Origin of the sequence: Microbacterium sp. 2RAF4, assembly GCF_052115285.1 — a bacterium.
GTDB classification, from domain to species: domain Bacteria; phylum Actinomycetota; class Actinomycetes; order Actinomycetales; family Microbacteriaceae; genus Microbacterium; species Microbacterium oxydans.
On sequence record NZ_JBFRGI010000001.1, the window covers coordinates 794,830 to 852,500 of the forward strand.

Annotated in this window: 44 protein-coding genes and 1 tRNA gene (2 of these 45 only partly in view); 23 read left to right on the plus strand and 22 right to left on the minus strand. The window is 66.7% G+C overall.

Going from position 1 to position 57,671, the window contains the following annotated elements; translation table 11 throughout:
* On the plus strand, positions 1-944 hold the 3' portion of the coding sequence (locus tag AB4070_RS03915) for a LysM peptidoglycan-binding domain-containing protein (RefSeq protein ID WP_441978960.1). 280 nt of this gene lie to the left of the window's left edge; only the last 944 of its 1,224 coding nucleotides appear in the window; its start codon lies off the left edge, out of view; it ends in the stop codon at positions 942-944.
* Positions 945-1,022: 78 nt separating this feature from the next.
* Complete coding sequence (gene pknB / locus AB4070_RS03920; RefSeq protein ID WP_441978961.1) at positions 1,023-2,969, plus strand: Stk1 family PASTA domain-containing Ser/Thr kinase; 1,947 nt, start codon at positions 1,023-1,025, stop codon at positions 2,967-2,969.
* Between the two features lie 111 nt (positions 2,970-3,080).
* Here pknB and AB4070_RS03925 read toward each other — a convergent pair whose 3' ends face one another.
* Entirely contained in the window at positions 3,081-4,421 is a 1,341-nt protein-coding gene (locus tag AB4070_RS03925; RefSeq protein WP_441978962.1) for a class II 3-deoxy-7-phosphoheptulonate synthase, read from the minus strand.
* 47 nt (positions 4,422-4,468) lie between these two features.
* Positions 4,469-5,158, minus strand: coding sequence for a lysophospholipid acyltransferase family protein (locus AB4070_RS03930; RefSeq protein ID WP_046749333.1), 690 nt, complete (start codon positions 5,156-5,158; stop codon positions 4,469-4,471).
* A gap of 151 nt (positions 5,159-5,309) precedes the next feature.
* Between AB4070_RS03930 and AB4070_RS03935 the strand changes: the two genes are divergently transcribed.
* Positions 5,310-7,142, plus strand: coding sequence for an AMP-dependent synthetase/ligase (locus tag AB4070_RS03935; protein WP_441978963.1), 1,833 nt, complete (start codon positions 5,310-5,312; stop codon positions 7,140-7,142).
* Positions 7,143-7,197: 55 nt separating this feature from the next.
* Here the strand turns inward: AB4070_RS03935 and def are convergent, their stop codons facing one another.
* The 3 genes from def to AB4070_RS03950 form a co-directional block, all read right to left on the minus strand.
* Positions 7,198-7,689: a peptide deformylase gene (gene def, locus AB4070_RS03940; protein ID WP_441978964.1), complete on the minus strand. Its 492-nt coding sequence runs from the start codon at positions 7,687-7,689 to the stop codon at positions 7,198-7,200.
* Complete coding sequence (locus tag AB4070_RS03945) at positions 7,689-9,404, minus strand: MinD/ParA family ATP-binding protein (protein ID WP_441978965.1); 1,716 nt, start codon at positions 9,402-9,404, stop codon at positions 7,689-7,691. Before AB4070_RS03945 ends, def begins: the two co-directional genes overlap by 1 nt.
* Before the next feature lie 65 nt (positions 9,405-9,469).
* Positions 9,470-12,877 carry a pyruvate carboxylase gene (locus tag AB4070_RS03950; RefSeq protein ID WP_441978966.1) on the minus strand — a complete coding sequence of 1,136 codons (3,408 nt, stop codon included), beginning with the start codon at positions 12,875-12,877 and terminating at the stop codon, positions 9,470-9,472.
* Positions 12,878-12,970: 93 nt separating this feature from the next.
* Here AB4070_RS03950 and AB4070_RS03955 point away from each other — a divergent pair, with 93 nt between their 5' ends.
* On the plus strand, positions 12,971-13,783 hold the full coding sequence (locus AB4070_RS03955; RefSeq protein WP_046749338.1) for a ParA family protein: 813 nt from the start codon (positions 12,971-12,973) through the stop codon (positions 13,781-13,783).
* 75 nt (positions 13,784-13,858) lie between these two features.
* Here AB4070_RS03955 and AB4070_RS03960 read toward each other — a convergent pair whose 3' ends face one another.
* The 3 genes from AB4070_RS03960 to AB4070_RS03970 all read right to left on the minus strand — a co-directional run bounded on the left by AB4070_RS03960 (position 13,859) and on the right by AB4070_RS03970 (position 15,675).
* Positions 13,859-14,404, minus strand: a complete 546-nt coding sequence (locus AB4070_RS03960) for a MerR family transcriptional regulator (protein WP_046749339.1) — start codon at positions 14,402-14,404, stop codon at positions 13,859-13,861.
* Between the two features lie 99 nt (positions 14,405-14,503).
* Positions 14,504-15,190, minus strand: a complete 687-nt coding sequence (gene ftsR, locus AB4070_RS03965; RefSeq protein ID WP_441978967.1) for a transcriptional regulator FtsR — start codon at positions 15,188-15,190, stop codon at positions 14,504-14,506.
* Positions 15,190-15,675 (minus strand): FHA domain-containing protein, encoded by a 486-nt coding sequence (locus AB4070_RS03970; RefSeq protein WP_046749341.1) that lies wholly within the window; start codon positions 15,673-15,675, stop codon positions 15,190-15,192. The genes ftsR and AB4070_RS03970 overlap by 1 nt, the downstream gene beginning before the upstream one ends.
* A gap of 100 nt (positions 15,676-15,775) precedes the next feature.
* Here AB4070_RS03970 and AB4070_RS03975 point away from each other — a divergent pair, with 100 nt between their 5' ends.
* Both AB4070_RS03975 and lpdA read left to right on the plus strand, forming a co-directional pair.
* Positions 15,776-16,426 (plus strand): copper resistance CopC family protein, encoded by a 651-nt coding sequence (locus tag AB4070_RS03975; protein ID WP_441978968.1) that lies wholly within the window; start codon positions 15,776-15,778, stop codon positions 16,424-16,426.
* A 9-nt stretch (positions 16,427-16,435) separates the two neighbouring features.
* Positions 16,436-17,833, plus strand: a complete 1,398-nt coding sequence (gene lpdA / locus AB4070_RS03980; protein ID WP_441978969.1) for a dihydrolipoyl dehydrogenase — start codon at positions 16,436-16,438, stop codon at positions 17,831-17,833.
* A 66-nt stretch (positions 17,834-17,899) separates the two neighbouring features.
* On the opposite strand, the gene AB4070_RS03985 is transcribed toward lpdA, so the two are convergent.
* From AB4070_RS03985 to AB4070_RS04010, 6 genes are all read right to left on the minus strand, one after another.
* Positions 17,900-19,018, minus strand: coding sequence for an FAD-dependent oxidoreductase (locus AB4070_RS03985; RefSeq protein ID WP_441978970.1), 1,119 nt, complete (start codon positions 19,016-19,018; stop codon positions 17,900-17,902).
* Entirely contained in the window at positions 19,005-19,742 is a 738-nt protein-coding gene (locus tag AB4070_RS03990) for a methyltransferase domain-containing protein (protein ID WP_441978971.1), read from the minus strand. The genes AB4070_RS03985 and AB4070_RS03990 overlap by 14 nt, the downstream gene beginning before the upstream one ends.
* The gene (locus tag AB4070_RS03995) at positions 19,739-20,899 is read right to left on the minus strand and encodes a type III polyketide synthase (protein WP_441978972.1); all 1,161 of its coding nucleotides are present in this window, start codon (positions 20,897-20,899) and stop codon (positions 19,739-19,741) included. Before AB4070_RS03995 ends, AB4070_RS03990 begins: the two co-directional genes overlap by 4 nt.
* 62 nt (positions 20,900-20,961) lie before the next feature.
* Entirely contained in the window at positions 20,962-21,576 is a 615-nt protein-coding gene (locus tag AB4070_RS04000) for a CYTH domain-containing protein (protein ID WP_441978973.1), read from the minus strand.
* Entirely contained in the window at positions 21,569-21,781 is a 213-nt protein-coding gene (locus tag AB4070_RS04005) for a hypothetical protein (protein WP_046749348.1), read from the minus strand. Before AB4070_RS04005 ends, AB4070_RS04000 begins: the two co-directional genes overlap by 8 nt.
* Positions 21,782-21,830: 49 nt before the next feature.
* The gene (locus AB4070_RS04010; RefSeq protein WP_441978974.1) at positions 21,831-22,301 is read right to left on the minus strand and encodes a prepilin peptidase; all 471 of its coding nucleotides are present in this window, start codon (positions 22,299-22,301) and stop codon (positions 21,831-21,833) included.
* Positions 22,302-22,428: 127 nt separating this feature from the next.
* Between AB4070_RS04010 and AB4070_RS04015 the strand changes: the two genes are divergently transcribed.
* Genes AB4070_RS04015 through AB4070_RS04025 form a run of 3 tightly spaced genes read left to right on the plus strand, consistent with a single transcriptional unit; the run spans position 22,429 to position 28,246 of the window.
* The gene (locus AB4070_RS04015) at positions 22,429-23,253 is read left to right on the plus strand and encodes a hypothetical protein (protein ID WP_441978975.1); all 825 of its coding nucleotides are present in this window, start codon (positions 22,429-22,431) and stop codon (positions 23,251-23,253) included.
* The gene (locus AB4070_RS04020; protein ID WP_441978976.1) at positions 23,250-24,788 is read left to right on the plus strand and encodes a DNA polymerase Y family protein; all 1,539 of its coding nucleotides are present in this window, start codon (positions 23,250-23,252) and stop codon (positions 24,786-24,788) included. Before AB4070_RS04015 ends, AB4070_RS04020 begins: the two co-directional genes overlap by 4 nt.
* On the plus strand, positions 24,788-28,246 hold the full coding sequence (locus tag AB4070_RS04025; protein ID WP_441978977.1) for an error-prone DNA polymerase: 3,459 nt from the start codon (positions 24,788-24,790) through the stop codon (positions 28,244-28,246). Before AB4070_RS04020 ends, AB4070_RS04025 begins: the two co-directional genes overlap by 1 nt.
* 20 nt (positions 28,247-28,266) lie before the next feature.
* Here AB4070_RS04025 and AB4070_RS04030 read toward each other — a convergent pair whose 3' ends face one another.
* The gene (locus AB4070_RS04030; RefSeq protein ID WP_441978978.1) at positions 28,267-28,650 is read right to left on the minus strand and encodes a hypothetical protein; all 384 of its coding nucleotides are present in this window, start codon (positions 28,648-28,650) and stop codon (positions 28,267-28,269) included.
* 336 nt (positions 28,651-28,986) lie between these two features.
* Entirely contained in the window at positions 28,987-29,589 is a 603-nt protein-coding gene (locus AB4070_RS04035) for a TetR/AcrR family transcriptional regulator C-terminal domain-containing protein (RefSeq protein ID WP_441978979.1), read from the minus strand.
* A gap of 186 nt (positions 29,590-29,775) precedes the next feature.
* Here AB4070_RS04035 and AB4070_RS04040 point away from each other — a divergent pair, with 186 nt between their 5' ends.
* From AB4070_RS04040 to helR, 3 genes are all read left to right on the plus strand, one after another.
* A complete protein-coding gene (locus AB4070_RS04040; RefSeq protein WP_441978980.1) occupies positions 29,776-31,011 on the plus strand; it encodes an MFS transporter in 1,236 nt (411 codons plus the stop codon).
* Positions 31,008-32,597: an amidohydrolase gene (locus AB4070_RS04045; RefSeq protein WP_441978981.1), complete on the plus strand. Its 1,590-nt coding sequence runs from the start codon at positions 31,008-31,010 to the stop codon at positions 32,595-32,597. The genes AB4070_RS04040 and AB4070_RS04045 overlap by 4 nt, the downstream gene beginning before the upstream one ends.
* Positions 32,598-32,724: 127 nt before the next feature.
* Positions 32,725-34,869: an RNA polymerase recycling motor ATPase HelR gene (gene helR, locus AB4070_RS04050; RefSeq protein ID WP_441978982.1), complete on the plus strand. Its 2,145-nt coding sequence runs from the start codon at positions 32,725-32,727 to the stop codon at positions 34,867-34,869.
* Positions 34,870-34,884: 15 nt separating this feature from the next.
* On the opposite strand, the gene AB4070_RS04055 is transcribed toward helR, so the two are convergent.
* Complete coding sequence (locus AB4070_RS04055) at positions 34,885-35,712, minus strand: ABC transporter ATP-binding protein (protein ID WP_441978983.1); 828 nt, start codon at positions 35,710-35,712, stop codon at positions 34,885-34,887.
* Positions 35,709-36,377, minus strand: a complete 669-nt coding sequence (locus tag AB4070_RS04060) for a FadR/GntR family transcriptional regulator (RefSeq protein ID WP_441978984.1) — start codon at positions 36,375-36,377, stop codon at positions 35,709-35,711. Before AB4070_RS04060 ends, AB4070_RS04055 begins: the two co-directional genes overlap by 4 nt.
* Before the next feature lie 167 nt (positions 36,378-36,544).
* On the opposite strand from AB4070_RS04060, the gene AB4070_RS04065 reads away from it, so the two are divergent.
* On the plus strand, positions 36,545-38,317 hold the full coding sequence (locus AB4070_RS04065; RefSeq protein ID WP_441978985.1) for a 2-isopropylmalate synthase: 1,773 nt from the start codon (positions 36,545-36,547) through the stop codon (positions 38,315-38,317).
* Between the two features lie 15 nt (positions 38,318-38,332).
* On the opposite strand, the gene AB4070_RS04070 is transcribed toward AB4070_RS04065, so the two are convergent.
* Positions 38,333-38,917 carry an NADPH-dependent FMN reductase gene (locus AB4070_RS04070; RefSeq protein WP_441978986.1) on the minus strand — a complete coding sequence of 195 codons (585 nt, stop codon included), beginning with the start codon at positions 38,915-38,917 and terminating at the stop codon, positions 38,333-38,335.
* A 228-nt stretch (positions 38,918-39,145) separates the two neighbouring features.
* On the opposite strand from AB4070_RS04070, the gene AB4070_RS04075 reads away from it, so the two are divergent.
* The 3 genes from AB4070_RS04075 to AB4070_RS04085 all read left to right on the plus strand — a co-directional run bounded on the left by AB4070_RS04075 (position 39,146) and on the right by AB4070_RS04085 (position 41,153).
* Positions 39,146-39,640 carry a hypothetical protein gene (locus AB4070_RS04075; RefSeq protein WP_441978987.1) on the plus strand — a complete coding sequence of 165 codons (495 nt, stop codon included), beginning with the start codon at positions 39,146-39,148 and terminating at the stop codon, positions 39,638-39,640.
* A 104-nt stretch (positions 39,641-39,744) separates the two neighbouring features.
* Positions 39,745-40,653, plus strand: coding sequence for a M23 family metallopeptidase (locus AB4070_RS04080; protein WP_197429255.1), 909 nt, complete (start codon positions 39,745-39,747; stop codon positions 40,651-40,653).
* Positions 40,654-40,958: 305 nt separating this feature from the next.
* Complete coding sequence (locus AB4070_RS04085; protein ID WP_441978988.1) at positions 40,959-41,153, plus strand: hypothetical protein; 195 nt, start codon at positions 40,959-40,961, stop codon at positions 41,151-41,153.
* Between the two features lie 434 nt (positions 41,154-41,587).
* On the opposite strand, the gene AB4070_RS04090 is transcribed toward AB4070_RS04085, so the two are convergent.
* Together AB4070_RS04090 and AB4070_RS04095 are read right to left on the minus strand one after the other, a co-directional pair.
* Positions 41,588-43,414, minus strand: a complete 1,827-nt coding sequence (locus AB4070_RS04090) for a DUF4209 domain-containing protein (protein ID WP_441978989.1) — start codon at positions 43,412-43,414, stop codon at positions 41,588-41,590.
* A 540-nt stretch (positions 43,415-43,954) separates the two neighbouring features.
* Positions 43,955-47,509, minus strand: a complete 3,555-nt coding sequence (locus tag AB4070_RS04095) for an SIR2 family protein (protein WP_441978990.1) — start codon at positions 47,507-47,509, stop codon at positions 43,955-43,957.
* Positions 47,510-47,631: 122 nt separating this feature from the next.
* Between AB4070_RS04095 and AB4070_RS04100 the strand changes: the two genes are divergently transcribed.
* The 6 genes from AB4070_RS04100 to AB4070_RS04125 all read left to right on the plus strand — a co-directional run bounded on the left by AB4070_RS04100 (position 47,632) and on the right by AB4070_RS04125 (position 56,861).
* Positions 47,632-48,195 carry a hypothetical protein gene (locus tag AB4070_RS04100; RefSeq protein ID WP_441978991.1) on the plus strand — a complete coding sequence of 188 codons (564 nt, stop codon included), beginning with the start codon at positions 47,632-47,634 and terminating at the stop codon, positions 48,193-48,195.
* Positions 48,196-48,797: 602 nt separating this feature from the next.
* Positions 48,798-50,585: an SIR2 family protein gene (locus tag AB4070_RS04105; protein WP_441978992.1), complete on the plus strand. Its 1,788-nt coding sequence runs from the start codon at positions 48,798-48,800 to the stop codon at positions 50,583-50,585.
* Between the two features lie 47 nt (positions 50,586-50,632).
* The gene (locus AB4070_RS04110; protein ID WP_441978993.1) at positions 50,633-51,871 is read left to right on the plus strand and encodes an AlbA family DNA-binding domain-containing protein; all 1,239 of its coding nucleotides are present in this window, start codon (positions 50,633-50,635) and stop codon (positions 51,869-51,871) included.
* A gap of 168 nt (positions 51,872-52,039) precedes the next feature.
* Positions 52,040-54,247, plus strand: coding sequence for a KAP family P-loop NTPase fold protein (locus tag AB4070_RS04115; protein WP_441978994.1), 2,208 nt, complete (start codon positions 52,040-52,042; stop codon positions 54,245-54,247).
* A gap of 35 nt (positions 54,248-54,282) precedes the next feature.
* Positions 54,283-55,470, plus strand: coding sequence for a hypothetical protein (locus AB4070_RS04120; protein WP_441978995.1), 1,188 nt, complete (start codon positions 54,283-54,285; stop codon positions 55,468-55,470).
* A gap of 245 nt (positions 55,471-55,715) precedes the next feature.
* Positions 55,716-56,861, plus strand: coding sequence for a tyrosine-type recombinase/integrase (locus tag AB4070_RS04125; protein WP_441978996.1), 1,146 nt, complete (start codon positions 55,716-55,718; stop codon positions 56,859-56,861).
* A 129-nt stretch (positions 56,862-56,990) separates the two neighbouring features.
* Here AB4070_RS04125 and AB4070_RS04130 read toward each other — a convergent pair.
* A tRNA-Pro gene (locus AB4070_RS04130) sits at positions 56,991-57,064 on the minus strand.
* A gap of 106 nt (positions 57,065-57,170) precedes the next feature.
* Between AB4070_RS04130 and AB4070_RS04135 the strand changes: the two genes are divergently transcribed.
* Positions 57,171-57,671: the 5' portion of a GNAT family N-acetyltransferase gene (locus tag AB4070_RS04135; RefSeq protein WP_441978997.1), read on the plus strand. It continues 90 nt past the right edge of the window; the window shows 501 of its 591 coding nt (coding positions 1-501); the start codon lies at positions 57,171-57,173; the stop codon falls past the right edge of the window.

Consider the following 57,671-nt stretch of genomic DNA (forward strand, 5'->3'; position numbering starts at 1 on the left):
CCTGGCGCTCAGTGATCTACCCCGGCCAGACACTCACGCTCGCGCCTTCGCCAGCGCCGACAGCCCCTGCGCCCACCTCTCCCACTCCCGCAGCCGCCGCGACGCATCAGGTCGTCGCGGGCGACACCGTCTACGACATCGCCCGGAAGTACGGGACCTCCGTCGATGCCGTGCTGGCAGCGAACGGGCTCACACGCGCATCGATGATCTTCCCCGGCCAGAACCTCGTCATCAGCGGTTCGGTCGGCGCGCCGGCTGCTGCCGCCCCCGTAGCGGCCGCGGCGCCGAACCCGGCCCCGTCCCCGGCCCCGGCCCCGGCGTCTGCCGCGTCCCATACCGTCGTCGCAGGCGACACCCTGTTCGGCATCGCGCAGAAGTACGGGACCACGACGCAGGCGCTGTACGCCGCGAACGGCCTCGGGCCGTCATCGATCATCTACCCGGGACAGACACTCTCCCTCCAGGGATCGCCGGCGGCAGCGCCTGCGGCGACACCGGCGGCGGCCCCATCGGCGGCGGGAGGCCAGCAGACGGCGGCATTGACGGCGGAGCAGGCTTCGAACGCCGCGCTGATCATCCGCATCGGCCGCGAGATCGGGGTGTCCGACCGGGCGATCGCGATCGCTCTCGCAACGGGCATGGTCGAGTCGGGTCTGCGAAACCTCGACTGGGGCGACCGCGACTCACTCGGCATCTTCCAGCAGCGTCCCAGCACCGGCTGGGGAACGCCAGCCCAGATCATGGACGCTGATCGGAGCACCCGCGTGTTCTACGGAGGGCAGAACGATCCCAACGGCCAGGTGACGCGTGGGCTTCTCGACATCCCCGGCTGGGAGAACATGGCCTTCACGGACGCTGCTCAGGCGGTCCAGATCTCGGCCTATCCCGAGAGGTACGGACAGTGGGAGGCGCAAGCATATGCCTGGCTCGCGCTCCACGGTTGACGACATTCGGGAAAACCCGCAGGCGCGAGGGGTGAGCCGCTCCCCTGCCTTTCAGGCAGTTCTCCATAGAATTCTGACGTGACGACCAATCAGCAGGCCGACCCCCTCATCGGGCGGCTTGTCGACGGCCGGTACCGCGTCCGCGCTCGCATCGCTCGGGGCGGCATGGCGACGGTCTACGTCGCGACCGACCTCCGCCTCGAACGTCGCATCGCTCTCAAGGTGATGCACGCGCATCTCAGCGACGACTCCGCCTTCCAGAGCCGCTTCATCCAGGAGGCGCGAGCCGCTGCCCGCCTGGCCGACCCGCATGTCGTCAACGTGTTCGACCAGGGACAGGACGGCGAACTCGCCTATCTCGTGATGGAGTACCTCCCCGGCATCACGCTGCGTGAGCTCCTCCGCGAGCAGAAGCGTCTGACCATCCCGCAGACCATCACGATCATGGATGCGATCCTGGCGGGCCTCTCGGCGGCGCACCGTGCGGGGATCGTGCATCGCGATGTGAAGCCGGAGAACGTCCTCCTCGCGGAAGACGGCCGCATCAAGATCGGTGACTTCGGATTGGCGCGGGCGACCACCGCGAACACCGCGACCGGGCAGCAGCTGCTCGGGACGATCGCCTACCTCGCCCCCGAACTCGTCACGCGCGGCACCGCCGATGCCCGCAGCGACATCTATGCCCTCGGCATCATGCTCTACGAGATGCTGGTCGGCGAGCAGCCGTACAAGGGCGAGCAGCCGATGCAGATCGCGTTCCAGCACGCCACGGAATCGGTACCGCGTCCCAGCGTGCGCAATCCCTCCGTGCCGGAGCAGCTCGACGAGCTCGTGCTCTGGGCCACCGAGAAGTCACCGGACGATCGACCGGACGATGCCCAGCAGATGCTCGAGCGCCTGCGGGAGATCGAGCGCGACCTCGGCATCACCCCGACCGCGGCCAGAGCCACCGCCCCGCAGCACAGCCACGGCGATTCCGGAGACCTCACCAAGGTGATGCCGGGCACCATGCCCATCGCCGACCCCACGGCTCCCGTCCCTGCGACGCTGGACAACGCGACGCTCCTGCGCAGACGCGCATCCAAACGTCGCGCCCGCGGCGCCTTCCTGCTCGCTCTCGTCCTGCTGCTCGCGGTGCTCGCGGGCGGAGTCGGCTGGTGGTTCGGTTCCGGCCCTGGTTCGCTCATCGCCGTACCAGCCGTCGCCGGCGGCACCTACGACGCAGCCGCAGCGACCCTGAGCGAAGCCGGGTTCGTCCCCACGCAGAAGGACGAGTTCTCCATCGACATCCCTGCCGGAACGGTGATCGAGACCGATCCGGCCGAGGGCGCGCGCCTCGACAAGGGCGCCTCGGTCTCCGTGATCGTCTCCGCAGGACCGGCGTCCCACACCCTCGATCCGCTGAACGGACGCGCCGAGCAGGATGCGCGCGACTACCTGGCCGGCCTCAACGTCAACGTCACGGACACCTCGCTCCTGCTCTTCTCCGACGCCGACGCGGGCATCGTCATCAACGCCTCCGTCACTCCCAGGGCGGGCGGCGAGTCGTACGTCTGCGGCGACGGGTGCGAGATCTTCGAGGACGATACCGTCGAGCTGTTCGTCTCGGCCGGCGAGTTCCCCGACGTCGCCGGCATGTCGGTCGACAAGGCGACCTCCACCCTCACGGACAAGGGACTCACCGTCACCGCCGACCCGCAGTACGTCTTCAGCGACAGCGTGTCGAAGGATGTGGTGATCGGTGTCGCCGATCGCGCAGAAGAGGGCAACTGGCGGCCCGGAGACAGCGTGCAGCTCATCGTCTCGAAGGGCCCTGAGCTCTTCCCCGTGCCCGACGTCTCGGGCAAGACTCTGAACGAGGCGAAGAAGATCCTCTCGGACAAGGGATTCAAGTCCACGTACGCAGCCTGGGGAGACCTGCCCGGTTTCGCCGAGATGGCCAAGGTTACCGGCCAGGATCCGGGCTCGGACAAGTCTCTCCCGCGTGGCGGCACGGTGAACCTCTCGATCCAACTGAGCGGCTGAGAGGCTATCCCCCGTCCGTTCGAACGGGTACACGTTCGAACGGACGACGAAAGAGCCGCCCTCCCGGACAGTTCCGGGGAGGGCGGCTCTTTGTTCGTCCGTGCAGGAAGGTCAGCGCTTCTCGAGTTCTTCCGCCACGAGGAAGGCGAGCTCGAGCGACTGCATGTGGTTCAGACGCGGGTCGCACAGGCTCTCGTAGCGAGTGGCCAGGGCCGCCTCGTCGATCTGCTCGGACCCACCGAGGCACTCGGTGACGTCGTCGCCGGTCAGTTCGACGTGGATGCCACCGGGGAACGTGCCGACCGCGCGATGCGCTTCGAAGAAGCCACGCACCTCGTCGACGACGTCGTCGAAGCGACGCGTCTTGTAGCCGGTCGGCGTGGTGATGCCGTTGCCGTGCATCGGGTCGGTGACCCACAGCGGCTGGGCGCCGGAGTCGCGGACGGCTTCGAGCAGCGGCGGCAGGGCGTCGCGGATCTTGCCCGCCCCCATGCGCGTGATGAAAGTCAGGCGCCCGGGCTCACGCTCGGGGTCGAGCTTGTCGATCAGCGCGAGTGCGGTGTCGGGCGACGTGGTCGGTCCGAGCTTCACTCCGATGGGGTTGCGGATCTTGGAGAAGTAGTCCACGTGCGCACCGTCGAGCTCACGCGTGCGCTCTCCGATCCAGAGGAAGTGGGCGGAGGTGTTGTACGGCGTATCCGTGCGCGAGTCGATACGCGTCATCGGACGCTCGTAGTCCATCAGCAGACCCTCGTGACCCGTGAAGAACTCGACGCGCTTGAGTTCGTCGAAGTCGGCTCCCGCCGCCTCCATGAACTTGATCGCGCGGTCGATCTCCGCCGCCATGCGCTCGTAGCGCTGGTTGGCCGGGTTCTGCGCGAAGCCCTTGTTCCAGGAGTGCACCTCGCGGAGATCGGCGAAGCCGCCCTGCGTGAACGCACGGATCAGGTTCAGCGTCGATGCCGCCGTGTGGTAGCCCTGCAGCAGTCGACCGGGATCGGCCGTGCGGGAGCCCTCGGTGAAGTCGTAACCGTTCACGATGTCGCCGCGGTACGCGGGCAGCGTGACGTCGCCACGTGTCTCGGAGTCGCTCGAACGCGGCTTCGCGAACTGGCCTGCCATGCGCCCCATCTTGACGATGGGCATCGAGGCGCCGTACGTGAGCACCACCGCCATCTGCAGCACCGTCTTGATGCGGTTGCGGATTTGCTCGGCCGTCGCTCCGGCGAAGGTCTCCGCGCAGTCGCCGCCCTGGAGCAGGAACGCCTGACCGGATGCGGCGCGTGCGAGCCGGTCGCGAAGGTTGTCGACCTCGCCGGCGAAGACCAGCGGCGGGAGGGTCGAGATCTGCTGGGAGACGTCGGCGACGCGGTCCGCGTCGGGCCACTGCGGCTGCTGCTTGATGGGAAGCGAGCGCCATGCATCAAGGGCTTCGATGTGGTGCGGGAGCATGCGTTCCAGCCTAGTGGTCGCCGCTACCACCGAGATCCGCGTCGGGCCTATGTGACGCGGGTCGGGATCCGGTCCTTGACCGTCGACGCGTAGACGTCTTCGTACTTCTGCTCACCGAGGCGCTGGAGAGCCACCATGATCTCGTCCGTGACCGAGCGGAGGATGTACCGATCGTTCTCCATGCCGGCGTAACGAGAGAAGTCGAGCGGCTCCCCGATCACGATTCCGACTCGCACGATGCGGGGCAGTCGCCTTCCGATGGGCATCGCCGTGTCGGTGTCTACCATGATCACCGGCACGACGGGGACCTTCGCCTCGAGCGCCATCCTGGCGATGCCGGTCCGGCCCCGATACAGCTTGCCGTCGGGGCTGCGGGTGCCCTCGGGGTAGATCCCGAGCAGGTCGCCACCGCCCAGCACCTGGAGCCCCGTGTTGAGTGACGCCTCGGAGGCCTTGCCACCTGATCGGTCGATGGGGATCTGCCCGGTGGCCTTCATGAAGAACTTCGTCGCCCAGCCCTTGAGGCCCCGGCCGGTGAAGTAGTCGCTCTTGGCCAGGAAGGACATCGATCGGTCGATGACCAGCGGAAGGAAGATGGAGTCTGCGAACGAGAGATGGTTGCTCGCCAGGATCGCCGCCCCGTTCGCGGGCACGTTGTTCCTCCCCACGATCCACGGGCGGAACACCGCCTTGACCACGGGGCCGATCACCACGTACTTCATCAGCCAGTAGAACATCGTGGTGAAGTCTAGCGCCGCGCCCGGGTTCCGACCGAGCGGTCTCCGAGCCTCTCCTGCCTGCGCGACCCAGTTCCACCTGGAGAGCGACTGGGTTCCATGCCCTAGACTCGATGGAAGTCCGTGCCCGACCGGTACCGAAGGAGCTGCCGTGGTCCAGTTTGAAGTCCCCGCGATCGTCCCCGCCGATCCCGACGCGAACGTCGCCGACCTCCTGGTGAAGCGCGTGGAGGCGACGCCGGATCGGGCGTTGTTCTCGGTCCCGGAGGGAGACGGGTGGCGCGACATCTCCGCCGCCGACTTCCAGACCGCGGTTATCGCGCTCGCGAAGGGCTTCGCCGCAGCAGGCATCCAGCCCGGAGAGAAGGTCGGCTTCCTCGCCCGCACCACGTACGAGTGGACCCTCGTCGACTTCGCGTTGTTCTACGCCGGCGCCGTGATGGTGCCGATCTACGAGACCAGCTCCCCCTCGCAGATCCAGTGGATCCTCGAGGACTCCGGTGCGATCGCGCTCATCGTGGAGTCGCCCGAGCACTTCGCCCGAGTCGACGAGGTGCGCGGCGACCTGCCGCTGCTCCGCGAAGTCTGGCAGCTGCACCTCGGAGCGATCGACACCCTGACGGCCCAGGGCGCGTCGGTGAGCGACTCCGAGATCGAGCGCCGACGAAACCTCGCGGTCGGTTCCGACATCGCGACGCTGATCTACACCTCGGGATCGACAGGCCGCCCGAAGGGCTGCGTCCTCACTCACAGCAACTTCGTCGAGCTGTCGCGCAATTCGGCGAAGGCCCTGGACGAAGTCGTCCAGACACCCGGCGCCTCCACGCTCCTCTTCATCACCACCGCGCACGTGTTCGCGCGATTCATCTCGATCCTCGATGTCCATGCCGGAGTGCGCACGGGGCACCAGCCCGACACGCGCCAGCTCCTGCCTGCACTCGGATCGTTCAAGCCGACCTTCCTCCTCGCAGTACCGCGCGTCTTCGAGAAGGTCTACAACTCGGCGGAGCAGAAGGCGGAAGCCGGGGGCAAGGGGAAGATCTTCCGCGCCGCCGCCGACGTCGCAGTCGAGCACTCGAAGCTGCTCGAGGAGGGCAAGCCGATCCCGTTCGGCATGAAGCTCAAGTTCGCGCTGTTCAACAAGCTCGTCTACAGCAAGCTCCGTGAGGCCATGGGCGGCAACGTCGTCTACGCGGTGTCCGGCTCCGCTCCCCTGGGTTCACGACTCGGACACTTCTTCCACAGCCTCGGCGTGGTGATCCTCGAGGGCTACGGCCTGACGGAGACGACGGCCCCCGCGACGGTGAACCTGGCAGACAAGTCGAAGATCGGCACCGTCGGCCCCGCTCTCCCCGGCGTCGGTGTGCGCCTCGCCGACGACGGCGAGATCGAGGTCCGGGGCATCAACGTGTTCAAGGAGTACTGGAACAACCCGGAAGCGACGGCCGACGCCTTCAGCGAAGGCGGCTGGTTCCACACGGGCGACATCGGCAGCTTCGACTCCGAGGGATTCCTGACGATCACCGGTCGCAAGAAGGAGATCATCGTCACCGCCGGCGGCAAGAACGTCGCACCCGCCGCGCTCGAGGACCCGATCCGGGCGAATCCGATCATCGGCCAGGTCGTCGTGGTCGGCGACCAGCGTCCGTTCATCTCAGCCCTGGTCACGCTCGACCCGGAGATGCTCCCGACGTGGCTCGCGAACAACGGACTCGACGGCACGATGTCGCTCGCCGATGCGTCGAAGAACGCGGCGGTGCGCGCGGAGGTACAGCGTGCGGTCGACGCCGCGAACGGCCGGGTCTCCCGCGCGGAGTCGATCCGCAAGTTCACGATCCTCGACTCCGAGTGGACGGAGGCCTCCGGTCACCTGACGCCCAAGCTCTCGATCAAGCGCAACATCATCATGAACGACTTCGCCGACGAGATCGCCGCGATCTATGACGAGCCCGTCGCCACCACGAACGTCCCCATCGGCGGCTGACGCTGAGCACACGAAGAAGGGCCCCGCACGTGCGGGGCCCTTCTTCGTGTGCTCATCAGAACCAGGAGCTCTCCCGCACCTCCCGCATCGCGACCTTGCGCGTCTCCGGGTCGAGGCGGGTCAGGAAGAGCTTGCCGTCGAGGTGATCTGTCTCGTGCTGCAGAGCCTGGGCGAGGAGCCCCTCACCTTCGAGGACCACCGGGTTGCCGTCGAGGTCGATTCCTTCGACGCGTGCCCACGGATGGCGCTGCGCGTCGTGCCACAGCCCGGGGACCGAGAGGCAGCCCTCCCCCGTCGGCTCGGGCTCGCCGCGGACCTCGGCCAGCACGGGGTTGAGGACATAGCCGATGTCGCCATCGATGTTGTAGCTGAACGCGCGCAGGGCGACGCCGATCTGAGGCGCAGCCACGCCTGCGCGCCCCGGGAGCTCGACGGTGTCGACCAGGTCTGCGACGAGGGCGCGCACTCCGTCGTCGATCTCCTCGATCGGGGCGCAGACCGTGCGCAGGACAGGGTCGCCGAAGATGCGGATCTCACGGACGGCCATCAGGCGGCCTTCGCCCGGAGGCCCTCGACGAGCAACGCGGCGAGTTCACGAGCGGCGATCCGAGTCTCCGGCAGGAGGTTGGCGAACACGATCGCTCCGCCCCCGGCGATCTGCGGGTCGTAGGGCACGCGGACGACACTCCGGGCCCGCGTGGCGAAGTGCGCCTGCAGTTCGTTCAGACGCACGAGCGGAGCGCCCGGCGTCGACTGGTTGAGGACGACGATCGCCTCTCGCGCCTGCTCCGCGTACCCGTTGGTCTCGAGCCATGTGAGCGTCTCGGAAGCGAGTCTCGCCTCGTCCACGCTGAGCCCCGAGACGATGACGATCTGATCCGCCAGGTCGAGAGTCGCGGACATCACCGAGTGGACGATCCCCGTCCCCGTGTCGGTGAGGACGAGCGAGTAGTAGTGAGCGGCGACATCCGCGACGTCGCGGTAGTCGCTGTCGCTGAAGGCCTCCGCGATGCGCGGGTCGGCATCGGAGGCCAGGACGTCGAGGCGTGTCGCGTCGCGCGCAACGATCGCGGAGATGTCGTGGTAACCCTTGACGTCGTCGTGGATCCGGACGAGGTCGCGCACCGACTTGCTGTGGTTCGGTCGCACGATCCGCTCCGCGAGCGTGCCACGGTCAGGGTTCGCGTCGACCGCGATCACGCGGTCCTCACGCGCATCGGCCAGGGCCATGCCCAGGAGCGCGGTGATCGTGGTCTTCCCCACGCCTCCCTTGCGGGAGAGCACCGGCACGAAGCGCGCTCCGCCCGCGATCGGCGCCGCGATCCGCGCGGAGAGGGCTTTGCGCTCCCGCGCGCGACGACCGTCGCCGATGTTGATCCGCCGGCCGGAGACCGCGTACAGCAGATGACTCCACGCTCCCTCCGGCTCGGGCTTCGTGATCTGATGCGGATCGAGCAGTCGATCGGCCGTCAGCAGATCAGCGGATTCGCGTGAGGATTCGCCCAGCTCATCCAGGCGCTTCGACGTGAGCGTCACGTCCGTACGACCCGCCGGACGGGCCGGCTGGGCCACGACGGGCCTCTCTTCGGGGATGGACACGGTGGTCTCCTTCTCAGCGGGTGTCCGCACGGCGGGCGCCGGTGCAGATGCCGTCGTCTCGGCCCGGGCCTGAGCGAGGAAGCGCGCGGCAGCCTCTTCCTCGGCAGTCTCTTCCTCGGCAGTCTCTTCCTCGGCAGTCTCTTCCTCGGCAGCCTCTTCCTCGGCAGCACGCTCCCGAACGGCGTCGGGTTCGTCGGCGATCGAGTCCCCGGGTTCCTCATGATCGACGATCACGGCATCGATGACGGCATCCGCATGCGGAACCGGGTCGAGCGCTGTCACATCGATCACGATCGGCTCGATCACGGGCGGCTCGATCACACCGGTGACGACATCGGGCTCTGCGGGGGGCTCGTCCGCCGACGCTGCCGCGTCCGTCGAGGGCTCCTCGGGCAGCGGGTTCGGCTTCGTCTTCGGCTTCGTCTTCGGCGGGGACGCGGTCTCCTGCTCGACGGCGGGTACCGGATCGATCACGAGGTCTCCGATGACCTCGCCGTCGATCACCCCGTCGTCGGCGAGATCATCGTCCTCGTTCATGGGCAGGGTCACACGGACCTGGGCCGTCCCGCCGAGGATGCCGATACCGGCCGTGTCGAGAGACGCGGCTTCGTCGAGCACCCCCAGCGAGTCGTCCTCGGGGTCGGTGGTGTTCTTCGGTGTCACGATGTCGCTCCAAGCCTGCGCGAGCCTCGGGTGCGCACGGATGCGCGGCCCTCGCCCGCACAAGATTAGTGCGCCGGACGGATCACGACCAAAAGATCTCCGGCGTCCACCTGCTGCGTCTCGGCGATGGCGTGCCGCTCGATGACGCCGTCGACGGGTGCGGTGATGGCCGCCTCCATCTTCATCGCCTCGATGGATGCGACGGGTTCGCCGGCGTGCACGGTGGACCCCACCTCGGCCTTCAACGTGACGACACCGGAGAACGGTGCGGCGACCTGGCCGGGAACCGAGGTGTCCGCCTTCTCCACCTCGATCGCATCGACCTTGACCGCGCGATCACGGACGAACACCGGACGAAGCTGCCCGTTGAGGGTGGTCATGACTGTGCGCATGCCCTTGTCGTCCGCGTCGCCGATGGCTTCGAGTCCCACGTACAGCCGCACGCCCCGGTCGATCTCGACCTGGTGCTCCTGGCCGGCGACGAGGCCGTAGAGGTAGTCGCTGGTGTCGAGCACGGAGAGGTCGCCGAACAGTTCACGGCGCTCGGCGAACTCCGCGCTGGGCGCAGGGAACAGCAGGGTGTTGAGCCGCGCTCTCCGCTCAGAGCTGGTGCCGCCGAGCGCTGCCTCGTCGTCCGCGGTGATCGCCGTGATCCCGGTGCGCACCGACCGTCCAGCGAGGACCTTGGTGCGGAACGGCTCGGGCCATCCGCCGGGCAGGTCGCCGAGTTCGCCCGCCATGAATCCCACGACCGAGTCCGGCACGTCGTACTTCTCGGGGTTGGCCTCGAAGTCGGCCGGGTCGGCTTTCACCGCCGCGAGATGGAGCGCGAGGTCTCCGACGACCTTCGACGACGGCGTGACCTTGGGCACCCGCCCGAGGATGCGGTCGGCAGCGGCGTACATGTCCTCGATGAGTTCGAAGTCGTCGGCCAGACCGAGGGCCTTCGCCTGCTGCCGGAGGTTGGAGAGCTGACCCCCGGGGATCTCGTGGTGGTAGACGCGGCCCGTGGGACCGGGAAGTCCCGACTCGAAGGGCGCGTACTGGCGACGGACCGCCTCCCAGTACGGCTCCAGGTCGGAGACCGCGTCCAGGGAGATGCCGCTGTCGCGCTCCGTGTGGGCGAGCGCGGCCACCAGGGACGACAGCGAGGGCTGGCTCGTGCTCCCCGAGAGGGGCGCCGAAGCGGCGTCCACCGCGTCGACGCCGGCCGCGCTGGCGGCGAGAAGTGTGGCGAGCTGGCCGCCGGGGGTGTCGTGCGTGTGCAGATGCACGGGGAGGTCGAAGCGCTCGCGCAGCGCCGTCACCAGCTTGGCCGCCGCTGCCGGACGCAGCAGACCCGCCATGTCCTTGATGGCGATGATGTGCGCGCCCGCCTCGACGATCTGATCCGCCAGGCCCAGGTAGTAGTCGAGCGTGTAGAGGTCTTCTGCCGGATCGAGCAGGTCACCGGTGTAGCAGAGGGCGACCTCGGCGACAGCGGACCCGGTGTTGCGGACGGCTTCGATCGCCGGACGCATCTGCTCGACGTCGTTGAGGGCGTCGAAGATGCGGAAGATGTCCACACCGCTGGCGGCCGCCTCGGCGACGAACGCCTCGGTCACCGCAGTGGGGTACGGGGTGTATCCGACCGTGTTGCGCCCGCGCAGCAGCATCTGGATCGCCACGTTCGGGAGGGCGGCCCTGAGCTTGTCGAGTCTCTCCCAGGGGTCTTCGCCGAGGAAGCGCAGTGCGACGTCGTAGGTCGCCCCTCCCCACGCCTCGACCGACAGCAGCCCGGGGGTCAGCCGTGCGAGGTAGGGAGCCGCGGCGACGAGGTCCTTCGTGCGCACGCGCGTGGCGAGGAGGGACTGATGCGCGTCGCGGAAGGTGGTGTCGGTGATCGCCAGTGCCGTCTGCGCGCGGAGACTGCGGGCGAAACCCTCCGGTCCCAGGTCGAGAAGCCTCTGGCGAGAGCCCGGAGCCGGCTCGGCCGTCAGATCGACGGAGGGAAGCTTGGCGACCGGATCGACGACGCCGGGGGGCGCACCGTGCGGCTTGTTCACCGTGACGTCGACCAACCAGTTGAGCAGCTTCGTGCCGCGGTCCTTGGAGACCCGACCACGCAGCAGCTCGGGACGCTCGTCGATGAAGGACGTGCTGACGTCACCCGCGATGAAGGCGTCGTCTTCCAGGAGAGCCTGGAGGAAGGGGATGTTGGTGGAGACGCCGCGGATGCGGAACTCCGCGAGCGCTCGACGTGCGCGGGCGACGGCCGCGGGGAAGTCACGCCCGCGGCAGGTGAGCTTCGCCAGCATCGAGTCGAAGTGGGGGCTGATCTGTGCGCCCTGGTGAACCGTGCCGCCGTCGAGGCGGATGCCGGCGCCTCCGGGCGAGCGGTAGGTGGTGATCTTGCCCGTGTCGGGACGGAAACCCTGAGTGGGATCCTCCGTCGTGATCCGGCACTGGAGCGCCGCCCCGCGCAGGTGGAGATTCTGCTGCTGCAGACCGAGGTCGGCGAGGGTCTGGCCGGAGGCGATGCGCATCTGGCTCTGCACGAGGTCGACGTCGGTGACCTCTTCTGTGACCGTGTGCTCGACCTGGATGCGCGGATTCATCTCGATGAAGACGACCTCGCCCGTGCGCTCCCCCGCGGTCTCCAGTAGGAACTCGACGGTTCCCGCGTTCTCGTAGCCGATGGACCGGGCGAAGGCGACGGCGTAGCCGTGCAGCGCCGTCCGCACGCTGTCGTCGAGGTTCGGCGCCGGGGCGATCTCCACGACCTTCTGGTGGCGCCGCTGCACCGAGCAGTCGCGCTCGAACAGGTGGACGGTCTCACCCGTCTTGTCCGCGAGGATCTGCACCTCGATGTGCCGAGGGCGCACGACCGCCTGCTCGAGGAACATCCTGGCGTCACCGAAGGCGCTCGCAGCTTCCCGCATCGCCTCAGCGAGAGCGGGCGCGAGATCACCGGCCGTCTCGACACGACGCATCCCGCGACCTCCGCCACCGGCGACGGCCTTGGCGAACAGCGGGAATCCGATCTCCGCCGACTGGGCTACGAGCGCGTCGACGTCGTCGGAGGCCTCTGTGGAACGCAGCACCGGCACCCCGGCCTCGACCGCGTGCCGCTTCGCCTCGACCTTGTTCCCCGCCATCTCGAGCACATTCGAGGGTGGGCCGATGAACACGATGCCGTTCGCTGCGGCCTTCTCGGCGAGCTCGGGATTCTCGGAGAGGAACCCGTACCCGGGGTAGATCGCATCGGCGCCCGACTCCAGCGCGACCCGGATGATCTCGTCGACATCGAGGTAGGCGCGGACGGGATGACCGCGTTCACCGATCTCATAGGCCTCATCGGCCTTCAGCCGATGCACGGAGCCGCGATCTTCGTAGGGGAACACCGCGACGGTGCGCGCTCCCACTTCGACTGCCGCACGGAAGGCACGGATCGCGATCTCGCCGCGATTCGCCACAAGGATCTTCTGGAACATGCACACCTCTGGGAGCTCGATGCGCAGCTTTTTCGATGCGCATGGGGCGGGGCTGAGTGTTCCCCCAGCCTAGGGGAAGGTAACGTTGTCTCCGTGCACGTACTCAGCGTCAGCTCTCTCAAGGGAGGCGTCGGCAAGACGACCGTGACACTCGGGCTGGCCTCAGCGGCTTTCGCCCGAGGGGTCCGGACTCTCGTCGTCGACCTCGACCCGCAGTCCGACGTCTCCACCGGGATGGACATCCAGGTGGCCGGACGACTCAACATCGCCGATGTCCTGGCGAACCCGAAGGAGAAGGTCGTCCGTCAGGCGATCACGTCCAGCGGGTGGGCGAAGGTGCACCCCGGGACGATCGATGTCCTCATCGGCAGCCCCTCCGCGATCAATTTCGACGGCCCGCACCCGAGCGTGCGCGACGTGTGGAAGCTGGAAGAGGCTCTCGCATCCGTCGAATCCGAGTACGACCTCGTACTCGTCGACTGCGCACCGTCGCTGAACGCCCTGACCCGCACGGCGTGGGCGGCGAGTGACCGCGTCATGGTCGTCACCGAGCCCGGCCTCTTCTCCGTCGCCGCAGCTGACCGCGCCCTCCGCGCGATCGAGGAGATCCGCCGCGGCCTCTCGCCGCGACTCCAGCCGCTCGGCATCGTGGTGAACCGCGTGCGTCCGCAATCCATCGAGCACCAGTTCCGCATCAAGGAGCTTCGCGACATGTTCGGCCCTCTCGTGCTCTCCCCGCAGCTTCCGGAGCGCACGTCTCTGCAGCAGGCTCAGGGCGCCGCCAAGCCCCTGCACATCTGGCCGGGCGACTCCGCTCAGGAGCTCGCCGCCGACTTCGACCAGCTGCTCGACCGCATCATCCGCACCGGACGCATCGCCGTCCCCGAGAGCGGTCAGCAGAGCTGATACGTCCGACGCGCACAGCGAGACGGCCGCCCTCTTGGAGGACGGCCGTTTTCTGTCTGTGGGTGAGGCGCTGTGTCAGGCCGAGCGCTTGGTCCGGCGCGCCGACAGCTCGTCGACGGGGTCGGGGGCAGTCGCGTCGAAGGAGACGAGCGTCGACTCCACCTCGCGGAGCACCTTGCCGACGGCGATGCCGAACACACCCTGCCCGCGGCTGACGAGGTCGATGACCTCGTCGTTCGACGTGCACAGGTAGACCGAGGCTCCGTCGCTCATGAGCGTGGTTCCGGCCAGGTCGCGGATACCGGCACGCCGGAGCTCTTCGACGGCCGTGCGGATCTGCTGCAGCGAGATGCCGGTGTCGAGGAGGCTCTTCACCAGCTTGAGGACGAGGATGTCACGGAAGCCGTAGAGACGCTGCGAGCCGGAGCCGTTCGCGCCGCGCACGGTGGGCTCGACCAGCTCGGTGCGCGCCCAGTAGTCGAGCTGACGGTAGGTGATGCCGGCGGCACGGGCCGCGACCGCACCACGGTAGCCGACCTCGTCATCCATGGCCGGGAGTCCGTCGGTGAAGAGGAGTTCGGGTACGAACCGCGGGTCGCCTGCGAGCTCATCCGCATTCATCTGAAATCCTCTCTGGAACGGTTTCTTCCACGGTAGAGCAGTGCCAGGGCACCGGCAATCACATCCGTGTGGCCGCGAAGGTGTGTCGCAATCAGTTCGTTACGAAAGCACGCGCGAGAGCGCATCCTTGACGAAGAGCGATCGCACCTCGTCGATGCGCGAGGCCAGCTCTGGGGCGAGCTCGCTGGCCTTCGCCCGTGACGCGGCGTCCGTCCGACGCAGCAGCGCGGACATGGCGGATTCGATGAGGGCGACCTCGCGTTCGGCGCCCTGACGCAGCGAGCGCAGGTGCCGCGGCTCGATGCCGTGACGGTCGAGAGCGACGAGGCCGCGCAGCAGTGTCACCGTCGCCTCGGGATAGCTCTCCTGTGCGGTGATGACCCCTGTGCTGATCGCATCGTTGAGAAGCTGCGGGCCCGCTCCCGCCGCGGCGAGGAGTTCGTCTCGACGATAGCGACGGGGCGACGGGGCGATCGAGGGCGGCGGCAGCAGCGGGGTCGAGTCCCCGCCGGCGTCGACCTCGTCGAGCTGTTCGCGGATGACGCTCAACGGAAGGTAGTGATCGCGCTGCAGGGTGAGTCCGAGACGGAGACGCTCGATGTCGGACGCCGAGAACTTCCGATAGCCGGAGTCCGTGCGAGAAGGACTGACGATGCCCTGCACCTCGAGGAACCGCAGTTTGCTGGAGGTCAGGTCGGGAAACTCCGGGGTGAGCCTCGCGAGCACCTGACCGATACTCAGCAGGCCCGCGGACGCAGAGCGTTCGCGGGCGGGAGAGGCCGCCATCAGGCGTTCGCCGCCTGGCGGTCCTGCGGGGAGGCGAAGAAGTTCAGACGGAACTTGCCGACGCGGAGTTCGGAGCCGTCAGCCAGAGTGCTGCGGTCGACGCGCTCGCCGTTGACATAGGTGCCGTTGAGCGAGCGCTGGTCGATGATCTCGAACGTCGATCCCGTGCGGGTGATCTCCGCATGCCGACGGGAGACGGTCACATCGTCGAAGAAGATGTCGGCCTCGGGGTGGCGGCCCACGGTCGTCACATCGGTGTCGAGGAGGTAACGTGCCCCGGCGAGTGCCCCGGAGCGGACCAGCAGAAGAGCCGATCCCGCAGGCAGGGCGGCGATGGCCGTCTGCTCGACGTCGGTGAGCTCCACACCGAACGGCACGAACGACAGATCGGAATCGTGTCCGAACGTCTGCGTCACGTCGTGTCTCTGCTCACCGGAACGGTGGATCGCGGCTTCTCCGGCCGGTCGGCTGTCGCTGTCAGTCACTGTGCCCTCCTGGTTGTCCAGACTAACGGATGCCGAGGGGCTCGCGGGAGGGCGCATCCACACTCAGCCGTCCCATACCGAGGATTCATAGGCTGTACCCGTGAAGACCAAAGCTCTGAGCCGCTCGGCCGCACCGATCGCCCTCGCCGCGACCCTGCTCGCCGCCTTCCTCGTGTTCCTCTCGCCTCTGTCGGCCTCGGCGCACGACGCGCTCGTCTCGTCGTCACCGGCAGCCGACGAGTCGGTCGAGACGGTCCCCGACACGCTGACCCTCACCTTCAGCGCGAAGCTGATCGGCGGAGAGGGCGCGACCGAGGTCGTCGTGACCGACCCCGCGGGGAACCCGATCACGGACGGACCGGCGACGGTCGACGGTGCGATCGTCACGCAGCCCCTGCAGGGCACGGGACCGGCCGGCGCCTATCACGTGATCTGGAAGGTCGTCTCGAGCGACGGGCACCCCACCTCCGGCGAGTACTCCTTCACCGTGACCGTGGGGGACGAGGGAGCCGCCACGGAGGAGCCCAGCGCCGCACCGACGACGGCTGCGCCGACCGCAGAGCAGACGGCATCCCCCGAGGTGACGAGCACGCCGACCGCGAACGCGGATGACGAGGCGGGTGGCTCGGCGGCGATCTGGATCGTCTCCATCCTCGCTGTGCTCGTGGTCGCCGGCGTGGTCGTCTGGATCGTCATGAGCCGCCGCCGAGGCGCGGCTGCCACCGATTCCGACGCCCCCTCGGAGCGATAGGCTTAAGGCATGCCACACTACGACGTCGTCATCCTTGGTGCAGGTCCTGGCGGATACGTCGCTGCGGTTCGCAGCGCGCAGCTCGGTCTCTCCACCGCCATCATCGAGGAGAAGTACTGGGGTGGTGTCTGCCTCAACGTCGGCTGCATCCCCTCCAAAGCGCTCCTGAAGAACGCGGAGCTCGCGCACACCCTGAACCACAAGGCGGACTTCTTCGGGATCTCCGGCGAGTTCACGATCGACTACGGCAAGGCGTTCGACCGCAGCCGTGTGGTGGCCGATGGTCGTGTCAAGGGCATCCACTTCCTGATGAAGAAGAACAAGGTCACCGAGTACGACGGTCGCGGCACCTTCACCGGCCCGAAGGCGATCTCGGTCGCGAAGTCCGACGGCACCACCGAGGAGGTCACGTTCGACAACGTGATCATCGCCACCGGCTCCAAGGTGCGCCTGCTCCCCGGTGTCACGCTCAGCGACAACGTCGTGACGTACGAAGAGCAGATCATGAGCCGCGAGCTGCCGAAGTCGATCGTCATCGTCGGCGCCGGCGCCATCGGCATGGAGTTCGCCTACGTCATGACGAACTACGGCGTCAAGGTCACCATCATCGAGTTCCTCGACCGCGCTCTCCCCAACGAGGACGCCGATGTGTCGAAGGAGATCACGAAGCAGTACAAGAACTACGGCGTCGACATCCTCACCTCGACCAAGGTCGAGACCGTCGTCGACAACGGCTCGTCCGTCACCGTCACCTACACCGGCAAGGACGGGCAGCAGTCGTCGATCGAGGCCGACAAGGTTCTCATGTCGGTCGGCTTCGCCCCGAACATCGAGGGCTTCGGTCTCGACAAGACCGGTGTGAAGCTCACCGATCGCGGCGCGATCGACATCGACGACCACATGCGCACCAATGTGGAGGGCATCTACGCGATCGGCGACGTGACCGCCAAGCTGCAGCTCGCGCACGTCGCGGAGGCACAGGGTGTCGTCGCGGCCGAGACCATCGGCGGCGCCGAGACCATGACGCTGGGCGACTACCGCATGATGCCGCGGGCGACCTTCTGCTCGCCGCAGGTGGCGTCCTTCGGACTCACCGAGCAGCAGGCGAAGGACGAAGGGCGCGAGATCAAGGTCGCGACCTTCCCCTTCATGGCCAACGGCAAGGCGCACGGCCTCGGCGAGCCGGTCGGCTTCGTCAAGCTGATCGCCGACGCCGAGCACCTGGAGCTCATCGGCGCGCACATGATCGGCCCCGACGTGTCGGAGCTGCTGCCCGAGCTCACCCTCGCGCAGAAGTGGGACCTCACGGCCCTCGAGCTGGCTCGCAACGTGCACACCCACCCGACCCTGTCGGAGGCACTGCAGGAGGGCTTCCACGGCCTCGCCGGCCACATGATCAACTTCTGATCGAGAATCCGCAGAAGGCCCGGTCCGCACACAGCGGACCGGGCCTTCTGCATCTCGGAGCCGGCGTCAGATACCGCGCATCGTGAGCAGACCCGTCGTCCAACCACGCAGCGGCGCCGACCCGAGGGCGCGCATCACCAGCTCCCTGCCCTGCACGACCGCAGCCGGTGCCGGGGCGCCCATCGACATGTAGAACCTCGAGCGCCGTCCTGCCCTGGCGGCAGCCCGACGCACCCGATGGTCGTAGGCGGCGAGGTCGGGAATCCGTGTCGGGAGCGCACGGACGAGCTGCTCGGCGAGGTGCACGGCGTCGGCCCACCCCAGGTTCATCCCCTGCCCTCCGATCGGGCTGACCTCGTGCGCGGCATCGCCCAGGAGCACGACCCGCCCCCGATGCAACCGTGTGGCCATGTGCTGCGCGGCGATGAACGACGTCGGCCGCGCGCCCACCGGGAGGTCGACGTCGAGACCGGTGCGCCGTCGAACGGCCGTGCGGAAGCCCGCCGCGGAACCGACCTCCTCCTCTCCCTCCCCCACCACCCATCGACGTCGCCCGCCCGGCAGCGGGAAGCATTCGACGAGTCCATCCGGCTCGCAATGCAGGATCGCGCGATCACCCGGAGTCCCTTCGTGCACGTCGAGCATCGAGTACGACCCGCGCCCCGGCCGAGGACGCCAGCCGATCCCCAGGTCACCGCGCAGTCGGCTCCGCACCCCGTCGGAGACCACCGCCATGGATGCGGTGACCTCGCGCGATCCTTCGATCGTCTCCGTCGCGACGATGACCTCGTCGTTGCTCTGGCGCACCTCGCGCACCTCGCAGCCGACGACCAGAGCGTCGGGAGCGAGCGCGCCCAGACGGGCGCGCAGCAGCGCATCCGTGTGAGGTTGCGGAAGCACCAGGACCGGGCGGTCGGGGCCGAAGGTCAGTGTCGCCAGAGTCCGCCGACGGCTGCGCACCTCGCCGCCCGTGAGTCGCAGCGCCTCCGCCCGCACCTCGCCGCCGACCCCCGCCGCATCCAGGGCGTCCAGGCCGGGACGGTGGATCCCGATGGCTCTGGTCCGGTCGTCTGTCCCCGCCCGCCGCTCGCAGATCGTCACCTGCAGCCCCTCCTGCGCCAACAGACAGGCCAGCAGCAGACCGACAGGACCCGCGCCGACGATCAGGACGTCATGTTCGGGCATGCGCTCCCACCCACCGCAGCTCCAGTCGAGAGGGCACGCCGCCGCGGACGACCCATCCGGGAGGAGCGATCGCCCTGAGCTCGGCCGCCGTGTACGAGCGGCGGATGCTGATGAGCCCGTCCTCACGGATGAACGAGTCCGCGAGGAGGGTGCTCGAGATCGTCCAGGTGGCCGCGGAGAACAGCGCATGAGCGGTGCGGCTCCGGGCGATGTCACGGTGCGAGACCATTCCGCCGGGCGCGACGAGCTGCACGGAGTCGTCGAGCACCGTCCGCAGCTCGGCATCGTCGAGATGATGCAGCACGTGATTGGACAGCACCACGTCGTAGATCTCTCCCGCAGCCACCAGCTCGGTCGTGAGGGCACGACGGTAGCGGATGCCAGCGCCGCGATCGTGCGCCGATGCCCAGCGGATCGCACGCACGTCGGCGTCGAGCGCGGTGACCTCTGCATCGAAGCCGTCCTGACGCAGCCTCCAGGCGAGCAGCCGGCAGAGGTCTCCCCCGCCCGCACCGACGTCGAGGATGCGCACGGTGCGCGACTGCTCCCTGGCGTGCGCGGCCCGTGGCCGGATGTCACGCCGGTAGAGGCTGCCGGGGCGCGAGACCAGAGCGTTCACGAACCCGAACCGCCCATAGGTCCGCGCCAGCATCCGCGCATCGGCGTCCGGGTCGTCCATCAGCTCCCGGGTGTCGACGTCCCGCGTCGCGAGAGGCCGGGTCATGGACGAGACGGTGCCACGACGGTCATCATCGCGCTCTCGGCGGTCAGCCCCGGCCCGAACGCCATCGCGGAGACGCGGTCACCGACACGGGCCCCCTCCTCCTCGAGGATCCGCTTCAGGATGAACAGCACGGTCGCACTGGACATGTTGCCGTTGTTCCGCAGCACCTCCCTGGCCGGGTGCAGCTGAGCGTCGCTGAGGTTCAGCCGCTCCTGCACCTTGTCGAGGATGCTGCGTCCGCCCGGATGGATGGCCCAATGCTGCACGACCTCCCCCACGCCGCCTCCCTCGAAGGCCTGCCCGAGTTCCTCTTCCGGACTGTACAGCGGCCGGAGGGCACCGATGATGGTCTCGCCGATGATCTGCGGGACGGCCGTGGAGAGGATCATCTCGAAACCGGTGTCTCCGATCGTCCAGGCCATGTCCTTCTCGCCCTCCGGCGCGATGGCGGTGTGGAAACGATCCAGGCGCAATGCGGGAACCGGGGAGGGAAGGTCGCGTGCCGTGACGATTCCTGCGGCTGCACCGTCGGCGAACAGTGAAGACGCGACGATCGTGTCGGGGTTCTCCGAGGTGCGAAGGTGAAGGGTGCACAGTTCGACGCTCACGACCAGGACGACCGCGTTCTCGTCCGCGACGCAGAACTGACTCGCCGCCCGGAGCGCCGGCATCGACGCATAGCAGCCCATGAACCCGAAGTGGAACCGCTGCACGGCATCGGAGAGCCCGAGCGCACGCACGATCTCGTACTCGGGACCAGGAGCGTGGAACCCGGTGCAGGAGACCGTGATGACGTGTGTCACATCGGCGGGGCGGAGGTCGGGGTCGGCGTCGATCGCCCGCCGCGCGGCCTCGACGAAGAGCACGGTGGCCTCACGGGTGTAGAAGTCGTTGCGCGCTTTCGTGCCCGGAGCGAGCAGCATGCCCGTTCGGCGGTCGAAGAAGACGGGGTCGGTGACGTCCGAATCGGGTGACAGCTCATCGATCACCGTATGGCGGGTGTCGATGCCCGAGACGTTGAACGAAGTCGTGACGATCCGTTGCGCGAGCCTTCCCAGATCGGGCTGCTGCGCGAAGACGTCACGCACCTGCTCCTGTACGAGAACGGTGTCGGGGACGATCGTCTGCAGCGATCGAAGCACAGGCGGTCGGCTCATGGTGCCACTCAAGCACTGCGCAGCGCTTCGGGGGAAGGGGTTGCGCCCGACCGCTGTCCGCCCTAGACGCCGAGCGCTCTGGCGAGCTTCGACCCCGACGCCGATTCCGTGCCTCCGGCAGCAGCCACCGCCTGCTCCACCGCGTCGAAGAACGCGGCGCGTCCCGCCTCGTCCGAGGGCGCGGCTGGACCGAGTTCCATCTCCCACTCACGCCATTCGCGCGTCACGTTCTCGCGCAGATCGGTCGCCCGCACCCGGTCGTCGACGAACTCGGCGACCACCCCGTGCGGGCCGGTGAGCAGATAGGCGGTGCGGTCGTTCTCGATCCGGGCGAGCGGGGTGAGCGGGGCTGTCGTCCACTCGGAGATGGTCTCGGCCACGGCGGGAGGGAGCGTCTCGCCCTCTCCCAGTGGCCAGCCGAGTTCGAGCCGACCGTCTCCCTGTCGCGGCCCCTTCACGTGCCAGCCCTCGTCGGGGCCGCCGGTGCGACGACGCAGCGCCACTCCGGCACGGGAGAGAGTGCCGTCAGCCGTGTCGAAGTACCGGGCGTCCAGGGCGCGGACCTCTCCTGGGCTGACTGCCTCGACACCGGGGATCTTCTCCCACCGAGGCAACGGGGTCTCGAGGTCGACGTCGTACTTGCGCTCGACCTCGACCGTGCGGGACGGCTCAGTCATCCTCGAGGGTGAGGTCCTCGAGCGACTCCTCGAACCAGTAGTCGACCTCGGTGGGACCGTCGCCCTCTCCGGTGTTCTGCGGTTCGCCGCGGCGGTTGTACACCACCTGCGTCTCGCTGTAGGGGACGATCAGCTTGTCGTCCGCGTCCCCGAGGGGGATGATCTGCCCGTCGAGCGGGCCGCCGTGAAGTCGTGCGAGTGCCATGTGCTCAGGGTAGCCCCGTCGTCGCGGTATGCGGGCGAGGCGTGCGGGTTCAGCCGAAGGCGACCCCGAGGAAGGAGCCGGCGATCATCCACGGCCCGAAGGCGATGCGGGTCGCTCCGTCGGCTCTGCGCAACAGGATGAGCACCAGCGCGTATAGCGCGCCCAGCACGAATGCCGAAGCCGCCCCGATCATCAGCGCCTGCCAGCCGTGCCATCCCAGCACCAGGCCGATGACGGCGGCGAGCTTCACATCTCCCCCACCCATCCCCGTGCGGCTGACCATCCGCAGCACGGCGTAGAAGCCGCCGAGGACCACCAGGCCGAGGGCGGCTCGCACGGACGACGCCCACTGCCCTGCGGCGAGAGCATCGATGGCCACGAGCATGAGGAGGACGCCGAGCGTCGGCAGCACGATCCGATCGGGGAGACGGTGAGTGCGGGCGTCGATCACGATGAGCCAGCCCCCGACGCCGATCAAGGCGGCATGCACGAGCGCTATGAGGGTGAGCCGGATGTCCATCCCGGCAGGTTAGGAGATCGATGGAGCGCTCTTCGACAGGCTGTGGACAACCCCCTGGCGGATGTCCGATGTACGAACTATCGTCGATCAGACGACTTGGTATATTAGAATATATCTTCGAGAAAGGATGCAGGTGATCGGGCTCGACGCAATCGCCTCGCTCTCCCCCACGGGTGACTCCCGTGCGGGAGAAGTGCTGCGGCTGCGTCGCGAGATCAGCCGGATGCAACGACGGCGCAGCGAACAGACATTGCTGCCCCTCGACCCTGCTTTCGCCTCACTCCTTCCGGAAGGGGGGCTGCAGACCGGCACCTCCTACTCCGTGTCCCCTTCACCGAGCCTCGTCCTCGCGCTGCTCGGCGCCGCGTCGCAGAAGGGGCTGTGGTGCGCCGTGGTCGGCATGCCGACCCTCGGCGTGGAAGCCGCAGCCGCATTCGGCATCGACCTCGCCCGCCTGATCCTCGTACCGACGCCGGGAGATCGCTGGCTCGCTGCGACATCCGCCCTGGCCGAGGTCGTGCCCCTGATCGTCGTCTCCCCCGGCTCACGCGCCCGAGACGCCGATGTCTCCCGGTTGAGCGCTCGTCTGCGCGATCGCGGTTGCACACTCCTCGTCACCGAGACACCAGGGGCGGAGCGCTGGCCGCAGAGCGAAGGAACCATACGCCTGCACGACCCGCACTGGCACGGACTCGGCGCCGGATGGGGATTGCTCTCGGACTGCACGGTCACGGTGACCGCCCGGACACGGCACAGCCCTCGCCCGTCGAGCGTGCGCGTGCAGCTGCCGGGAGGACACGGTGCTGTCGAGACCGTCGGAGCCGAGCTCACCGCACTGCCCGCGCTCGCTCCGGAGACCGCGCACGCTCCGGAGACCGCGCATGTTCCGGAGACCACCATGTCGAGCGATTCCCCGCCACCTGAGCTCCTGCGATGGGCGGAAGCCGGATGAACAACCCGCTCCGTGTGCTCGTGCTGTGGTTCCCCGACTGGCCGATGCGGGCGGCGCTCGGCATCGTTCCCCCGCACCCGCCCACCGCTCTGGTGCAGGCGAACACGATCGTCGCCTGCACCGCATCCGCCAGAGAGCACGGTGTGCGCACCGGCCAGCGCCGCAGGATCGCGCAGGGTCACCTCGCCTCGTTGCGCGTGCTCCCCCACGACCCCGACCGCGACGAACGCGCCTTCCTGCCGGTGCTGCACCTGATCGAGAAGCATGCGCCAGGGGTCACGCTGCTGCGACCGGGACTCGCGATCCTCCGCGCCAGGGGCATCTCCCGCTATCACGGCGGAGAGGCGGAAGCCGCCGAAGCCCTCACCGCCGTCCTGGCCGATGCAGGGTTCCCCGAGGTGCGGGTCGGTGTCGCCGACGGCCCGTTCACGGCCGAGATCGCGGCTCGCGGCACCGCGCCCTGCACGGTGGTGCCGCCGGGGGCGTCCGGAGAGTTCCTGGCACCGTACCCCGTCCAGGTGCTGCGTGACGAGCAGATCGCCGGACTCCTCGTCCGGCTCGGCGTCCGCACGCTCGGCGAGTTCGCATCCCTCGCCGCATTGGATGTGCGCGACCGTTTCGGCGAGCACGGGGCCCGATTGCACGCCCTCGCCGCCGGTGCCGACTCCCGTCCGCTGACGCCGCGCCCGCCCGATCCGGAGCTGGTGCGGGCCATCGAGTTCGACTCCCCGCTGGGGGGAACGGACCAGGTGGCCTTCGCGGTACGTCAGACGGCGGACGCGGTGATGCTCGCTCTGGGCGACGCCTCGCTCGTCTGCACGGAGGTGCGGATCGATCTGACCGATGACAACGGTGCCGTCTTCTCCCGGTCCTGGCTGCATCCGACCTGCTTCGACGCCTCCGACCTCGTCGACCGGGTGCGCTGGCAGCTGGAGTCCCTGGCCGCACAGTCCGCGAAGGAGCCGGTCGACGAGGCACGGGCGTTCGGTGGCATCGTGGCGGTGCGCATCGTCCCCGCGGCCGTGGACGATGCCGCCCACCACCAGCCGGGACTCTTCGGCTCCGGCACGGATGAACGTCTGCACCATGCGGTCTCGCGCGTGCAGACGATGCTGGGCCATCAGGGTGTGGTCACCGCCGCCGTCGCCGGTGGTCGCTGGCTCGCGGATCGCCAGGTGCTCACCCCCTGGGGAGAGCGCACCGTCCCTCCCCGCGACCCCGGATCACCCTGGCCGGGGAGCCTTCCCGACCCCCTGCCGGCCGAGGTCTTCCGACCGCCGAGACCCATCGGCGTGGTCGCTGCGGACGAGAGCACCATCAGCGTCGATGAGCGGGGTTCGCTCTCGAACGACCCCGCCCGCATCGACGGATCCGCCGTGCAGGCCTGGGCAGGACCCTGGCCCGTGCACGAAAGACGCTGGGCGCCAGGGGGCGGGAAGCGGGGACACCGGCTCCAGATCGTCGACGACGACGACCGTGCGTGGTTGGTGTTCTGCACCGGCGAGCGCTGGTGGGCCGAGGGGAGGTACCGCTGATGGGCTGGCACAATCCGCCCTTGTCCTGGAACGATCTGGAGCGCACCCTCAGCGGCGACGAGTCGCGCCCCCCGGTCGCCGAACCCCGAGGGCAGCGGACGGACCCTGGGCCGGTGAGCCGCCGGCGCAAGCGCACTCCTCCCGTCGCCGTCCCCCGCCCCGCGGACGCGGTCCCCTACGCCGAACTGCACGCTCATTCGTCGTACTCGTTCCTCGATGGGGCGTCGTCCCCCGAAGACCTCCTCGCCGAGGCCGAGCGACTCGGCCTGACCGCTCTCGCCCTCACCGACCACGACGGCTTCTACGGGGCTGCGCGCTTCGCCGAGGTGGCCGATCTCATGGAGAGCCCTCTGCAGACGGTGTTCGGAGCAGAGCTGTCGCTCGACCTGCCGGCGCCGCAACGGGGTTCCGCGGATCCCGCGGGCGAGCACCTGCTGGTCCTCGCGCGGGGCATGGAGGGATACCACCGGCTCTCGGGGGCGATCACCTCCGCGCAGCTGCGGGGAGGCGAGAAGGGGCGCCCGGTCTACGACCTGGACGATCTCGTGGCACGCGCGGACGGGCACTGGACGATCCTGACCGGATGCCGGAAGGGCGCCGTGCGTCGCGGACTCGAAGCGGGGGACGCTGGCACGCCGCTGCGGTCGCTCGTCGACCTGTTCGGAAGCGACAACGTCGCCGTCGAGCTCTTCGATCACGGGGACCCCCTCGACACCCGCCGCAACGACGCTCTCGCCGACCTCGCGCGTCGGATGCGGCTGCCGGTGGTCGCGACCAACAACGTGCACTACGCCACGCCGGCGCAGGCGCCGCTCGCCGAGGCCGTCGCCGCGGTCCGTGCGGTGCGCAGCATGGACGAGCTCGACGGCTGGCTGCCCGCACACGGAGGGGCGCATCTGCGCAGCGGTGCGGAGATGTCGGCGCGCTTCCAGCGGCACCCCGGGGCGATCTCGTACGGGCTCGAACTGGCCGCGACCTCCGCCTTCCCGCTTCGCCTCGCCCGACCGGCCCTGCCGCAGCAGAGGGTTCCGGAGGGGCACACTCCGATGACCTGGCTGCGTCATCTGGTGTGGGAGGCCGTGCCGTCGAAGTATCCACGGCTGGACGACGATGGCCGGCACCGGATCGCCCGCGAGCTCGATGTGATCGAGGAGAAGGACTTCCCCGGGTACTTCCTGATCGTGCACGGCATCGTCGCGGAGGCCCGAGGGCGCGGCATCCTCTGCCAGGGCAGGGGGTCGGCTGCGGCGAGCGCGGTCTGCTACCTGCTGGGCATCACCGCGGTCGATCCGATCCTCTACCGTCTGCCCTTCGAGCGGTTCCTCGCGACCACGCGGACGGAGGAGCCGGACATCGACGTCGACTTCGACTCCGACCGCCGTGAGGAGATCATCCAGTGGGTGTACGCGGAGTACGGGAGGGAGCGGGCTGCCCAGGTGGCGAACGTCATCCAGTACCGCCCCAAGAACGCGGTGCGCGACATGGCCAGGGCTCTCGGTCACTCCCCCGGCCAGCAGGATGCCTGGTCCCGCCAGGTCGACGGCTGGGGAGCGGGACTGGAACCCGCAGAGGGGCACGACATCCCCGAGAACGTGCTCGCCTACGCCGGAGAACTGCTGAAGGCGCCACGCCATCTCGGCATCCACTCCGGAGGCATGGTGCTCACCGCGCGCCCCGTCGGAGAGGTCGTCCCTGTGGAGCACGCCCGCATGGAGAACCGCACGGTCATCCAGTGGGACAAGGACGATGCCGCCTTCATGGGGTTGGTGAAGTTCGATCTGCTGGGACTCGGGATGCTCGCCGCCCTCCAGCACTGCTTCGACCTGATCCGTGAGACCACGGGTGAGGAATGGACCCTCGAGACGATCCCGAAGGAGGAGGCCGGCGTCTACGACATGCTCTGCCGCGCGGACTCGATCGGCGTCTTCCAGGTGGAATCCCGCGCACAGATAGGGCTGCTCCCCCGCCTGCAACCGCGGAGCTTCTACGACCTCGCCATCCAGATCGCCCTCATCCGCCCCGGCCCCATCCAGGGCGGGGCCGTGCACCCGTTCGTCCGGCGCAAGATGGCGAAGGACCGCGTCGACGAGGAGAACCGGGAACGGGTGTCCCGGGGAGAACCGCCGGTGGAGTTCACCATCCCCTACCCGCACAGCGATCTGGAGGACATCCTGAAGCGCACGCTGGGCATCCCGATCTTCCAGGAACAGCTCATCCAGATGGCCACCGCCGTTGGCGACTGCACAGCGGACGAAGCCGATCTGCTGCGCCGGGCCATGGGCTCCAAACGCGGCCTCGAGAAGATCGAGAAGGTCAGGGACAAGCTGTATGCGGGGATGGCGAGGCGCGGGCTCGTCGACGAGGCGGCGGATCGCATCTATGCGCAGATCCAGGCGTTCTCCAACTTCGGTTTCGCCGAATCGCACTCGCTGTCGTTCGCGCTCCTCGTCTATGCCAGCTCCTGGTTGAAGCTGCACTACCCCGCCGCGTTCCTCGCGGGACTCCTGCGCTCGCAGCCCATGGGCTTCTACTCCGCCGCGACCTTGACCGCGGATGCCCGACGGCACGGAGTGGAGGTGCACCGCCCCGATCTGCATCTCTCCGGTGCGATGGAGCTGCTGGAGCCGCTCTCCTCGGACACCCCGAGAGGGCCGACCGGCCAGGATCCATGCCTGAGCGTCCCTCAGCCGCCCGTCCTGCGCTTCGACAGGTCAGCCGCGGATGAATCCGCCGCGCACCGCAGAGACGGCGGGTCCGCTGTGCGGCTGGGGCTCGGCGGCATCCGTGGGATCGGCATGGCGATGGCCGAGAAGATCGTCGCCGAGCGGGCAGCGCACGGTCTCTATCGGGACCTGAACGACCTGGTCAGGCGCACGGATGCCACGGCCGCCCAGCTGGAGGCACTCGCCACCGCCGGGGCCTTCGACTGTCTGGGCCTGGAACGCCGGGAAGCCATCTGGATGGCGGGAGCCGCCGCCGAGGATCGCTCCCGTTTCCTCCCCGGGACCACGGTCGCGGTGCAGCCGCCCCTGTTCGCCGATCAGAGCAGCTACGAGCGGCTCTCCGCCGACCTGTGGGCGACCGGGGTGTCGACCGACGACCATCCCCTGACGCACTTCCGGGAGGATCTGCGCGCTCGCGGCGTACTGACAGCGGTCGACCTGCAGAGGCACGAGGCGGGTCGACGCATCGAGGTCGCCGGGCTCGTCACCCATCGTCAACGACCGGCCACGGCTTCCGGGATCACCTTCGTGAACCTCGAGGACGAGAGCGGGCTGGTGAACGTCGTCTGCTCTGCCGGGGTCTGGAACCGCTACCGCCGCGTGGCCCGCGACTCACCGGCGCTCATCATCCGCGGCATCCTGGAACGATCGGCCGAGGGCGTGGTCAATGTGCTGGCCGATGGGTTCGAGGATCTGCGCACCGGTCTCACTCATCGCTCCAGAGACTTCCGGTGACGATGCGAGCCGGGTTCGGTTCACCAGAAGCGCTCCGGCTCCTCTGCCGGCGGGCGATCGGCTCCGCCCCACCGGTCCGCTTCGGCCTTGGCGGCATCGGCAGCGGCATCGGCTTCGTGGAGAGCCACCTTGGCACCGGTGTACCCGGGGCCGAGGGGATCGACGAGCAGAGTGGTGTGGACTCCTGTGCCCCCGATGGTGACCGTGCACCTCAGCACCCGCCCGATCCAGCGGGAGAAGTCACCACTCGGGTCTTCTTCGCGTCGATAGCGGATGCCGGTGTCGAGGTCGACGATGGCGAGGACCACCGGCTCGTCTGTGAGCGGATCGACCTGCTCCGTCACGTCGATGCGATGGCCGTGAGGGATGGCGACCTGAGCGGTGAGCACGAGCAGTCTGTCCATGAGTCCACCCTAGAGAAGCACCCGAGGAAGACAACAGCGAGTGCCCGCGACGGGAATTCGAAAATTTCTTTGTCCCCCAAATGGCGGACAAGCCGATTAAGCGATATTCTGCTTTCGTAGCGGGGGCTACGAGGCTGATGACCTGGGGAAATCGGCCGTGAGCGCAGCGAGATCTTCGCCGCCTCCCCTACCGTCCGGGAAGGGCGGTGAGCCCTCTCGGCGGCACCGTCTGGGGCGGGTCATCGAGAGGGCAAATCTCCCCATTGCACCCCACTGCATCGGGACTCGGTCCACGGCCTCCTTCGCATCGCCGCGGCACCCGTGCACCTCCGGCGATCAGCGCGCGAGACGTGTGCGCAGGGATTCCAGGAGAAGGTCGACGCCGAGCTCGAAGGTGCGATCGGAGCGGGCGCTCCCCCGCTCGGCCCCGTCGATGAGGCGTCCGAGCGTGCGGGTCGGTTCCCCCGGCTGCCAGATCTCGTCAGGCGACGCGAGATCGAGACCGAAGCCGATCGCGAAGGCATCGATGACGGCGATCACCGAGAGCACCTCGTCCTCGGGAAAACCACCGTCGACGAGCGCCGAGGCGAGGTCGTCATATGCGGCGATGACGGCCGGATGCGTGATCGTCTTCCCCACGAGCAACGGAACGAGCTGCGGATGGTCGGCATACATCCGTCGCTGGGTTCGCAGCACCGCGAGCACGAAGTCGTCCCAAGGCTCGCCGTCCCACTGCACGAGGTATCCCTGCACGAGCTGCCCGCGGATGAGTTCGAGTATCCCGTCCATGCCGTCGACATGGTTGTACAGCGACGAGGGGCGTACGCCGAGCTCGCGGGCGATCGCATTGACCCCGAAGGGTCGGCCGCCCCTCGCGAGGGCGAGGCCCGCGGCGCCGATGATCTCCGGAGACAGGAGCGGTGTGGAAGGCCTCGGCATCGGGGCTCGCTTTCTCCGGCGGACCGGTCGTGAGTTCGGGGGTTCCGCAAGAACCCCCTCCTGTGCATAATAATGAACACCATTCGTTTACGAACACCATTCGTTTATGAGCTCGTGCCCCATCCGACGCACACCCGCTGTCTCCCTTCCCGCGCACAATGCCGTGCCGACTCCCCTTGGAGCTCCATGACCACGCTCGATCTCCGCACCAGAATCCCTCTCCGCTTCCCGACAGCAGCCGCGACCTTCGCCATCGGCATCGCCGGGTACCTGGGCGTCAACCTGTCGCCCTACATGATCACGGCTGCCCAGACAGGCCTCGGCCTCGACGTGCTCGCCGCCAGCTGGCTCGTGACCGCGACACTCCTGCTCACCGCCGTGACCGGACTGGCGATCGCTCCCCTGTGCGCCGGCACGCATCGCCGAACCGTGGCCCGTGCGGGGCTCGGTCTCGCCATCGTGGGCTTCGCGACCGCCGCACTCGCACCCGCCGCCATGCTCCCCGGACTCCTCCTCGGCGGCGCCGGAGCGGGCGGAGCGGTCGCGGCGTCGGGCGCAGCGCTCGCCGCCTTCCGCAATCCGGACCGGGTCGCCGGCTTCAACGGACTCGCGAACCGGGGCGTCATCACCGTGGTGCTCGCCGTCATCCCCCTGATCGGTCTCGCGCCGATCGACGTGTTCGGCGCGCTCGCCCTGTTCTCCTTGATCGGCCTCGTCGCCACCGCCTGGCTGCCCGCCGCACCCGTCGTCGCCCCGCAGGCGGGAGCAGCCGTCGCCGAGGCGATGCCGATCGAGGTGCCGCCGACCGGGACGGTCAGGACGTCCCCCACCCGCACACGGACCGTCACCGTGGCCGGCTTCGGCCTCCTGCTGGTGTTCGCGCTGTGGGCGGCCAGCGAGGACTCGCTGTGGGCCATGGCGGGCGTGATGGGTGCGGAACAGGCCGGTTTGACGCCAGAGGGGCTCGGCATCGCGCTGAGCGGCGCGACGGCCGGCGGACTGCTCGGTTCGCTGCTCCTCATGATCGTTGGCGCACGGCTCGGGCGCGCCGTTCCGCTCGTGATCCTGCTCGTCGTCGGCGGCGCGCTCAAGATCGTGGAGGGCTTCGTGACCGATCCCACCACGTTCATCGTGATCTTCATCGCCTGGAACTCGGTGTACGCGATCGCCTTCATGTACTTCGTGTCGACATCGGCCGCCCTGGATGCGGACGGCCGCTGGTCGGGCCCTCTGCTCGCGGTGTACCTCGTCGGTTCGGCCCTCACCCCCGTCATCGGCGCAGCCCTCGTCGGCGTTCTCGGCTATCAGGGATTCGCGGTCGCCCTCGGCGTCGCGAGCTTCGCCCTCGCCGTCCCCGCCGGGGCGATCGCCCTCATATCGACGCGTCTGGAACGCATGACATCTCAGGAGACCGCCGCATGACCCGCACCCTCTATCGCAACGCCCGGATCTTCACGGGAGACGAGTCCCGCTGGGCGGAGGCCGTCGTCGTGGACGGCGAGGAGTTCATCCACGTGGGCTCCGAGGCGGAAGCCCCGCACGCCGACGCGGAGGTCGACCTGGGAGGACGCGTCGTCCTTCCGGGGTTCACCGACGCGCACACCCACCTGCTCATGATGGGCGAGGCGCTCGGACAGGTCGGACTCACCGACGCGGCATCGCTCGAGGAGATCCAGCGCCGGTTGGGCGAGGCCCGCCGCACCACGTCGGGAGTGCTGCGCGGACGCGGCTGGCTGTTCGACGCGATCCCCGACGGGGAGCCGACCGCGGCGATGATCGATGCCGTCGTCGCCGACGTCCCCGTCTATCTCGATGCCAACGACTACCACTCCTGCTGGGTGAACACGGCGGCGCTGCGCGAGCTGGGGATCACGCGAGACACTCCCGACCCGCTGGGCGGACGCATCGCCCGCGACGCGTCCGGCGAGCCGACGGGGATGCTCTACGAGACCGCCGCGCAACAGTACGCGTGGGCGCAGCGCGACGCCTCCACGACGGACGCTCAGCGGGATGCCGCAGTCGGACGGGTCGTGTCCGCCTACCTCTCCGCCGGTGTGACGGGGGCCGTCGACATGGCCTTCGACGAGCTCGGGCTCGCCGCACTCGGGAGGGCGGCCGAACGCGACGAGCTGCCCCTGCGCATGGCCGCGCACTGGTTCGTCCCGAACACCGGAGACGATGCGGCGAACCTCTCGCAGGTCGCTCAGGCCTCGGTGCACGCATCGGCGTCGACGGAGGGGGTCCGCGTCGTCGGGATCAAGCTCGTGCTCGACGGCACGATCGACGCGTGCACTGCCGCGATGGGAGCCGCCTACGCCGACGGCTCGAACGCCGAACCGATCTGGCCAGCCGCACGGCTGCTGCCGGTGGTCGCGGCGGCGGATGCGGCGGGACTCCAGATCGCGATGCATGCGATCGGCGACGCTGCGAGCGCACTCGCCCTCGATGCGATCGAGCATGCCATCGTGGTGAACGGCGACCGCCCGCGTCGGCACCGCATCGAGCACCTCGAATACGCCGCGCCGGGGACCGCGGAGCGGATGGCGCGGCTCGGGGTGACGGCATCCATGCAGCCCGTGCACGCCGACCCCGCGATCTTCGCGAACTGGGCGGCGCAGATCGGCGACGATCGCGTCGCGCGCGCGTTCGCATGGTCGGAGTACGACGAAGCGGGAGCACTCCTCGCCTTCTCGACCGATGCACCGACCGCCCCCTACGAGGCGCTCGCGAACATGTACGTCGCCGCGACACGCGCCTCGGCGCTGGCTCCGGGGGTGCCAGCCGTCGACCCGGCTCAGGCACTTCCGCTGGAACGGGCCATCGCGCACGCCACCAGGGACGCCGCGGCATCGATCGGCGACGGCACCTGGCGCGGCCGCATCGCGGTCGGATACGCAGCCGACTTCGTGGTGCTCGACACCGACCCGTTCGCGGGCGATCCGGCGGTCCTGCTGGGGACGCGCGTATCGCAGACCGTGATCGCCGGACGCACCGTGTACGAGGGCTAGCGGGCGAAGAACACCCCTCCTCCGCATTTCCAGGATATCGCCGAGGTGGGGGCTTGCCGCAAGGCCCCCACCCTGGGGCAGAATCGACCCTCGCTCGTGCGAATGACGCCGGGCGTGAAGGAGATCCATGCCTCTTGACCCATTCCGACTCGCGGATGATCTGCGCGCGAAAGCCGCTCCGGAGCTGATCGCCGATGACCGCGAGCATCTCCGGAGGATCGCCGACGCGCTCGAGCAGCAGCGCGCCGACGTGATCTCGCGACTGACACAAGCGCGCCGACGGGAAGCGGACCTCGGAGATGCGGCCGTGGACCGCGACCTGGAGATCCGCCGACTGAGCGGACGCCTTCGCGTGCTCGATCGGTTCGGCCTCGACATCTGCCTCGGCCGGATGACCCTCGACGACGGCGAACACTTGTACATCGGCCGCACCGGCCTCGCCGACGCGGACGGCTCCCGGCTCCTCATCGACTGGCGGACGCCCGCGGCTGAGCCGTACTTCGCGGCGACCCTCGAGCACCCGCGCGGTGTGATCTCCCGACGTCGCTACCGCTGGGCCGACGGACGCATCCGCGACTACTGGGATGAGGCGCTGAGCGACGCGGCGTTCGACGGCGCGGCCTCCCTCGATGATCAATCCGCCTTCATCGCCAGCCTCGGATCTCATCGCACGGCCAGGATGCGCGACGTGCTCGCAACCATCCAGGCCGACCAGGATGCGATCATCCGCACCTCGTCCAGGGGAGCTCTCGTCGTCGACGGTGGCCCGGGCACGGGCAAGACCGTCGTGGCACTGCACCGCGCCGCCCAACTCCTCTACGCGGAGCCACGCCTCACGCAGAGTGCGGGCGGCATGCTGCTGATCGGCCCTCATGCGCACTATCTCGCATACGTCGAGGATGTGCTGCCCAGCCTCGGTGAGGACACCGTGCGGCTGGCGACCATCCGCGACCTCGTGCCGGAGGGAGCATCGGCCTCGGACGAGCGGAGCGACGAGCACGACGCCCGAGTGGCGCGACTGAAGGGCGCCCTCGACCCCGTGTCGCTGCTCGACGCTGCCGCGAGATGGTTCGAGCGCCCGCCGCATCACGCCATGCGTCTGGAATCGCCGTGGGCCGACCTGTGGCTGAGTCGCGACGAATGGGCTGAGCTGTTCTCGAGCGCCGACCCTGCCGTCTCGCACAACGAGGCACGCGACGAGGTGTGGGAGGAGATCCTCGAGCTGCTCACGGACCAGGTCGACGACGAAGATGTGCCGCCCCACATGGTGCGGAGGTGGCTGCGCCAGGACGAGGACCTCACCGGGACGTTCATGCGCGCCTGGCCGATGCTGTCCCCGACATCGGTCGTCGCACGACTGTGGGCCTCGCCCGAGTTCCTTCGGCATTGTGCGCCGGAGCTCTCACCGGAGGAGATCACACTCCTGCAGCGGGACGAGTCGACGGCCTGGACCGTGTCGGACCTCCCGTTCCTGGACGCCGCACACCGCCGCATCGGCGACCCCGACACCGTCCGCGAGGAGCACCGGCGCCAGGCAGTGATCGCTTCCGCCCAGGAGCAGATCTCCCACGTGGTCGACCATCTCATCGAGGACGACGACAGCGAGATGAAGGTGATGTCGATCCTGCGGGGCCAGGACGCGCGGAATGTGCTGCTCGGTGTCGATGCTCCGCCCACCCTCCGACCCGACGAGCTGTCCGGACCGTTCGGACACATCGTCGTCGACGAGGCTCAGGAGCTCACGGACGCGGAGTGGCGGATGCTCATCGCCCGCTGCCCTTCGAGGAGCTTCACGATCGTGGGGGACCGCGCCCAGGCACGTCATGGGTTCACCGAGAGCTGGGAGGCCCGCCTCACCCGGGTCGGACTCCGCGACATCAGGATCTCTCATCTGGGGGTGAACTACCGGACACCGACGGAGGTGATGGAGGCCGCCGCCCCGGAGATCCTCGCGGCGATCCCCGACGCGAACGTCCCGTCCTCGGTGCGCGAGAGCGGAATGCCGGTGCGCCATGACGTCGTCGCCGCGCTCCCGCGCCTGCTGGATGCCTGGATCGACGCGCATCCGGACGGGGTGGCGTGCGTGATCGGCGCCCCCGGCTTCACCCCGACCGCGCGCGTGCGGTCGCTGACGCCCGAGGGCGCGAAGGGCCTGGAGTTCGACCTGGTCGTGCTGGTCCATCCCGAGCAGTTCGGACAGGAGGTCACCGGCGCCGTGGACCGCTACGTATCCATGACCCGGTCCACCAGCGAGCTCATCGTGCTCCGGTGACGTGCCGCTCCGACCTCATCCGACGAGGACTCGACCGGCGAGCGCCTGCCAGCGCTCCGCGCGCCGCTCGATCCTGATGGGGTACTCGAACGCCGCGGTCACCAGGGGTGTCGTGAGCACGGCTTCGGCCTGCCCCTTGGCCACGATCTCGCCCTTCGCGATCAGTGCGGCATGCGTGGTCGACCGGGGCAGCTCCTCCAGGTGATGCGTCACGAGGACGGTGGCGAGTCGGGGCTGCGTGCTGTGCAGCAGATCGAGCGTCTCGAGGAAATGCTCCCTCGCCGCGACGTCCAGGCCCGTCGAGGGCTCGTCGAGGAGCAGGAGCGCGGGGTCGGGCAGCAACGCGCGGGCGATGAGGGCCCTTCCCCGCTCTCCCTGGGACATGGTGGGCCAGGTGGCGGCCTCGATCGCCTCGAGACCCAGCAGCGCCATGAGGTGCTCGACACGCGCGAGGATCGCCGAGGAGGGCTTCCATCGGTTCATGATCTCCGTGGTCCCCGTCGCCCCGGTGAGCACGACCTCTCGCACCGTCAGCGGCGAGCGCAGCGGATGGCGCGGATTCACATGACCGATGGATTCCCGCAGCTGTCGGATCTCCACACGGCCGAGCTGCTGGCCCAGCACGTGGACAGAACCTCTGGTCGGGTGCGCCTGCGCACCGCACATGCTCAGGATCGTGCTCTTGCCTGCTCCGTTCGGGCCGATGACGGCCCAGTGCTCGCCCTCCCTGACGGTGAGATCGATGCCGGTCAGGATCCGCCGCGAGTTGCGCACGACGTCGACGCCCCTCAGCGCCAGGACGTCGCGGGGGACGGAGCCGTCGAGACGATCGGCCGACGTCATGACAGCGCCTCGCGAAGGGTGAGGAGATGAGCCCGACTGCGTTCGGCTGCCGCGGCTTCGTCGTGGCCGGCGATGGCCTCCACCTGTTCGGCGTGCGCATCCTGGTCGCTGTCGTCCCCGAACGACCGCCGAATGCGGAGCATCTCGATCATGGCTTCGCGCAACCGCGGGGTGAAGCTGTCGAACAGGTCGAGGAGCACCGGGTTGTGCGCGGCGGCCACGATCGTCCGATGGAAGGCGGTGTCGACGTCGACGTGTGCCTCGATATCGGAGCGGTGCATGGCGCGATCGGCGAGAGCACGGCGGATGCCACGCAGATCAGCGGGAGTGCGTCGCACGGCGGCGAGCGCGGCGGCCTCCGTCTCGATCGCGATGCGTGCCTCGATCACCGCGACGATGTCAGCCTTGCGCAGCACGGCATCCCAGTCCTCCGGTGCGTCGAGCGCGGTCACATAGACTCCAGCCCCCTGTCGCGAAGCCAGCACACCGCGCCCGGCGAGCTGCCGGATCGCCTCGCGCACGGTGGATCGGCCGACGCCGAGCTGCAGGGCGAGCGTCGTCTCGCCGGGGATCTTCTCCCCCAGGGCCCATTCTCCGGTCGTGATGCGTTGCCACAGCAGCTCGGCCGCCTGGTCCGCCAGCGGCGCCCGTCTCACCTGTGCCATTCGCGTGGCCTCTCGTCTACTTGTCTGAGGAGTTCTGCTACAGTCTAGCCATGTTCTCGTCAGAGCACCTCCTTCTTCGCCGCCACGGCGGGGCGTAGCCGGACCGGCACCCCGCCGTGGGGTCGAGCGTGCCGGTCTCCCCTCTCCGAGAAGGACACCGCATCACCATGACCACGACATCGCCCATCCACGACTCCCCCACCGCCGGTCTCGACCGCACTCCGGCCTGGAATCGGCAGAAGAGCTCGCCGATGCCCTCGCACCGCTACCGCGACGTCTACTCACGCGTCGAGGTGCCGCTCACCGAACGGGACTGGCCCACCCATCGACTCACGGCCGCCCCGCTGTGGGTGCCGGTCGATCTGCGCGACGGCAACCAGGCTCTCGCCGAGCCGATGGACCCCGCCCGCAAGCGTCGGTTCTTCGAGCTGATGGTGCGGATGGGCTACAAGGAGATCGAAGTGGGATACCCGTCGGCGTCGCAGACGGACTACGACTTCGTGCGGCTGATCGCCGACAGCGACATCGCACCGGAGGACGTGACGATCGTCGTGTTCACCCCCGCACGCCGCGATCTCATCGAGCGGACGGTGGAGTCCATCCGCGGCATCGCCAACCAGGTCGTGATCCACATGTACACGGCGACAGCCCCCGCGTGGCGCAACCTGGTTCTGGGCTACGCGCCTGAGGAGCTGAAGCAGCTCATCCTCTCCGGCGGCCGCGACGTGTGGGAGCTCGCCGGGCATCTGCCGAACGTGCGCTTCGAGTTCTCCCCCGAGGTGTTCAACCTGACCGAACCCGACTACGTGATCGACATCTGCGATGCGATGACCGAGCTGTGGCAGGCCACCTCCGAGCGGCCGGTGGTCCTCAATCTGCCGGCGACGGTCGAGGTCGCCACCCCGAACGTGTACGCGGATCAGATCGAGTACATGCACAAGAATCTCGCACGCCGTGACTCCGTGATCCTCTCCGTGCATCCCCACAACGACCGGGGCACGGGGATCGCCTGCGCCGAGCTCGCGGTGCTGGCCGGAGCGCAGCGGGTGGAGGGCTGCATCTTCGGCAACGGCGAGCGCACGGGCAACGTCGACATCGCGACGCTCGCACTGAACCTCCACGCCCAGGGCGTGGATCCGATGATCGACTTCTCCGACATCGACGAGATCCGCCGCACCGTCGAGCACTGCAACCGGATAGAGGTGCACGCTCGCCACCCCTACGTCGGCGATCTGGTGCACACGGCGTTCAGCGGCACGCACCAGGATGCGATCAAGAAGGGCTTCGCCGAGCATCGCGCCCGCGCTGCCGCGGAGGGCCGCGATGAGCGGGAGATCGAGTGGCGGGTGCCCTATCTGCCGATCGATCCCGCGGACATCGGTCGCGACTACGACGCCGTGATCCGCGTCAACTCGCAGTCGGGCAAGGGAGGTATCGCGTACCTGCTGGAAAGCGAGTACGGGGTCGAGCTGCCTCGGCGCCTGCAGATCGACTTCGCCCGGCACGTGCAGCGGCACACGGACGCGACCGGAGCTGAGGTCACGGCGGCAGAGCTGTGGGACGTCTTCGAAGGGGTGTACCTCCGCCCGGTTTCGGGCAGTGATTCCGGGATCCGTCTCGTCTCCTACGACTCCGCCGACGGCGAGGGCGACCCACGCACGCGCATCACACTCCACGTCGGGGGTCACGAGCACACCACCGTGCATCGCGAAGGTGGCCCGATCGAGGCTCTCTCTGGGGCTCTCTCCGCCCATGGCGCGCGCGTGGACATCGTCGGTCTCCACCAGACGAGCGTCGGATCGGGGGCGGAGAGCGACGCTCTGACGCTCCTCGAACACCGCACTCCGACGGGGAGCTCGTGGTCGGCCGGCCGAGGACGATCCGTGCTCTCCGCGAGTCTGTCCGCCGTGATGGCGGCGGTCGCCCGTTCCGGAAGCTGACTCCTGCCCCGATGCTCAGTCCGGGTCGCCGACGTGCCCCGGCGCCGTGAGGGAGAGCACGCGTTCGACGAAGGCGGCGTACTCCTCCATGTAGTGCTCGAGGAACTTCTTCGTGTCGGCGTCCTCGACTGTGCCGTCGGGACCGAACATCTCAGGACGGTAGGTCAGATACGCCTCGGGGGCGTTCAGCTGAGGGGCGTTGAGGAAGCTCAGCACACTGCGCATCGAGGACTGCATCACCGCGGTGCCGATGGCGCCGGTGGAGGCTCCGATGATGCCGGTGGGTTTGCGGGCGAACGAATTGTGGCCCCACGGTCGCGACCCCCAGTCGATCGCGTTCTTCAGGGCGCCGGGGATCGAGCGGTTGTACTCCGGCGACACGATCAGGAGCCCCTCCGCGCGCTCGACCGCGTGCTTGAACGTGGTCACGGCGGCGACCGGATCGAGCTCGTCGTCACGGTTGTACAGCGGCAGATCGCGGATCGGGATCTCGACCATCTCCAGGCTGGGCGGGGCCAGCTTCACCAGCGCGGTCGCGACGACGCGGTTGATCGAGTCATGGGCGAGGCTTCCGATGAGGTAGCCGATCCGGTGAGCCATGCGGATACTCCCTTGCTTGTTCGGATGAGTTCGTTCGGATGTGTCCATTCGGACGTGTTCGCGTTCAGGCTAACCCCGTGTCCGGGCATAGCAAGCCCCTTCTACTGCCCCGACGTCCGTGCATCGAGGCATGACCACGAGGATCAGAGCCCGGGATTCTTCACTCGGATTCGCCTGAGGCCGTCGAGGCGACCCGGCACCGCTCGCTGCCGCTGCTACTTTCGGACCATGAGATCTCCCCGCCTCGAACGCTTCGCCCTGGGAGCCGCGTTGGCTCTCGGAGCAGTCGCCCTCGCTGGATGCGCCTCCGGCTCAGCCCCCACCTCCAGCGCTGTCCCCACCTCCACCCCCGCTCCCGCCGTCAGCCCGAGCATGACGTCGGATCCTGCCCCCACTTCGACCCCCAGCTCCAGCTCCGGAGACTTCGGGGACTTCACCGCCACCCAACTGGTCGAGATCTGCGTCGACTCGACGCGATCGGGTTTCGCCGGCGACGTGCAGTTCGACTCGGCCGCCAGCCGCATCGAGCACCGCAGCGTGACCCCGGAGTGGCTCGTGATCGTCCCGGCGCAGACCTCCGGCTTCCAAGGAGAGGCGCAGTGCACGATCGGTGGTTCTCCGTCGAATCCGGACATCGGGCTGTCGTCCGCGTCGATCGAGCGCCTCCCCGAGGATCAGATCCAGAAGTTGATCGACGGGAAGAACGAGGGCGGCGACCGCTGATGTGCGGCTCAGAACCGACGGTGGAGTCGTCGAGCCCGCCGACGACTCCCCTCCTCTCTCGAAGATCGGCCCTGATCGCCTCCGGAGTCGCAGGTGGCGCCGCGATGTTCGGGTTGAACGTCGTGGCTCCCGGAGAAAGAGCGGCTGCAGCCGGGACGTACATCCGGCCGTGTGGCTACGCGCCGATCTCCGACTCCTGGCAGGGGCACCGCAACCGCAACTCCGCGGAACCGGGCACCGACTACTCCGTGCCGAGGGGCATGCCCGTCATGGCCGTGACGAATGGCCTCATCGTCGATCGCAAGGACACCACGTCCACGGCGACGGGCCGCTACCTGGCGCTCCGCGGGGACGACGGCAACTACATCCGTTATCTGCACCTCGACTCGAGTGTTGTCCGAGTGGGCACGCGCGTGACGCAGGGGACGGTCATCGCCTACTCGGGAGCGTCGGGTTTCGACAGCGAAACCGGCTACGGAGCACACGTCCACGTGTCGCTCTGGATCGGCGGCTCACCGAACCAGCTCGGATTCAGGAACACCGTCGACTTCGAGAACTACGTCATCGACAACTCACCCAGTCAACCCCCCGCCTCGGAGGATCCCGTGCCCACCCATCAGTCCACCACCTACGCGTGGAACACCGTCATCCCTGCGAACTCCTGGATGCCCGTGCGCGTCGGGGCAACCGAGTTCTATCTCGCGGTACTCGCCGCCGGACGGCGTGAGACCGGAGACGTCGTCGTCAACCTGCGCGCATCCGGCGTCGCTTCCGCCCTCCAGCTCCGCGTGGTCGCGGAGGCTCTGAACTCCGCCGGTGCCGTCGCACAGTCGTTCGTGCAGCCCACCGTCGAGATCCCGAAGACCGTCTCCAGTGACGGCATCACCCACGCGCAGTACGTGATGCCGTACACCCTGGTCGGTCCGGTTCGGCTCTACGCGCATGTGCGGTCGGTCGGCGGCACCGCGAAGATCGAAGAGGTCACGATCAAGAAGAACTACTGGCCGGCGTGACGCCGCCCGTGCTGTTGCGGTCCCGCGTCCAGACGCGATGACCGTCAGATCGTCCGGCCCGCCCTCGGGGGGCCGGACGATCTGCATGAGTTGTTCAGCGGTCTCATTCCGCCGCCTCGGCCTTCTCACCTAGCCGAGGTCAGTGCGCCGTCGCTGTCGGGAGTGGTACGTACGGACTTTCTGCCCGTTGCCGCTCTCCCATCGAGCGCCGCTGGTCACCGTCGTCGCCGCTCTCCTCTTATGTCGGCCCGCCAATGGCGAGCTGGGCCGTGGACATTCGCCCTTCGCGGTGCGAGGGTGGTCGGATGGCCGACATCGACCGCGACGACACCCGGGTGAACATCGTGTTGATGGTTATCGGTGGCGCGCTGGGAGTGCTCTGCGTCGTGCTGCTCCTCGTCGGGATAGGAACTCCGGGCCTGTGGTTCACCGCTGCGGGGATGGTGCTCCTCGTTCTGTCCCAGTGGATGACCATTCGCTCGAAGCGCCGCCGACGCTGAATCACCGATCTCGGCGGCGTTCCGCGAGAAGCTCGCACAGCCGATGCCCTGAACACGTGTGCGCGCCCCTGGCCGAACCGCGTGGACGAGGTGATCTGCACCGTCGGACGGCGTCTCGCGGAGGCGCTCGGACTCGGCGAGCTGCGCGATCTGATTCTGAGCAGAAAAAAGCCCCGGAGATCCTCGAGTCATCGCGGTTCTCCGGGGCTTTGCGGTCGGGCTGACAGGATTTGAACCTGCGACCCCTTGACCCCCAGGTATCCCGTTTAGGTCGATTCCTTGATTTCCCGGGTATCTCTGCGCCTCAAACGACGTCATTTCATGTCATGCCTTGCATGCATTCCATGGCTTTGGTCCCGGTTTGGTCCCGGCTCTCGACAACGGCGCGCACTGAGATAGACGGACTGAACGGACCGGCCTCTCGCCCGGTGAGCCTAATCCGAATCGCGTTCCGGAACGGCCGGCTCGCGTGCTTCAGCCGCCTCTGGATCGTGCAGTGCGTTCCAATAAGGCATGAAGACGAGCTTGAGCGTGAGCCACCAAAGGTAGACGCTGATACCTGAGGAGAACACCGTGTCGCCGATCAGTCCGTGTGCGACTTCGTTGCGAAGGTTAGGGCCGATCGGTCCGCACAGAAGTGCACGAAGTTCGAACGCAACATCCTCTCCGAAAATATCAACGACCCGCTCATTCTCCATGAGCGCGGAGAGGCCGATCTCGTTCTCGTTGCCGTCGGCACTGATAGCGCTCGTGCGCTCCCCGGCGTTCGCGAGATGCAGTCGAACGAGCGCTTCGATTGCGGGCACGAGGAGGTGCACCGCGGCTCCGAAGTCCCCGCTGTACCCGTAGTGGAGCCCACGCGCAAAGACCCCCTCATGTGTGCTCGGCACAATGGCACTGCCAGCAGCAAGGGCTTGGAAGTCGCCGATGTGAAGCCGGTGATCGGTGGATAGCTGTCTCCAAGCCCTCGGCAGCACGATGCCGCCCAGAAGATTGACCCGCAGCTGATAGTGCCGGATCATCCCTTCCCAGGTCGCCGCCTTCTCCCCATAGATCGTGGCGTCGTCACTCGCAGGCGAGCGGTACACGGTGCGTCCGTCGGGGCTGAGAGTCCGCCGCGCTGCTAAGAATGAGACGGGGGACTGCCGCTCGCGCTGCTCCGCGTCCGTCCGAGCCGTCGACACACTTGCGAAGGGCTGTATGTCGGCGAAACGCCGGACGGACTCCACTGGGTCATCGCTACGAATTGCGGCAAGCAACTCAGCGACATGGTCGCCGAGATCGCCAGCCTCTGTGGTGAACACTTTCATCTGACCGATCGCTGCAGCGCCGCTCTCCCGGATCCGGCGGGCGAGTTCGGTTGGCAGGTCGGCCACGCCAAGACGCTCGCGGGCTGTGCGAGGCAGCGTGCGGAGAATCTTGAGCGCAATCTCCAAGTGGATGGACGCGCGGAACGCCTCAGAAGCATTGGCCTCAGCAATCAGTCGCTGAACGATTGCGTACGTCGCCTCCTCAGCCCCCGCTGAATCGCCCGCACGGCCATACCACTCGGCCGCGACCTCCAGAGTGTGCTGAGCGGCGATTGACTCGATGCCTCCGGCATGTTCAGCAAGGTGTGCCGCGATCGTCGCCGCATGCTGGCGTCCAAGCCGATGGTCGCCGAGCAGCCGTGCCGCGCGAACCGCGAGGCCTCCGTCGGAGGATGTGGTCGCGGCTTCGACGAGTTGGCGTTCGATTTCGTCGAGCTGCGCCGACGCAACGCCGCGGAAGCGGACGCCGACAGCAAGTCCGCGGTCCCACTGCTCTGCGGCATGGGTCATCGCCTCGCTCGTCACCCCGTGGTCGGTCAGCGCCTGCAGCTGCGCAGCATGCCGAGTCGGGCGAAGCGCAGGGTCACCACCGATTGCAACGACGTCAAGGACGCGACTTCGAAGGATGAGGCTGGGGATCAGCTCGGCGACCTCAGCTAGCACCGCGTAGTCCGCCTCCGCGAAGTCTGCAGGAATGGGACTCCGCCGGTCGCCGAACGTAGCGAAAGGACCGTAGGGGTTGGTCCAGTCATTTCCGTTCGGCGTGAACCAGGCGACTGTAGAAAGGAGACCTGCAACGTAACGGACATCGTCGTCGAAATCGGCGTCATCTGCGATAGCCCGGAGAGGACTGCCCATAAGAAGCGTCCCAGTGTCATCTTCGGCGAGCGCAACCTGCAAGTCAGGGTGGCGCGCAGCATCCTGCCAGCGAGAGTCGTGGGCCGCGGTCATGAGTCTAGGTTATGCGTGGCAGCTGACATCAGCGGGAGATCTTGCCTGGTCCGCCTGTCGTCTCGCCGAGACCGGCCTCGCCGAACACAACACCACGAGCCTCCTCGAGCCCGCCGCGTTATCGTCCGGACTCGAGGCACGAGATCACGGTGACAATTAGGGCCGCGAATCGGACTGCCGAGTTCACCGTTCATCCAGGTGGTCCGGTAATGGCGGTGAGCGCGAGAGCGCAGGTTCTGGAATGAGCACCGTAGCCACCGATCCGGGTGTTCCGAAACGCGGCGGGGACGATCCGAGCGCGACGCCTGGAGATGTCGAGGTATCGCGGTTCGTGATCGGCCTCGCGATCCCTGCAACCGCCCAGATTAGATGCACTACCAGTGCCGCTTTGCGTCGCTTGCTCATGCTCGCGAAGCATATCGCCCCCGGTCCGCTTGCCAACGCGTGTCGTGTCGTGTCGCCTTAGTGCGGTCATGGCCGCTGGCTGATGCCGCTGAAAAATGCATCGTGGTCGGCTGCGACTCACGGCTCCGACGTGGTCTACTCACCGACAGCCACGATCGCTTCACCAGTCGACCCATCAAGACCGTTCAGACCGAAGCGGGTTCCGAGACGCTCTCGCGCCGGCTTGTAACCCAGGCTAAGTAGCCGATTCCATACTTCTTTCGCGAGTTCGGCGTCCTGTTCGCTCGCCTCCGTGGCGGCCTTTACGAGAAGGGTAAGGAAGGGCGGCAGGCTTGTTCGCCCCGCCAGGAGATGCAGTCCTACCTTGAGCAGGGCGGTGTTGTTATCCCGAGGGAAGTCGTCAAGGCCGTAGTAGTCGAACCCTCGCTCGTCGGATGCCACAGCGGGTCCGCGAGTGAACAGGTCTACGGCGCGGTCGAGATCAATGTTGGGGAGGATCAGCCAGTCCAGGAGCGCACGCTGTTCTGCACCGTGCAGCGGTGGTTGGTTGTCGAGTCTGTGTTGCCAGAGTTCGAAAAGCAGGTCTTGGAACGCTGGATCGTTGCCGTCAAGATGCCTGGCGACTGATCGAATCCAGCGCGCACGGGTGGTCACGGGTGCAGAAGCGATGAACGGGTCGGCCCAGGTGTGCTCGCCTGCCGGCGTGTAGAACGCGAACTGCGCCGCGTGGACCTTGATGAAAGCTTCTACGGAGCCGGGGAGCGAGCGGGCGATCTCCGGCCATCCGATCCGAAGCGCGTCTCGCGTGCGCGTCATCAGGGAGCGGGTGAAGTAGTTGGCTGCTAGAACTCCGGCCCAGAGGCTTCGCGAACGAGGAGAATCGTCGATTGAGGCCAGGAATGGTTGCAGATTGCGATCAGACCATTCCTCAGCCATATCGACAATATGTCCGGCGTACCGGGCCAGCATCATCGGACTGGGATCGGCGGACTCAATGTCCTGTGCCACCAAGAGTTCATCGAAGCCCGCCAGCAGCTCGGCGTCGACTACGGGGTGTCCCTCCTCCTGGGTCGCCCGCAGCGCGGTCTCGACGTATGCATACGCGAGCGCACCGCGGGCCGTGGAGTGTGCTTCAGATGGATCGGTTGGAGGCTCCTCCGATGCCTCGACGCTGACGTTTCGCCATATGCCCAGTAGGAGTCGGCATCGTTCTAGAGCGTTCTCGAGGGGCTTGTCGAGTTCGTTCGACGGTCGCGTGATTGAGAATACGACTCCATAGGCGATGTCGTTGATAGTTGATGCGAGTTGCGTGAGCCGCGCCAGGAGGGGCTCCGCCTGCCATGCGGATCCCGACCGCACGGCGCTTTGCAGCACCACAGTCCATGCAGCCGCCGACGATAGATTCTGAGCGAGGAATTCGTCCAGCAGGTCCAACTCGTGACCAGGCTCGTGGTCGAGAAAATCGCGCAGCTCCCGCAGGATCGGCCCGTTGTCGTATGCATCGTCTAGCGCTGAATCGTTCGCGAGCACCGCAGCCACGTCGCCGACCAATTTGCCGCGGAATAGTCCTTCGGCTTCGGAGGTGGACTCCTCGAACGCCCCAACGCTGACCCAGAAGTCGAGGTCGGGGTGCTCCCGTGGACCATAGTCGGGGTGTGCCGCCTCTGCCGCGCTCAACACTTCGTGCACCGGATCCTCATCCGCCTGATCTGCACTGAGCCACGCCAGTACGTTGTAGCGCTCGTAGTCCCGAATGTCGTTTCCGCTGTCGCGTGCATCGGTTTGCTCGATGTGCGCCAACAGCTCCACCTTGGCGTCCAGCGTCGCGTGCCGGTACATCGACTTCAGCAGCCGGAATACCTCGGGTTTGTATCGAATGTCGAAGATCAGGCCGCGTTCAATGAGAAGGCTCAACATCGTGTCCGCGTCCCCGCTGTGTGCTTCGGCGAGAGCATCGATTGCGAGACGACGGATCAACTCGGATGAACTCTTCAGGAGCTGGAGCGCTCTGTCGGTGCCCTCGCGCCGCACGAACTCACGGAGAAGGTCGCGAGCGATATCCACGACAAGCACGTAGGGGTCGTCGCGACCGTACTCCTCGACCCCGTCCACTTTCTGGCGACGAGTAGACAGCGAGTGGCGACGTTCACGCCCGCTGAAAAGGGCGTCTGTCGACTCAGCTCCTCGTATCAGGTCGAGTACCTCCGAGAGCAAATGGTCAGGATCCTTGAGGCTTGGCAGCAATGTTGGCCACGCGTCGCGGATCGACGATTGCCGCCACGTGAGAACCATGTCGGTGTCGAGCGCGTCCTGTTCACCAAGCCAGCCTCTGTGAGGACGGAACTGCAGCCGCGGGATCAGCATGTGATGTAGCAAGACTTCTGCGGCCGGAGGATCCTTCTCGGCTACCTGGTGGAGCAGCCCGGACAAACGCTCATCGTCGCGAGACGACTGATCGGCAGCGAGCAGCAGCAGCCACTGTCTGTGCTGCTCGATGGGCTGATAGCCCTCATAGAGTTGCAACCAAACGTGGAACCAAAGCGCTTTTGCTAATCGCCCACCATGTCGAGCCGCTGCCATGAGTAGCGCAGCTCCGTGGTCCGTCAGGAACGAGCCAACCGCCCATTGCGCCCACCCGTAGTTCTGGTCGGAATCGGGTGCAGAGGCGTCGAAGAGTTCGTCGAGCACGCTGAGTCCGTCCAGTCGCGGGATCCAGGCTGCTGCGTCCGCGTCGTTTCGAAAGTGCCGTGCGTGCTCCGTGTCGCCCATCAACCAGAGAAGTTCATGTTCTGGCACGTCAGAGTTATCTGGCCCAGCTGAAAGTAGCGATTGAACGCGGTCGAATCGTTCAGCAGGAGTGGCGGTGAGGCGCTTCCGCCAGTTCTCGATGAAGAGTTTAAGGGAAGCATGCCGGGCATCTTGCGGAGAGGGATATGCAATGGGGGTGGCACCAAGTCGATCCCATCTAGCCGCCATCGTGTCCGCTTGTTCGGTCTCCATGAACGCGAATCGAGTCTTTCCGTCCGCTGGTAAAGCCCGTGCGAGGTAGCGCATCACGGTGTCGTCGGCGCTGTAGCCGACGAAGAGCGTGACGTATCGCTCGAACATGCGCGTGAGGAACTGCGTAGCCCAGCCCTCTGTGATGTATGCCTGCCCGAAATCGGCGTCCGTTACGACCATCCGTTGACCGCTTGAAGGGTCGATCGTTCCGTGCAGGTGAACTATGCCGCTGAAGTCGTTCCCTAGGGGCAAGGCTGGAGCCGTGTGTATGGGGAGGGATACGCCGAGCTCTTGAGCACCGTGCTCGAAGAGCAAATCGAAGTTGGTTGTGACGATCCTCGGAGTTCGGGCATGGCTCTGGGAGATCTGAATGAGGTCCGTGTGGTACGAGTTCGGTTGTGTCGTACCCCTGAGGCGGGCGCTCACGCGCGCATGCACATCGTGTTGGAGCTCGTTGAGTTCCCCCATGACGGCATCGAACTGAACAGGGGCATCAGGGTCTTCGGGGAGCAGGTCCGAGCGGCCGAGCTCGCGGGCCACCGCCTCGACCAAGCCTTGAAACCCAGGCAAAGAGGACGGAGGAGCTGCGGAGATTCCCGCACCGCAGAACAGCACAAGCGTGTCTGTCTCAAGCGCACGTTCAAGCTCGGCAGGCACCGCGATCCCGTCGGACTGCCACTCTGTCGTCACACATCTCCCTAAGGTCACTCGTCTGATCATCTCACCGGGTGTGAATGAAGTGCAGCAGTATCTTCCGTTCCCTGATCCGAAGGACTCGATCTGTCGATCCGAGACGAGCCAGCGTCGAGTTCATGGACACGCCACTCGGCGATATCTACCGCGTCCGCCTGCGCTCGCTCGAGTGGGCTTCGGGCCTGGTCGGCGACCTCCGACACACGACCGACTCCGATGCGGTCTCTGTGGCGGTCAACTGGGCGCTCGATGCGGTCTACGACCTATTCGAGACGAATCGGCTGGCCGCAGGCTCGCACGACAAGCTGCTGGCACAAGATGGTCTGCTAGCTCAAGAGTCCGGCGAAAAGGTCGGCGGGCTTCTCTTCATCCGCGGAGAGAAGACCCATCGTGCGAAGCGTGTCGACGATTCGAGCCCGTTTCGAGGTCTGCTATACGACTTCGCCGACCTCACTCACTGGGTCTGGGCAGATCTCACAACTACCGCGCCCGCTTTCAAGCGACGCGCTGAGTGGTACAAGGGTCACGTCTGCGGTCGACCGCTGTGGGTACCGCTAGACCAAGCGTGGTACTGGTTCGTCAACAACAGCCCAATCGAGATCATCGGCCAAGACGCGCTCGACGTCCCCGGCTGGGTACAAGGCGTTGCGCCGATGTTCGCACGAGCTCGCTCAGCTCGCTAAGCAGCATCCGTCGCAAGCACCAACACTTCCAGACAGTGTTCGAGATTGGTGACACCCGGACGCCCCAGATACCGGGCGCTGGTGTCAGAGACCCTTCGAAACTCGCGCGAGACCGCCCCCGATGATTTCAAGGCTGGTTTACCTGAATGACCGGGCTGCGATGCGGTTCAGCGGCTTGACCCAGTATTGCTGACTGCCCGATGCCAACTCGATGAGCGCCGCTGCCCCCGAGCCCGCTGTAGCAGCGCAACCAAAGACAACTGTGGCGGCGGAAAGAACTTGGCAAGGGCCGCTCTTTGCGCGCAGTCGGCCGCGACAGCACCGTCAGTGGCGCTGATGTGCCCGTGGTCCGTCCCCACTCTGCCCCCGAACCATCGACGGCCTGACGTACGCGCGCGACGATCTATGGCTGAGTGAGCGAGCAGTCGTCAAATTGGTCTTCATCTCTTACGACTAGAGAACACCGCAGATGAGTGTCACGGATGCCAAGAATCCGCGCCCCCCTCCCGAACCGTCATTCGGAAGGGCGCGCACCAGTTCCTGACAATGCGTTTCTCGAGTCGTTGTCCCACCTTGTTGCCATACTGTGCATTGGAGGTCACATGTCAACCACGCTATCCCCACTCGTATCGCTGGCGACATCGATGCACGCTCAACCCGGCGTGTACGCTGTCCTCCTCGGCTCGGGGGTTTCGACAGCTGCCGGCATCCCAACCGGCTGGGGTGTCGTTCGCGAGTTGGTGCGGCGGATTGCTGCCGCGGATGGCGGAGACTCATCAGCGGTGGACACTGCGTGGGGTGACCCCGAAGCCTGGTGGGCCGAGAATGCGGAGGGCAAACTCGGCTACTCGACGCTCTTGGAACAGCTCGCGCCAACGGCCGCCGCGCGTCAAGGTCTCCTCGCCGACTTCTTCGAACCCGATGAGGACGAACGGGAGGAGGGACTCAAGCAGCCGACCAAGGCGCACGAATCGCTGGCCAAGCTGGTGAAGAACGGGCTGGTACGGGTCATCATCACAACGAACTTCGACCGGCTCATGGAGCGTGCCCTCGAAGCACAGGGAGTGACGCCGCAGGTGATCGCCCGCCCCGAGGCCGTCAACGGCATGGCACCACTTGTTCACTCCCCCGCCACAATCATCAAACTCCACGGCGACTATAAGGACCTCGGCAGCCGTAATACCCCTGACGAACTCAACTCCTACCCAGCGGAGTGGAACGCCCTTCTCAGCCAAGTCTTCGACGAGTACGGGATCATCGTCTCAGGTTGGTCAGCGGACTGGGATACGGCCCTCGTCTCCGCACTTGAACGAACTCCGAACCGCCGGTACCCGCTCTACTGGGACGCGCGCAGCAGCAAGGGAGACAACGCCCAACGCCTCCTTGCGGCTCGATCGGGCACCATCATGCCAGCGTCGAGCGCAGATGAGTTCTTCTCCGAGCTTGCGGGAGATATCGACGCGCTTGATCGGCTCTCAGCACCACCATTGTCTGCTGCGCTGGCGCTCGCGCGACTCAAGCGGTATCTCGCGGACCCCGTCAGACGAATCGATCTGCACGACCTCGTCATGCGTCAGGTGGACACGGTGGTCGAACACATTGCCGCCTCACCCATCAACTCGGATGGCCCGCTGCAGTGGCAGGACCTCCAGGACACCTATGAGGGTTACTTCTCATCAATAGAGCAGCTCGCACCGCTGCTGGAGGCTGGCGTATGGCATGATCCCGAAGGGGCGCACGATCAGCTCTGGGTCGATGTCCTGCAGCGGCTGGTCGATGCCGGAACGGCTGTCCCTTCCCAGGGATGGAATGACGCTCTCTATCCAGCGCGGCTGTTGCCCGCATTTGCCGCGCTTGCCATCTGCGGAATGACTGCGATGCGGCGAGACCGCGAAGGTCTGCTCATCCGACTTGCGACGGAAGTGGAGGGGCGTCCGCGACCTGGCGAGGAGCATGTGTTCCCCGCGGCGCATCTCCTGCACTACCACCGGCTCACAAGCGATGATTGGGTGAACGCGCTCCCGAGGTGGGAGGGGACTCGATGGACTTATCCTGCGAGCCACATGTTCGTGACCGATCTCTGGCGGTACTTCAAAGAGACATATCCCGCCTTTGACGACTACCGGGCGGCCTATCACGGCTTCGAGTACCGCTTGGGTCTGGTCCAGGAGCAGCTGACGCCCAACATCTTCCTACGAGCCATCAGCGGTGAATATGTGGGCGAACGAGCGTGGGGGTTCGACGGGGTTCCCCTGGTTGAGGCGACGTTCCGAAGGCAGATAGACCGATCGCGATCGCAACCGTGGTCCCACTTCCTAGGCGGGACTGATCAGCTTAACGATGTCGTTGAAAGGCATCGTGAGGTGATCAGCCGCTACAAGCGCTGGTAAGCCACTCCCCTCGGACCCTTGTGCTGCTCGGCCAATAGTCTTAGCGCATGACCTTTACTCCGCTGCATCGAGCGCTGGGATTGGCGCCGGGCCCGTTCACTGACGACATCCTCGACGCAGCGATCAGCGCCGGCATCGCGGAGACTGACGACCTGGATTGGAAGTCAGAGCTCCCCCCGGTGAATGGGATCTCGCAGACGGACATCCCGAAGGACATCGCAGCAATGGCGAACAGTGGTGGCGGGATGATCGTGTACGGGGTCGAAGAGGTGGAGAAGGCTGCGACTGGGAGGAAGGACGCCGGGGACTTCACCGAGCGGTATGAGCGCGCATACCGGAGCGCCGCAGTCACCGCCATCTCGCCGCCGATCTTCGGGTTGATCATTCATCGCTTGGGGACGGATGTCCGTGCTGTGGCGGTCGAGGTGCCTGCAAGCGTCGATGGACCACACTTGATCTACAAGAACGACCTGTTCGGGGCGCCCATCCGCAACGATGCCGATACGACATGGATGAAGGAGCGTCAGATCGAGACGATGTACCGGGCACGCTTCGACGAACGACGACGGACATCGGATGCCGTGGACTCGCTCTACGAGGAAGCGGCAGCGGGACGGGATAGCGAAAAGCGAGCATGGCTAGTAGCAATTGCGCATCCACGCATCCCGGATCTCACGTCACGCCCTGACCGCGCACAGGCGAGCAACATTTTCAGCCGTGCAGAAGCGATCACCCTGACCTACTCGACTCGGAACGGAGTCCATCCGTTCGAGAGCATGGAAGCGCTCAACCCTCGGCCGGGCCTTCGTCGATGGGGCGCCGTGAATGCTGCGACAGGTGAACGAGAGATCTGGAAGGAAGCTTGGGCAGAAATTCATCATGACGGGTCCGTCATGCTCGCAGCGGCAGTCGGCGGACATCGAATGAGCACGGATGGATTCCACCATGGATGGCAGGTCGAAAGTCACGGAATCGAGTGTTGCGTAGCTGACTTCAGTGCCTTGGTTCGCGCAACAGCTGAGGTTCGTTCTGTCGAAGAGTACGAAGTGCGTGTTGGTATCGAATGGGGCGGAAGAGAAGCGCTTCAGATCCTGACCGTCGATTGGAGCGGTCAGACCTACGATGGCACCTCCACTCCCCTACGAAAGTACACACCAGTCCGAACGACCATTAATGCCACCGGCCCTGCCGACGCTTTCCACGAAGACGTGTACCGACTCGCGGAGGACTGTGTAAACCAGGGCGGGATCACACATCTCCACGTTGTGTCAGCCCCTCCGAGCTAGGACGCGTAGTCGCCAGAGTTGAGGCAGCAGATAAACGGGGCAAACGAATCGACCGTCTGAGCAGTAACCCCGACCACCGTGTGAGCGCACCGCCTTGGTTTCGGTAACGACGAAAGAGTCGCGCTCTCGACAGTCGGAGATGTCGGTGCCTTCCGACAACATAGGAACGTGACCCAACTCTCCGCACGCGATCTCGACGACGACCCGCTGGCAGGCAATGATGTCGCCGCTGACCACCTTGGACGGCACCACTTCGTATCTTCAGCCGTTTCGATCCTGAAGGCAGTGGCAGCGTCCGAGGCGTCTTCGGTTGTTGCGCTCGTAGGCCCGTGGGGATCCGGCAAGAGCAGCGCGCTCAATATGATCAAGTCTTCGCTCAGGGCAAAGAACGAGCACGCATCATCCGGCTGGATCATCGCCGACTTCAACCCCTGGTTCTTCCAGGACCTCGATACACTCCAGGCCGGTTTCTTCCGCGAGCTGAGTGCTGCTCTCCCGTCACGGGGAAGCAAGGTGGATGCGGTTCGCCAATCCCTGGCCACCTTCGGCAGGGCTGTCGCTCCACTCACCTCGATCGCGACCCTGTTCGGCGGGATCGATGCTTCCAAGTCAATGCAGGCGCTCAGCGACTTCATCTCGCCGGATCAGAGCCTCGCGAAGACTCGAACCAAGCTCGAGGACTCGCTACGTGACCTCGATCGGCCAGTCCTGATGGTTCTCGATGACCTTGATCGCCTTGCACCCGATGAGCTCCTCCTGACGCTCAAGCTCATCCGGTTGGTGGGACGACTGCCTCACGTTTACTATCTCGTCGCCTACGACGAGGACACGCTGCTCGACAGCCTTAGCAGGACCGGTTTGGTCGGCCTCGACTCCCGACGCGGCGTCGACTACCTGGAGAAGATGATCCAAGTGCGGTTGGACCTGCCACCTGTCCGGCAGGGGCAGCTCGATAAGTGGATCGAGCAGGAGCTGTCGGAACTTCAGCAGCGGCTGGACTTCGCGTTGGACAGTGCGGCCCGAAGGCGCCTCGCGCATGCATTTCTCGGGCATCTTCGCGACCGTCTCGCCACGCCGCGAGCGGTGAAGCGATACTTCAGCCAGGTGGATGCGTTTCTCGATGCCGTCCATGCCGAAGTCGACGTGGTGGACTTCCTCGTGCTGACGTGGCTCCGTACCGCGGAGCCGCTGGTGTACGACTTGCTCGCAAGAGAACGTTCGGCGCTACTCGGCGAAGTCAGGAACATTGAGACGGCCGACTTGTTCAGCAAGCCCGACAAGGAGAGATCTCGCGATTACTGGCGAATCCGGCTAGAGATGGCACGAGTGTCCCTCATCCACATGGAGGGCGTGGCCGACATGGTCGGGCTTCTTTTCCCCCGGTTCAAGGCTCACTGGACTCGGGAAGATCCCGACCACTCGAGGCGGCAGCCGACGGCCGGTCGTGTTCATCATCCCGACTATTTCGATCGCTACTTCGCCTTCGGAGTCCCTCCGGAGGATGTGTCCGACGCCGACGCGACCAACGCATATCGACAGCTGCGCGCAGGCGAGCACGGCACAGAGCTGGCACTGATCGAGGGCAGGATCGCCGACGACGTCAGTAACCTAAATCTCGCGCTCAGCAAGATACTCCACGCCTTTGAAAACGAGCGGGCCGGCGGCGTCGAACTCTTGCGCTGGATCGCGAAGCACCGCAAAGAGCTCCCGGACGACGACGGGATGCTGACGCCGGACATTCAGTCACGATGGATCGCGCAGCAGATCTATCTGCTCTTGCCAGCCAACGAGCCTGCTGTTGCCATCACGACTCTCGCTCACACTGAGGGCGGGCTTTCTCTCGCGTCCTATCTCATCTCGCACGCTGCCCAAGAAGCTGAGAGACGCCCATCGTGGGATCGACTAACAGCCTTCGAGAGCGCCAAACACCAGTACAGCTCCGCCGTGCGAGCGACGCTCAGCCACTACAACGAGGATGAAATCTTCAACGTCCCTGCGGAGCTCTGGTCACTGATCTGGGATTGGCAGATCATCGATCTTGACGGAGCAAGGTCGTGGTTGCGGGCACGCATCGACCCTGGCAAATGGCCACGCCTCGATGTGGTCGCCAGATTCGTGTCCCGACAGCGAATCATGGGCGTGCCTGGCGCGCCCTGGACTCTCGGCAATCTGGATCTGCAGATCGTCGATCGCTTGTTCGGCGTGGATGCGGTCCTGCATGCCCTCAGAGGCCTGCTCCCAGGCCCGCTGCTTGAAGAAGCCGACCGCAGGAGACTCGAAGACAACCCTGAGAATCGACGAGCTGTCGCCTTGTCGTCCCTGACTCGTCTGCAGCTCGACCGAGACTCCTCGACACCGAAACAGGGTGACGAGTAGTGTCCAAAGTTGGGTTGAAGCTCTCACGTCCAGCCGTGTACCTCGATCAGTGGGTATGGATTCGACTCGCTCGCGCCAACGTCGGACGCCCCCAGCACAATGAGGATCAGCGAGTTCTGGATGCAGTACGCGCCGCTGCCGCGAAGGGCGTCCACTTTCCGCTGTCAGCGACCCACTACGAGGAAACCGCGCGCATCCTGGACTGGCGGCAGCGGAAGGACCTGACCGATGTGGTCGCGCCGATCTCGCTCATGCAAACGATCCGGGCGCAGCCCGTGCTCATGCGACATCAGTTCCTTGCTGCGCTTCACGAGACGCTCGGACGCCCCGCATTCCGCCCGCCGCGACCCAAGGTCCTCGGCGTTGGCGTCCATTGGGCGTTCAGCGGTGTGCAGGCCTTCTTCAAAGTCGTGAACGATGAAGGGCAGGTGATCGATGTCGACAGGACGCGCCTGCGACATCTCAACGAGTACGCCGAGGCTGCAGTGTTCACCGGGCCTTTGCCCGACGATCTACCGGGTCTCTTTGATCTCGGATACGTCGCCCCTCGCGACCTCGAGAACCGTCCCGGCAGTCGCGTCGAGTACGAGCAGTGGCTCTCAGAGCAGCTTGCCGACCGCAGCCCCGATGCGGACGAGCTACGCGCCCTTGTGATGGCACGCGAGATCTATCACGAGTACACCGATCTGCTCAACGACATTTTTGCGGAGTACCGGCTTACGCTGTCGATGATCACCGGTGGCAGAACCGGTATGGCGAGCCGCGCGAATGCCGTCGCGTTCATGGAACGTGTCCCCACAGCCCGGATTTCCGCGGATATGAAAGCGCTGCTCTTCCGGAACAAGGGACGGAGCTGGTCTTGGAACATGCTTCGAGATATCGACGCACTCAGCCTTGCCATCCCCTATTGTCACGTCGTCGTCACCGACAAGGATGCGGCCGATCTTCTACGCCGCACCGGCGCCAGCACACGGCACGACACCAGCGTTGTCGCAAAGCTCCACAGCCTTCCTGAGCTCCTTGATGACATCACATCGAGCGTGGGCGATGTCGCGACTATGACGAGCTGGGAAGAACTCGGCCCCAATGACGGCGAGTACCACCTCAAGACACCCGAGCCGCTGCCGTACGACGACCGGTTACGGGGCGCTTCCATGCGATTGGTCGATGCTTCAGGTCGGGAGTTCCTCATGCCGAACTCCCGCGTCAAGTCGGTGAGGTAGACACGCAACTAGCCAACCAAGTAGTTCGATCCCGTCTAACACCGTGAAGTTGCGCACTGCGGCTGGCGGCAGCATGCGGTCATGATCACGACGGCTGGTAAGAATGCTCGGCTCGCAGTGATCCTGGATTTCTCTCCCTCGCTGAGTTGCAGGTACTCGGCCGCCTGCACGTGTCACGCAGTCAGATAACTACCTGCCCACAGAGAACGTTAGGTCCGCAGCGACAGTGCGAGATCCTCGATCGGATGACGGTTCATCACGCCCCCTTGCCACCGTTCGGCGTTCGCCTCCACCTCGACACCCTCCGCCGCGGTTCCCGGATCCGCGCCCGGGTTCGCTGGACTGATCCGTTTTCGCGGGAACGCGGAAGTCGCTCTGTCACGGTCGATGATGACATCGCCGCTCGAGAGTTCTTCGAACTCATGCGAGCGAGTTCGAACCGTACCATCGATCCGTTCATCACTCTGAGTGACTACGCGCATGCGATCGGCGACCGGTTCCTTCGCGGTGTCGATCCGACGTCGACCGCAGCCGGATACCGAGCCGGCGTCCGGCTCAGGGTTCTTCCCCTACTGGGCCACATCCGCCTGCGCGAGGTCACGACGGGGCTCGTCGACCGAGCCATCGACAGTTGGGAGACGACCCATTCCCGCTCCACGCTCAAGAACACGATCGCCGCGCTGACGCGGGTGCTCGACGAAGCGGTGCGCGATGACCTCATCCCTCGGAATCCCGTGCGCGACCGCGCCGACAGGCGCTATCGCCCAAACACGGAGCTTCCGCGCGCGAAGCTGATTCCTAAGCCCGATGATGTCGCGCGGATCGCTGCGGCCTGCGCTGACATCCATCGAAGCTACGGCGACCACGTCATGCTCAGTGCATTTCTGGCCGCACGCAGTTCGGAAGTAGGCGGGCTCCTCGTCGGCGACGTCGACTGGGCAAGCAAGGTCGTTACGATCGAACGGCAGTGCTTCCCCGGTGCCGGTGGCCTGACCATCAAGCCACCGAAGGGCCGTCGGGCGCGCCGAGTGCCGATCATCGAGCCGCTCGAACCAGTGTTGCGCAGACTCACGATGCAACGGGCACGCAACCTGCCATTGTTGCGCGGGCCGCGTGGCGGTGTCATCACCACTGCAGCATTGCGTGACGCAACCGGCTGGGACGAGCTGGTTGCATCGCTGGGGTTGCCAGGGTTGCGCCGTCACGACCTTCGGCATGCGGGTGCAACCTGGTTCGCAAACGTCGGCATCCCGATCCACGTCGTGAGCGACATCCTCGGGCACGCATCGGTCGAGACGACGCGTGCGTACCTTCACACTGACAACACAGCGTTGCAGAACGCTGCAGCACGAATGAACGAGCACCTTCGGGAGGCCGCGATGAGCATCTAGAGACGCCTGAACCCCTTGACCATGTCGAGTCAAGGGGTTCAGCGGGTACAATCTTGGGTACAAGACCGGCGTGAACGCCGATCTAACGACCTCTCGAAAATACCTTCTGATCGGGTATTTTCTCTTCGGTCGGGCTGACAGGATTTGAACCTGCGACCCCTTGACCCCCAGTCAAGTGCGCTACCAAGCTGCGCCACAGCCCGTTGTTCTGCACTCTCGCGCAGGCAACTCCCCTATCTTAGCCGTATCCGCACCCCCTCCGCGAACCGAGGCGTTGCGAGTGTCGGATACCCCGCGTAGCGTCGCGTCATGGCGACGATCACGACCGAGCTGGCGACGACGGCACGCTGGGATGATGTGCAGCATGCGCTCACGGGCGGCGGAGACGGCGCCAGTTGCCAGTGCATCTGGCCGGTGCTGAGCAACAAGGACTGGAACGCGACCACGACGCCGCAGCGCACCGAGATGTTCCGCGCCGAGATCGATGAGGGACCGTCTCCGGGGATCATCGCCTACGTCGACGGCGAGGCTGCCGGCTGGATCCGCATCGGCCCCCGCACGCGCCAAGCCAGGGTTGCTCGCACACGCATCATCGCGGCGGCGAGCACCGAGCCGTTCGATGACGAATCGGTCTGGGCGGTGACGTGCTTCGTGGTGCGCCGAGAGCACCGTGGCGGAGGGCTCAACCTCGAGCTCTTGCGTGCGGCGGTGGAATACGCCCGAGAATCCGGGGCTCGCCTCATCGAGGGGTATCCCGTCGACACCCGCGGCGAGAAGCAGCGCTCCAACGACCTCTTCCACGGCACGCTC

What these genes read in the sequence shown, in the direction of transcription:
- AB4070_RS04005 (WP_046749348.1), bottom strand. Translation starts at nt 21,781, where the DNA reads ATGGCACTCGCACGACTTCACGGCGGCCCGCTCGACGGGCAGATCATC.
- AB4070_RS04100 (WP_441978991.1), top strand. Translation starts at nt 47,632, where the DNA reads ATGGACACGCCACTCGGCGATATCTACCGCGTCCGCCTGCGCTCGCTC.
- AB4070_RS04075 (WP_441978987.1), top strand. Translation starts at nt 39,146, where the DNA reads ATGAGATCTCCCCGCCTCGAACGCTTCGCCCTGGGAGCCGCGTTGGCT.
- AB4070_RS04125 (WP_441978996.1), top strand. Translation starts at nt 55,716, where the DNA reads ATGACGGTTCATCACGCCCCCTTGCCACCGTTCGGCGTTCGCCTCCAC.
- AB4070_RS04040 (WP_441978980.1), top strand. Translation starts at nt 29,776, where the DNA reads ATGACCACGCTCGATCTCCGCACCAGAATCCCTCTCCGCTTCCCGACA.
- AB4070_RS03960 (WP_046749339.1), bottom strand. Translation starts at nt 14,404, where the DNA reads ATGAATGCGGATGAGCTCGCAGGCGACCCGCGGTTCGTACCCGAACTC.
- AB4070_RS03950 (WP_441978966.1), bottom strand. Translation starts at nt 12,877, where the DNA reads ATGTTCCAGAAGATCCTTGTGGCGAATCGCGGCGAGATCGCGATCCGT.
- AB4070_RS04035 (WP_441978979.1), bottom strand. Translation starts at nt 29,589, where the DNA reads ATGCCGAGGCCTTCCACACCGCTCCTGTCTCCGGAGATCATCGGCGCC.
- AB4070_RS03925 (WP_441978962.1), bottom strand. Translation starts at nt 4,421, where the DNA reads ATGCTCCCGCACCACATCGAAGCCCTTGATGCATGGCGCTCGCTTCCC.
- AB4070_RS04110 (WP_441978993.1), top strand. Translation starts at nt 50,633, where the DNA reads ATGACCTTTACTCCGCTGCATCGAGCGCTGGGATTGGCGCCGGGCCCG.
- def (WP_441978964.1), bottom strand. Translation starts at nt 7,689, where the DNA reads ATGGCCGTCCGTGAGATCCGCATCTTCGGCGACCCTGTCCTGCGCACG.
- AB4070_RS04025 (WP_441978977.1), top strand. Translation starts at nt 24,788, where the DNA reads ATGGGCTGGCACAATCCGCCCTTGTCCTGGAACGATCTGGAGCGCACC.
- AB4070_RS03995 (WP_441978972.1), bottom strand. Translation starts at nt 20,899, where the DNA reads ATGAGCCGACCGCCTGTGCTTCGATCGCTGCAGACGATCGTCCCCGAC.
- AB4070_RS04000 (WP_441978973.1), bottom strand. Translation starts at nt 21,576, where the DNA reads ATGACTGAGCCGTCCCGCACGGTCGAGGTCGAGCGCAAGTACGACGTC.
- AB4070_RS04080 (WP_197429255.1), top strand. Translation starts at nt 39,745, where the DNA reads ATGTTCGGGTTGAACGTCGTGGCTCCCGGAGAAAGAGCGGCTGCAGCC.
- AB4070_RS04015 (WP_441978975.1), top strand. Translation starts at nt 22,429, where the DNA reads ATGCAGGTGATCGGGCTCGACGCAATCGCCTCGCTCTCCCCCACGGGT.
- AB4070_RS04085 (WP_441978988.1), top strand. Translation starts at nt 40,959, where the DNA reads ATGGCCGACATCGACCGCGACGACACCCGGGTGAACATCGTGTTGATG.
- AB4070_RS04020 (WP_441978976.1), top strand. Translation starts at nt 23,250, where the DNA reads ATGAACAACCCGCTCCGTGTGCTCGTGCTGTGGTTCCCCGACTGGCCG.
- AB4070_RS04010 (WP_441978974.1), bottom strand. Translation starts at nt 22,301, where the DNA reads ATGGACATCCGGCTCACCCTCATAGCGCTCGTGCATGCCGCCTTGATC.
- AB4070_RS03990 (WP_441978971.1), bottom strand. Translation starts at nt 19,742, where the DNA reads ATGACCCGGCCTCTCGCGACGCGGGACGTCGACACCCGGGAGCTGATG.
- AB4070_RS04030 (WP_441978978.1), bottom strand. Translation starts at nt 28,650, where the DNA reads ATGGACAGACTGCTCGTGCTCACCGCTCAGGTCGCCATCCCTCACGGC.
- AB4070_RS04070 (WP_441978986.1), bottom strand. Translation starts at nt 38,917, where the DNA reads ATGGCTCACCGGATCGGCTACCTCATCGGAAGCCTCGCCCATGACTCG.
- AB4070_RS04045 (WP_441978981.1), top strand. Translation starts at nt 31,008, where the DNA reads ATGACCCGCACCCTCTATCGCAACGCCCGGATCTTCACGGGAGACGAG.
- lpdA (WP_441978969.1), top strand. Translation starts at nt 16,436, where the DNA reads ATGCCACACTACGACGTCGTCATCCTTGGTGCAGGTCCTGGCGGATAC.
- ftsR (WP_441978967.1), bottom strand. Translation starts at nt 15,190, where the DNA reads ATGGCGGCCTCTCCCGCCCGCGAACGCTCTGCGTCCGCGGGCCTGCTG.
- AB4070_RS04065 (WP_441978985.1), top strand. Translation starts at nt 36,545, where the DNA reads ATGACCACGACATCGCCCATCCACGACTCCCCCACCGCCGGTCTCGAC.
- helR (WP_441978982.1), top strand. Translation starts at nt 32,725, where the DNA reads ATGCCTCTTGACCCATTCCGACTCGCGGATGATCTGCGCGCGAAAGCC.
- AB4070_RS03930 (WP_046749333.1), bottom strand. Translation starts at nt 5,158, where the DNA reads ATGTTCTACTGGCTGATGAAGTACGTGGTGATCGGCCCCGTGGTCAAG.
- AB4070_RS03985 (WP_441978970.1), bottom strand. Translation starts at nt 19,018, where the DNA reads ATGCCCGAACATGACGTCCTGATCGTCGGCGCGGGTCCTGTCGGTCTG.
- AB4070_RS04105 (WP_441978992.1), top strand. Translation starts at nt 48,798, where the DNA reads ATGTCAACCACGCTATCCCCACTCGTATCGCTGGCGACATCGATGCAC.
- AB4070_RS04060 (WP_441978984.1), bottom strand. Translation starts at nt 36,377, where the DNA reads ATGGCACAGGTGAGACGGGCGCCGCTGGCGGACCAGGCGGCCGAGCTG.
- AB4070_RS04090 (WP_441978989.1), bottom strand. Translation starts at nt 43,414, where the DNA reads ATGACCGCGGCCCACGACTCTCGCTGGCAGGATGCTGCGCGCCACCCT.
- AB4070_RS04055 (WP_441978983.1), bottom strand. Translation starts at nt 35,712, where the DNA reads ATGACGTCGGCCGATCGTCTCGACGGCTCCGTCCCCCGCGACGTCCTG.